54 protein-coding genes (2 of these 54 only partly in view) are annotated in these 54,584 nt (G+C 66.9%); 27 read left to right on the top strand and 27 right to left on the bottom strand.

Annotation, left to right across the window (positions count from 1 at the left end; translation table 11 throughout):
- On the bottom strand, positions 1-948 hold the 5' portion of the coding sequence (locus AC5P7S_RS06500; protein WP_095376963.1) for a sugar phosphate isomerase/epimerase family protein. 105 nt of this gene lie to the left of the window's left edge; the window shows 948 of its 1,053 coding nt (coding positions 1-948); the start codon lies at positions 946-948; the stop codon falls past the left edge of the window.
- Between the two features lie 95 nt (positions 949-1,043).
- Between AC5P7S_RS06500 and AC5P7S_RS06495 the strand changes: the two genes are divergently transcribed.
- The 4 genes from AC5P7S_RS06495 to AC5P7S_RS06480 all read left to right on the top strand — a co-directional run bounded on the left by AC5P7S_RS06495 (position 1,044) and on the right by AC5P7S_RS06480 (position 6,299).
- Complete coding sequence (locus AC5P7S_RS06495) at positions 1,044-2,048, top strand: LacI family DNA-binding transcriptional regulator (protein ID WP_095376962.1); 1,005 nt, start codon at positions 1,044-1,046, stop codon at positions 2,046-2,048.
- 151 nt (positions 2,049-2,199) lie between these two features.
- Positions 2,200-3,252 (top strand): sensor domain-containing diguanylate cyclase, encoded by a 1,053-nt coding sequence (locus AC5P7S_RS06490; RefSeq protein WP_095376961.1) that lies wholly within the window; start codon positions 2,200-2,202, stop codon positions 3,250-3,252.
- Between the two features lie 116 nt (positions 3,253-3,368).
- A complete protein-coding gene (locus tag AC5P7S_RS06485) occupies positions 3,369-4,394 on the top strand; it encodes an AI-2E family transporter (RefSeq protein ID WP_095376960.1) in 1,026 nt (341 codons plus the stop codon).
- 162 nt (positions 4,395-4,556) lie between these two features.
- Positions 4,557-6,299, top strand: coding sequence for a GGDEF domain-containing protein (locus AC5P7S_RS06480; protein ID WP_095377071.1), 1,743 nt, complete (start codon positions 4,557-4,559; stop codon positions 6,297-6,299).
- 9 nt (positions 6,300-6,308) lie between these two features.
- Here the strand turns inward: AC5P7S_RS06480 and AC5P7S_RS06475 are convergent, their stop codons facing one another.
- Together AC5P7S_RS06475 and AC5P7S_RS06470 are read right to left on the bottom strand one after the other, a co-directional pair.
- A complete protein-coding gene (locus AC5P7S_RS06475; RefSeq protein ID WP_005415649.1) occupies positions 6,309-6,815 on the bottom strand; it encodes a PaaI family thioesterase in 507 nt (168 codons plus the stop codon).
- Between the two features lie 37 nt (positions 6,816-6,852).
- Entirely contained in the window at positions 6,853-7,290 is a 438-nt protein-coding gene (locus tag AC5P7S_RS06470) for a hypothetical protein (protein WP_095376959.1), read from the bottom strand.
- A 285-nt stretch (positions 7,291-7,575) separates the two neighbouring features.
- Here AC5P7S_RS06470 and AC5P7S_RS06465 point away from each other — a divergent pair, with 285 nt between their 5' ends.
- The 6 genes from AC5P7S_RS06465 (at position 7,576) to AC5P7S_RS06440 (ending at position 12,403) form a co-directional block, all read left to right on the top strand.
- Positions 7,576-8,007 (top strand): pyridoxamine 5'-phosphate oxidase family protein, encoded by a 432-nt coding sequence (locus AC5P7S_RS06465; RefSeq protein WP_053497616.1) that lies wholly within the window; start codon positions 7,576-7,578, stop codon positions 8,005-8,007.
- A gap of 94 nt (positions 8,008-8,101) precedes the next feature.
- Positions 8,102-8,683, top strand: coding sequence for an NMCC_0638 family (lipo)protein (locus AC5P7S_RS06460; RefSeq protein WP_005415652.1), 582 nt, complete (start codon positions 8,102-8,104; stop codon positions 8,681-8,683).
- Positions 8,684-8,887: 204 nt separating this feature from the next.
- A complete protein-coding gene (locus AC5P7S_RS06455; protein WP_095377070.1) occupies positions 8,888-9,355 on the top strand; it encodes a DUF2975 domain-containing protein in 468 nt (155 codons plus the stop codon).
- The gene (locus AC5P7S_RS06450; protein WP_053497620.1) at positions 9,355-9,579 is read left to right on the top strand and encodes a helix-turn-helix domain-containing protein; all 225 of its coding nucleotides are present in this window, start codon (positions 9,355-9,357) and stop codon (positions 9,577-9,579) included. Before AC5P7S_RS06455 ends, AC5P7S_RS06450 begins: the two co-directional genes overlap by 1 nt.
- Before the next feature lie 43 nt (positions 9,580-9,622).
- Entirely contained in the window at positions 9,623-11,164 is a 1,542-nt protein-coding gene (locus AC5P7S_RS06445; RefSeq protein ID WP_095376958.1) for a TerC family protein, read from the top strand.
- A 102-nt stretch (positions 11,165-11,266) separates the two neighbouring features.
- A complete protein-coding gene (locus tag AC5P7S_RS06440) occupies positions 11,267-12,403 on the top strand; it encodes a metallophosphoesterase (protein ID WP_065178141.1) in 1,137 nt (378 codons plus the stop codon).
- 137 nt (positions 12,404-12,540) lie between these two features.
- Here AC5P7S_RS06440 and AC5P7S_RS06435 read toward each other — a convergent pair whose 3' ends face one another.
- From AC5P7S_RS06435 to AC5P7S_RS06415, 5 genes are all read right to left on the bottom strand, one after another.
- Positions 12,541-13,179 (bottom strand): ferric reductase-like transmembrane domain-containing protein, encoded by a 639-nt coding sequence (locus tag AC5P7S_RS06435; RefSeq protein ID WP_065178140.1) that lies wholly within the window; start codon positions 13,177-13,179, stop codon positions 12,541-12,543.
- 82 nt (positions 13,180-13,261) lie between these two features.
- Positions 13,262-13,996 carry an HvfC family RiPP maturation protein gene (locus AC5P7S_RS06430; RefSeq protein WP_095376957.1) on the bottom strand — a complete coding sequence of 245 codons (735 nt, stop codon included), beginning with the start codon at positions 13,994-13,996 and terminating at the stop codon, positions 13,262-13,264.
- Positions 13,989-14,834, bottom strand: a complete 846-nt coding sequence (locus tag AC5P7S_RS06425; protein ID WP_095376956.1) for an HvfB family MNIO-type RiPP peptide maturase — start codon at positions 14,832-14,834, stop codon at positions 13,989-13,991. Before AC5P7S_RS06425 ends, AC5P7S_RS06430 begins: the two co-directional genes overlap by 8 nt.
- 56 nt (positions 14,835-14,890) lie before the next feature.
- Positions 14,891-15,367: an HvfA family oxazolone/thioamide-modified RiPP metallophore gene (locus tag AC5P7S_RS06420; protein WP_069139051.1), complete on the bottom strand. Its 477-nt coding sequence runs from the start codon at positions 15,365-15,367 to the stop codon at positions 14,891-14,893.
- Between the two features lie 96 nt (positions 15,368-15,463).
- Complete coding sequence (locus AC5P7S_RS06415; protein WP_095376955.1) at positions 15,464-16,108, bottom strand: HvfX family Cu-binding RiPP maturation protein; 645 nt, start codon at positions 16,106-16,108, stop codon at positions 15,464-15,466.
- 342 nt (positions 16,109-16,450) lie between these two features.
- Here AC5P7S_RS06415 and AC5P7S_RS06410 point away from each other — a divergent pair, with 342 nt between their 5' ends.
- The 6 genes from AC5P7S_RS06410 to AC5P7S_RS06385 all read left to right on the top strand — a co-directional run bounded on the left by AC5P7S_RS06410 (position 16,451) and on the right by AC5P7S_RS06385 (position 22,380).
- The gene (locus tag AC5P7S_RS06410) at positions 16,451-17,245 is read left to right on the top strand and encodes an alpha/beta fold hydrolase (protein WP_111127863.1); all 795 of its coding nucleotides are present in this window, start codon (positions 16,451-16,453) and stop codon (positions 17,243-17,245) included.
- Positions 17,246-17,248: 3 nt separating this feature from the next.
- On the top strand, positions 17,249-17,794 hold the full coding sequence (locus AC5P7S_RS06405; protein WP_095377751.1) for a redoxin family protein: 546 nt from the start codon (positions 17,249-17,251) through the stop codon (positions 17,792-17,794).
- A gap of 57 nt (positions 17,795-17,851) precedes the next feature.
- Positions 17,852-18,592: a response regulator gene (locus tag AC5P7S_RS06400; protein WP_095377752.1), complete on the top strand. Its 741-nt coding sequence runs from the start codon at positions 17,852-17,854 to the stop codon at positions 18,590-18,592.
- The gene (locus tag AC5P7S_RS06395; RefSeq protein ID WP_095377753.1) at positions 18,589-19,944 is read left to right on the top strand and encodes a sensor histidine kinase; all 1,356 of its coding nucleotides are present in this window, start codon (positions 18,589-18,591) and stop codon (positions 19,942-19,944) included. The genes AC5P7S_RS06400 and AC5P7S_RS06395 overlap by 4 nt, the downstream gene beginning before the upstream one ends.
- 84 nt (positions 19,945-20,028) lie before the next feature.
- Positions 20,029-21,042 (top strand): hypothetical protein, encoded by a 1,014-nt coding sequence (locus AC5P7S_RS06390; protein WP_095377754.1) that lies wholly within the window; start codon positions 20,029-20,031, stop codon positions 21,040-21,042.
- A gap of 78 nt (positions 21,043-21,120) precedes the next feature.
- Entirely contained in the window at positions 21,121-22,380 is a 1,260-nt protein-coding gene (locus AC5P7S_RS06385; RefSeq protein WP_065186004.1) for an MFS transporter, read from the top strand.
- Between the two features lie 4 nt (positions 22,381-22,384).
- Here the strand turns inward: AC5P7S_RS06385 and AC5P7S_RS06380 are convergent, their stop codons facing one another.
- Entirely contained in the window at positions 22,385-23,332 is a 948-nt protein-coding gene (locus tag AC5P7S_RS06380; protein WP_095377813.1) for a nucleoside hydrolase, read from the bottom strand.
- A gap of 151 nt (positions 23,333-23,483) precedes the next feature.
- Here AC5P7S_RS06380 and AC5P7S_RS06375 point away from each other — a divergent pair, with 151 nt between their 5' ends.
- A complete protein-coding gene (locus tag AC5P7S_RS06375; protein ID WP_095377755.1) occupies positions 23,484-23,813 on the top strand; it encodes a hypothetical protein in 330 nt (109 codons plus the stop codon).
- Positions 23,814-23,941: 128 nt separating this feature from the next.
- Here the strand turns inward: AC5P7S_RS06375 and AC5P7S_RS06370 are convergent, their stop codons facing one another.
- The 4 genes from AC5P7S_RS06370 to AC5P7S_RS06355 all read right to left on the bottom strand — a co-directional run bounded on the left by AC5P7S_RS06370 (position 23,942) and on the right by AC5P7S_RS06355 (position 29,958).
- Positions 23,942-26,149, bottom strand: a complete 2,208-nt coding sequence (locus AC5P7S_RS06370) for a TonB-dependent siderophore receptor (RefSeq protein ID WP_095377756.1) — start codon at positions 26,147-26,149, stop codon at positions 23,942-23,944.
- A gap of 355 nt (positions 26,150-26,504) precedes the next feature.
- Complete coding sequence (gene mqo, locus AC5P7S_RS06365) at positions 26,505-28,196, bottom strand: malate dehydrogenase (quinone) (protein WP_005415670.1); 1,692 nt, start codon at positions 28,194-28,196, stop codon at positions 26,505-26,507.
- 226 nt (positions 28,197-28,422) lie between these two features.
- Entirely contained in the window at positions 28,423-28,869 is a 447-nt protein-coding gene (locus tag AC5P7S_RS06360; RefSeq protein WP_095377757.1) for a GNAT family N-acetyltransferase, read from the bottom strand.
- Between the two features lie 183 nt (positions 28,870-29,052).
- Positions 29,053-29,958, bottom strand: a complete 906-nt coding sequence (locus AC5P7S_RS06355) for a LysR family transcriptional regulator ArgP (RefSeq protein WP_005415672.1) — start codon at positions 29,956-29,958, stop codon at positions 29,053-29,055.
- A 138-nt stretch (positions 29,959-30,096) separates the two neighbouring features.
- Between AC5P7S_RS06355 and AC5P7S_RS06350 the strand changes: the two genes are divergently transcribed.
- Together AC5P7S_RS06350 and AC5P7S_RS06345 are read left to right on the top strand one after the other, a co-directional pair.
- The gene (locus AC5P7S_RS06350) at positions 30,097-30,732 is read left to right on the top strand and encodes a LysE/ArgO family amino acid transporter (RefSeq protein ID WP_005415673.1); all 636 of its coding nucleotides are present in this window, start codon (positions 30,097-30,099) and stop codon (positions 30,730-30,732) included.
- A gap of 163 nt (positions 30,733-30,895) precedes the next feature.
- Entirely contained in the window at positions 30,896-32,884 is a 1,989-nt protein-coding gene (locus AC5P7S_RS06345) for an alpha/beta hydrolase family protein (RefSeq protein WP_095377758.1), read from the top strand.
- A 56-nt stretch (positions 32,885-32,940) separates the two neighbouring features.
- Here AC5P7S_RS06345 and AC5P7S_RS06340 read toward each other — a convergent pair whose 3' ends face one another.
- The 3 genes from AC5P7S_RS06340 to AC5P7S_RS06330 form a co-directional block, all read right to left on the bottom strand.
- On the bottom strand, positions 32,941-34,695 hold the full coding sequence (locus AC5P7S_RS06340) for a peptide MFS transporter (protein ID WP_095377759.1): 1,755 nt from the start codon (positions 34,693-34,695) through the stop codon (positions 32,941-32,943).
- Between the two features lie 79 nt (positions 34,696-34,774).
- The gene (locus AC5P7S_RS06335; RefSeq protein WP_095377760.1) at positions 34,775-35,923 is read right to left on the bottom strand and encodes an acetyltransferase domain-containing protein; all 1,149 of its coding nucleotides are present in this window, start codon (positions 35,921-35,923) and stop codon (positions 34,775-34,777) included.
- Between the two features lie 56 nt (positions 35,924-35,979).
- Entirely contained in the window at positions 35,980-36,495 is a 516-nt protein-coding gene (locus AC5P7S_RS06330) for a hypothetical protein (RefSeq protein ID WP_005415677.1), read from the bottom strand.
- A 327-nt stretch (positions 36,496-36,822) separates the two neighbouring features.
- Between AC5P7S_RS06330 and AC5P7S_RS06325 the strand changes: the two genes are divergently transcribed.
- The 3 genes from AC5P7S_RS06325 to AC5P7S_RS06315 all read left to right on the top strand — a co-directional run bounded on the left by AC5P7S_RS06325 (position 36,823) and on the right by AC5P7S_RS06315 (position 42,484).
- Positions 36,823-38,787: an OPT family oligopeptide transporter gene (locus AC5P7S_RS06325; protein WP_049435318.1), complete on the top strand. Its 1,965-nt coding sequence runs from the start codon at positions 36,823-36,825 to the stop codon at positions 38,785-38,787.
- Between the two features lie 233 nt (positions 38,788-39,020).
- Complete coding sequence (locus AC5P7S_RS06320) at positions 39,021-41,099, top strand: alpha/beta hydrolase family protein (protein WP_095377761.1); 2,079 nt, start codon at positions 39,021-39,023, stop codon at positions 41,097-41,099.
- Positions 41,100-41,239: 140 nt separating this feature from the next.
- Positions 41,240-42,484, top strand: a complete 1,245-nt coding sequence (locus tag AC5P7S_RS06315; protein WP_005415680.1) for a DUF819 family protein — start codon at positions 41,240-41,242, stop codon at positions 42,482-42,484.
- Between the two features lie 63 nt (positions 42,485-42,547).
- On the opposite strand, the gene AC5P7S_RS06310 is transcribed toward AC5P7S_RS06315, so the two are convergent.
- Genes AC5P7S_RS06310 through AC5P7S_RS06290 form a run of 5 tightly spaced genes read right to left on the bottom strand, consistent with a single transcriptional unit; the run spans position 42,548 to position 45,569 of the window.
- Positions 42,548-43,027, bottom strand: a complete 480-nt coding sequence (locus AC5P7S_RS06310; protein ID WP_005415681.1) for a hypothetical protein — start codon at positions 43,025-43,027, stop codon at positions 42,548-42,550.
- A gap of 46 nt (positions 43,028-43,073) precedes the next feature.
- The gene (gene minE / locus AC5P7S_RS06305; RefSeq protein WP_005408532.1) at positions 43,074-43,334 is read right to left on the bottom strand and encodes a cell division topological specificity factor MinE; all 261 of its coding nucleotides are present in this window, start codon (positions 43,332-43,334) and stop codon (positions 43,074-43,076) included.
- Positions 43,335-43,336: 2 nt separating this feature from the next.
- Positions 43,337-44,146: a septum site-determining protein MinD gene (minD, locus tag AC5P7S_RS06300; RefSeq protein ID WP_005415682.1), complete on the bottom strand. Its 810-nt coding sequence runs from the start codon at positions 44,144-44,146 to the stop codon at positions 43,337-43,339.
- A 35-nt stretch (positions 44,147-44,181) separates the two neighbouring features.
- A complete protein-coding gene (gene minC, locus AC5P7S_RS06295; RefSeq protein WP_049413254.1) occupies positions 44,182-45,027 on the bottom strand; it encodes a septum site-determining protein MinC in 846 nt (281 codons plus the stop codon).
- Entirely contained in the window at positions 44,973-45,569 is a 597-nt protein-coding gene (locus AC5P7S_RS06290) for a GNAT family N-acetyltransferase (RefSeq protein WP_005415684.1), read from the bottom strand. The genes minC and AC5P7S_RS06290 overlap by 55 nt, the downstream gene beginning before the upstream one ends.
- Positions 45,570-45,720: 151 nt before the next feature.
- Here AC5P7S_RS06290 and AC5P7S_RS06285 point away from each other — a divergent pair, with 151 nt between their 5' ends.
- The 4 genes from AC5P7S_RS06285 (at position 45,721) to AC5P7S_RS06270 (ending at position 49,343) form a co-directional block, all read left to right on the top strand.
- Positions 45,721-46,917, top strand: coding sequence for a sensor histidine kinase (locus AC5P7S_RS06285; protein WP_053497662.1), 1,197 nt, complete (start codon positions 45,721-45,723; stop codon positions 46,915-46,917).
- Positions 46,917-47,558: a response regulator gene (locus AC5P7S_RS06280; protein ID WP_006424175.1), complete on the top strand. Its 642-nt coding sequence runs from the start codon at positions 46,917-46,919 to the stop codon at positions 47,556-47,558. Before AC5P7S_RS06285 ends, AC5P7S_RS06280 begins: the two co-directional genes overlap by 1 nt.
- A gap of 234 nt (positions 47,559-47,792) precedes the next feature.
- Positions 47,793-48,866: a polyketide cyclase gene (locus tag AC5P7S_RS06275; protein ID WP_005415686.1), complete on the top strand. Its 1,074-nt coding sequence runs from the start codon at positions 47,793-47,795 to the stop codon at positions 48,864-48,866.
- A gap of 105 nt (positions 48,867-48,971) precedes the next feature.
- Entirely contained in the window at positions 48,972-49,343 is a 372-nt protein-coding gene (locus AC5P7S_RS06270) for a DUF423 domain-containing protein (RefSeq protein ID WP_005415687.1), read from the top strand.
- Between the two features lie 409 nt (positions 49,344-49,752).
- Here the strand turns inward: AC5P7S_RS06270 and AC5P7S_RS06265 are convergent, their stop codons facing one another.
- From AC5P7S_RS06265 to AC5P7S_RS06245, 5 genes are read right to left on the bottom strand one after another with little or no spacing between them, the layout of a single operon-like run.
- Positions 49,753-50,562: a M15 family metallopeptidase gene (locus AC5P7S_RS06265; RefSeq protein ID WP_065178116.1), complete on the bottom strand. Its 810-nt coding sequence runs from the start codon at positions 50,560-50,562 to the stop codon at positions 49,753-49,755.
- Between the two features lie 9 nt (positions 50,563-50,571).
- Positions 50,572-51,165 (bottom strand): PH domain-containing protein, encoded by a 594-nt coding sequence (locus AC5P7S_RS06260; protein WP_095377762.1) that lies wholly within the window; start codon positions 51,163-51,165, stop codon positions 50,572-50,574.
- A 3-nt stretch (positions 51,166-51,168) separates the two neighbouring features.
- Positions 51,169-51,348, bottom strand: a complete 180-nt coding sequence (locus AC5P7S_RS06255) for a DUF4177 domain-containing protein (protein ID WP_005415690.1) — start codon at positions 51,346-51,348, stop codon at positions 51,169-51,171.
- Positions 51,345-51,524 (bottom strand): type II toxin-antitoxin system antitoxin, encoded by a 180-nt coding sequence (locus tag AC5P7S_RS06250; RefSeq protein WP_065178114.1) that lies wholly within the window; start codon positions 51,522-51,524, stop codon positions 51,345-51,347. Before AC5P7S_RS06250 ends, AC5P7S_RS06255 begins: the two co-directional genes overlap by 4 nt.
- A gap of 45 nt (positions 51,525-51,569) precedes the next feature.
- The gene (locus tag AC5P7S_RS06245; protein ID WP_061480381.1) at positions 51,570-52,451 is read right to left on the bottom strand and encodes an SPFH domain-containing protein; all 882 of its coding nucleotides are present in this window, start codon (positions 52,449-52,451) and stop codon (positions 51,570-51,572) included.
- Between the two features lie 137 nt (positions 52,452-52,588).
- On the opposite strand from AC5P7S_RS06245, the gene purT reads away from it, so the two are divergent.
- The gene (purT, locus tag AC5P7S_RS06240) at positions 52,589-53,776 is read left to right on the top strand and encodes a formate-dependent phosphoribosylglycinamide formyltransferase (RefSeq protein WP_049404703.1); all 1,188 of its coding nucleotides are present in this window, start codon (positions 52,589-52,591) and stop codon (positions 53,774-53,776) included.
- An 85-nt stretch (positions 53,777-53,861) separates the two neighbouring features.
- Here the strand turns inward: purT and AC5P7S_RS06235 are convergent, their stop codons facing one another.
- Positions 53,862-54,584, bottom strand: partial view of an endonuclease/exonuclease/phosphatase family protein gene (locus AC5P7S_RS06235; RefSeq protein ID WP_095377763.1) — the 3' portion only. It continues 483 nt past the right edge of the window; the window shows 723 of its 1,206 coding nt (coding positions 484-1,206); its start codon lies beyond the right edge, outside the window — the gene reads right to left on this strand; the stop codon is at positions 53,862-53,864.

Raw genomic sequence — 54,584 nt, 5'->3', positions numbered from 1 at the left:
GGCACCCTCGCGCGCGCCGTCCTCCGGGTGTTTCAGGCAGCACTCCCACTCCAGCACCGCCCAGCCGGGGAAGTCGTACTGGGCGAACTTCGAGAAGATCGCCTTGAAGTCGATCTGGCCGTCACCGGGTGAGCGGAACCGGCCCGGACGATCGATCCAGTCCTGGTAGCCGCCATACACGCCGCTGCGCGCGCTGGGGCGATACTCCGCGTCCTTGACGTGGAAGATGCCGATGCGGGCGTGGTAGCGGTCGATGAAGCCGAGGTAGTCCATCTGCTGTAGCAGCAGGTGGCTGGGGTCGTACAGGATCTTCGCGCGGGGATGATGGTCGACCTCATCGAGGAAGCGCTCGAAGGTCGCACCGTCGTGCAGGTCCTCGCCGGGATGGAGTTCGAAGCACAGGTCCACGCCGCAGGCGTCGAACACATCCAGGATCGGGCGCCAGCGGCGGCCCAGTTCGGCGAAGGCTTCTTCCACCAGGCCCGGCGGGCGCTGCGGCCACGGATAGAAGTAGGGCCAGGCCAGCGCACCGGAAAAGGTGGCGTGCGCGGTCAGCCCCAGGCGCTGGCTGGCCTGCGCGGCGAGCCGCAGCTGCTCCACGGCCCAGGCTTGGCGCGCGGGCGGGTTGCCGCGCACATCGGCGGGTGCGAATCCGTCGAACAGGCTGTCGTAGGCGGGATGGACCGCGACCAGCTGCCCCTGCAGGTGGGTCGACAGTTCGGTGATCTGCAGGCCGTGCCCGGACAGCATGCCGGCAACATCGTCGCAGTACGCCTGGCTGCGTGCCGCCGCGGCCAGATCGAACAGGTGGGGCGCGGAGGTGGGAACTTGTACGCCAGAATAGCCCAGACCCGCGGCCCATCCGGCCAGCGTGTCCAGCCGATCAAAAGGAGCTGTGTCGCCGATGAACTGCGCCAGGAACAGCGCTGGACCCTTGACCGTCTTCAACGTGATTCGCCCGCGATGCAATCGATTGCATTATCCTAGCAGGGGCGCACGCAGGACCTGTTGTGCACTGCACAGCGGACAGGAGAACTAACGCCATGGCCACCATCTACGACATCGCCAGGCACGTCGGCGTCTCCGCAGGCACGGTGTCACGGGCGCTTTCCCGGCCGGACAAGGTGCTGCCGGCCACCCGTGCGCGCATCGAGCAGGCCGCCGCCGCATTGGGCTATGTGCCCAACACGGTGGCCCGCACGCTCAAGACCCAGCGCAGCGGCAAGATCCTGGTCACCGTCCCGGACATCGCCAATCCGTTCTTCGCACAGATCCTGCAGGGTGCGGAGGAGGCCGCGCAGGCGGTCGGTTACGCGGTTCTGCTGGGCGATACCCAGCATCAACCCGATCGTGAGGAGCGCTACGCGCAGATGCTCCGGCGCAACGAGGCAGACGGCATGATCGTGCTGGGCCATCGCCTGCCACCGACCGCGCGCGAGATCGTCGAGCAGCGCGGCGCAGCTGCGCCGGTGGTCAATGGATGCGAGTTCGACCCCGCACTGGGCATCCCCAGCGTCCATATCGACAACGCGGCCGCCGCACGCGCGGTGATGGAGCACCTGTACGGCCTGGGGCACGAACGGATCGCCGTGGTCGGCGGGCCACCTGACAACCCCCTGCACCAGCAGCGGCTGGAAGGGGTCCGGGCCGCCGGCAAGGCGCGGGGTCGCCTGCGCCAGCTGAGCATCGTGCCCGGGGACTTTTCCGTTGAGTCCGGGCATGCGGCGGTGATGGCGCTGCTGGATGACACGCCCGTGCCGACCGCGGTGTTCTGCTTCAGCGACCAGATGGCACTGGGGGCACTGGCGGCCTGTCGCGACCGGGGCATCCGCGTTCCGGAAGCGCTCTCCATCGTCGGCTTCGACGACCTGGCCTCGTCGCGTTACCTCACCCCGCCGCTGACGACCATCCAGCAGCCGATGCGTGAAATCGGCGAGCGCGCGGTCAACCTGCTGCTCGCCATCATTGAACAGGTCGATGTACCGCTTCAGCAGACGCTGGAGTTCAGCTTCATGCTGCGCGGTTCGACAGCGGCGCCTGGGCGGTAGCGGAGGCGAGGCAGGGCAGCCGGAGCGGGGCGGCCGGCTCGCGCGTCGTCCCGCGACCTTGATCCCGAATTGACGCAAAGCTGTCAGACTCATCGCAGGCGGCCCGGCAAGGGCCGTAGCAGCGGGTGCGATCGCGCAGAGGGGGGGGGCAATGCCATTCTTTACCGATTCGGCGGAAGGCGCGGTCGAAGGCATTGGCGCGGCACGTCGCATCGGCTGGATGCGTTTCGTCGGCAATGGGCTGGGGGCGATCCCCATCGCTTCGATCATCCTCGAGCGCCACGATGGGCCGCTGGCATGGGCCCTGCTGCTGCTCAACGCGCTGGCGTGGCCTGCGCTGGCATTGAAGCTGACCCAGCGCTCCGGCCAGCCCGCGCTCGTCCAGTTCCGCTGCATGGTGGCCGACTCCTTGTTCGGCGGTGGCTGGATCGCCTTCATGGCATTGAGCGCGGTGCCCAGTGCACTGTTCGCCGCACTGCTGGTGGCCGACAAGATCGCTGCCGGTGGCGTTCGCCTGGCGATGCGCGCCACGCTGGCCCTGCTGGTGGGCTTTGCGCTCACCTGGTGGGCGCTCGGCTTCCCTTACCAGCCGGTCACCTCGCAGCGCACGATCATGCTGAGTGTCCCGTTCCTGTTCGTGTATGGCATCGGCCTGAGCATTCTCAGCTGGCAGCTGGCGCGCCGGGTCAAATCGCAGAACCGCCAGCTGCAGCGTCTCAGCCGGATGGACCCGCTGGTCGAGCTGGCCAACCGCGGCTTCCTGATCCTGCGTGCGCAGCAGGCGCTGGACCGGGCACAGGGCCAGGGCGGCTTTGCCTGCCTGCTGATGCTCGATGTGGACGACTTCAAGCGCATCAATGACTCGCACGGCCACCGCGCCGGTGACGAGGTGCTGCGGCAAATCGCGGCGACATTGCGCACCGTTGCCCGCCCAGGTGATACGCCCGCGCGGCTGGGGGGCGATGAGTTCGTCGTGCTGCTGCGCGACTGCGCGCCCGTCGATGCGATGCACGTGGCCGAGCGGGTGCGCCTGCACCTGCTCGAGGCTGCGCGGCAGGCCACGCCGGGGGTGGAATTCAGTGTCAGTATCGGCATTGCGGCCACGCCGCGTGGCGGCAGTGTCGAGGACTGGTTGGCACTGGCCGACCGCGCGCTGTACCACGCCAAGCGCCAGGGCAAGAACACCGCCAGCTACGGCGAGTGAGCGCGCGTGGGGACGGCACGGCTGCCGCCGAACGCGGATGAAATGCCCATTCATCCTGCACGCGGAATCAGCACGCCAATCCTCTACCATGGGCCACCCCGCCCGGACGCGCTCCCATGCAAGACGCTCTCGTTGCCCAGCCCAAGCCCCCCATCCCAAGGATCGCGGCATGGCTGATGATGCTGCTGGGCATGTGGCTGGCGCTGAAACTGGGCCTGGTGGTCACCCTGCTGTCCGGCCTGCTGGTGTTCCAGCTGACCCACCTGCTGGCCTCCACCGTGGAAGGCAGGCTGCCGCCGGGACGCGCACGGGCGATCGCAGTGATCGTGCTGTCGGCGATCATCATCAGCGCGCTGGTGCTGGCCGGGATCGGCGTGGCCTCGTTCTTCCGCAACGAGACCGGTGGCCCGGACGCTTTGCTGGCGCGCCTGATGGAGATCCTCAACACCTCGCGGCACCAGGTGCCGGCGCTGCTGCAACCCTACATTCCCGAAGACATGCCAGCGCTGCGCGCGGCGCTGAACGACTGGGCCGCCGAGCATCAGCGCCAGCTGGGCGTGGCCGGTACCTCGGTGGTCCAGGTGGGTGTGCGCGTACTGATCGGCATGGTGCTGGGTGCGATGATCGCACTGTATGACGAACTGCCGCTGCCGAAGCTGGGTCCGCTGGCGCAGGAGCTGGTCGGGCGCACCAGCCGCCTGGCCACCGCGTTCCGTCAGGTGGTGTTCGCGCAGGTGAAGATCTCGCTGCTCAACACCGTGTTCACCGCGATCTTCCTGCTGGGCGTGCTGCCGTTGTTCGGCGTGCACCTGCCGCTGTCCAAGACCCTGGTGCTGATCACCTTCCTGGCCGGCCTGCTGCCGGTGGTGGGCAACATCATCTCCAACACGATCATCACCATCGTCGCACTGTCGGTCTCGTTCTACGTGGCGGTGGCGGCGCTGCTGTACCTGATCGTGATCCACAAGCTGGAGTACTTCCTCAACGCGCGCATTGTGGGTGGCGAAATCCAGGCGCGGGCCTGGGAGCTGCTGCTGGCCATGCTGGTGATGGAGGCGGCCTTCGGCCTGCCGGGCCTGGTCGCCGCGCCGGTGTTCTATGCCTACGTGAAGCGCGAACTGGTCGACCAGCGCTGGATCTGACGCGGCGGGGCATGACGTATTTGTCCCGATTCGAGCGTCCGCGCGGCCTTGTCGGTGCGTTCGCGGCGCGCACGGTGTACCCACGGCCACGGTTGGCCCGTTAGCGGCTTGGCGCCTGTGCAGGCGGCCGCTACAGTGTTCCGCACGACAGGGGAAATGTGCATGGCCCGCAAGGCGTCGCCCATCGGATTGCGGACCTGGGTCTGGATCCTGGCCGGGCTGTTCGTAGTCTGTACGCTGCCGCTGATGGCCATCGCACTGGTGCAGGGCACGCTGCGCTTCACCGCCGCCGAGGACAACCTGGTCAGCCTGCGCCGGCTGCAGCAGACCTTCGATCTGGCCAACCGGGTGTCGGCCGAGCGCGGCCCCGCCAACAGCCTGCTGGGAGCCAATACGGCCGATGCGGCCGAACAGGCCCGGCTGGCCGCGCAGCTGGCGGTTGCGCGCAAGCGGGTCGACACCGCCCTGCTGCAACTGGACACCGTGTTCAAGGCCGATCCCGGCGTGGTCGGCGAACATGGGCTGTTGGCCGACGTGCAACGTCGCCTGCAGTCGGGGCGGGCCGCAGTGGACCAGGTGGCGGCACAGCCGCACGACGCGCGCCGGGTGGAAGACGTGGAGCGCGCGATCAGCAGCATGTTCGCCGTGGTCGATCGCCTGCACGTGTTGACCTCGACGCAGATCGGCGTGCTGGTCAGTGCCGACCGCGAAGCGGCGATCCCGGCAATGCAGGGCCAGGTGCTGATCGACCTGCGCGAGCATGGCGGCCGCCTGGCCTCGAACGTGATGGCGCCAGTGGCGGTACCGGGGGCCTGGCGTGACGAACAGGTGCGGGCGGCATTGCAGACCGAAGGCCGCCTGCTGGAGCTGTGGCGGCTGGCAGGCAGCCATGAAGCCGTGTTCCGCAGCGATCCGACGCTGTCCTGGCATTGGGACATGGCACGCCGCCAGTTCTTCGGCGAATCGCTGCCGATGATCGAACAGCTGATCGAAGATGGCCGGCGGGGCGTACCGCCGCCGTGGACCGCCGCCGAGTTCACCACGCGCTACGTACCGACCCTGCGGTCGCTGGAAGCGCTGCGTGATGGTTACCTGAGCGTGTCCATCGCCCGTTTCGAGCGCACCCGCAACCGCGAAGCGACGCGCCTGGTGGTGCTGGTGGCGACGGTGCTGGGCACGCTGGTGGTGCTGGGCGTGGCGCTGCTCATCGCCCATCTGCAGATCCTGCGGCCGCTGCTGCAGGCGCAGAAGCAGGTCATCCAGATCGCCTCGGAAGCGCCCGGCCCGGAGCAGCATGTGACCCACCCGCTGGCCGAGATGCAGCGCCTGTTCGATGCCATCGAAGTGCTGCGCGAGAAGTCGCGCGAGCGCTCGGCGTTGACCAGCGAGCTGCGCCAGCTGGCCGGCACCGATGAGCTGACCGGGCTGTTGAACCGGCGCGCGCTGGACGAGTTGGTGCAGCAGCGTCATGCCGACGGCGGCAACAGTGCGGTGGTGATCCTGCTGGACGTGGACCGCTTCAAGGCGATCAACGACGGCCACGGGCATGATGCCGGTGACGAGGTGCTGGTGCAGGTGGCACAGCTGCTGCAGCGCCACCTGCGCCGCAGCGACCGCATTGCCCGCTACGGTGGCGAGGAATTCCTGGTGCTGCTGGCCGACGGCGACCTGGCCGGTGGCCGCCAGTTGGCTGAATCGCTGCGCGTTGCGCTGCAGCGGCTGGACATCGCCCTGGTCGGTGGCAAGGTGCTGCGGGTCACTGCAAGCTTCGGCGTAGCCGAGGGGGGCACCGATGCGCTGGGCTGGCGCACCCTGCTGCGTGCCGCCGACGCGGCCATGTACCAGGCCAAGGCGCAGGGCCGCGACCGCGTGCGGGTGTCCGGCGGCGGCCGCAACGCACGTTGAGGACACGCATCAGCCGATCCGCGCATGCACGCGGCGCAGCGTGCGCGCGATCATCCGTCGCGCGATGGGACGCGGCACCGAGAACCCGCGCCAGCGCAGCGCACCCACCCGGAAGGTGGCGCTGGCGGTGGCCAGTACCTTGCCGGCCGGGTCAGTCAGCCAGCCACGGGTGAAGGCGATGCTGCCCTTGCTGTGCTCGACTTCGCCCCAGCCGATGATCCGCCCCGGCCGCGCCGGGTTGACGAAACTGGTCTTGGATTCCACCGTGACCGCGATGCGGTTGGCTGGCAGGGTGGCGTAGATCGCCGGTCCCATGCAGTCGTCCAGCATCGCTGACAGGAATCCGCCCTGCACGTTGCCCATTGGGTTGGTGAGCACCGTCCCGGCGTCGAACTCGACCTGGATGCGACGCAGTGCATCGTCATAGCCGACGAAGCGCCAGCCGAGCAGGGTGCCGGCCTGGGAACGTGGAAGATCACCGTTGACCACGCTGTAGAAGATCGATTCGGGATTCATCGTGGAGCCTCGTGGGGGGAGGGGAGAGAAAGGGAACTCACCGCGGTAGCGACAACAGGGCCAGTACGAATCCAATGACGGACAGCAGCACCACTGCGGCGCCAGCGGGCACCGGTGTACGTGCACCGGTGCGTCTTCGCACACCCGAAGCGACCAGGACCGGCGGCAGCGTGGCGACCAGGCAGAACAGTTGGAACGCCAGCAGCTGCGGCAGTGCGAAGTGACCCCCGAAGAAGATCAGGCAGGCCAGCATCACGCCGGCACCGGCCAGTGCGATCCACCCGGCGCCGACTACGCGGATGAGTGCCATCAGCAGCATCTGCATGCGCGGTTCGATCTCCGCCCACGACATGCCCACGGCCTGCGCGTGGTAGGGCATGAAGTCGGAACGTTTCAGATAGGCCGCAGCAAACACCGAGACAATGAAGAACGCCAACAGGTAGCAGCCGAACGCGAGCCAGGCGAACAGATCCATGTGGAGGCCATGCGGTTGCGAAGGAGTCGCCGCGCGCATGCCGGCTGCCATGCCGGTCGTGCCACGGGGTTGCGCGATTCTCCGGCAGCCCCCTGTTAGCCGGCTGTGGTGCTTCGCAGGGGCGTTCCTCCATCTGCTTTTAACGTGGGTATGGTGGTGTGGAGTGCGTCACGCACGGACCATGCGCCGTATCTCGTTTCCCGTGAAGAGGCCGCAAGTGCTCATCCACTTTCCGGTCACCGCTCTGCGCAGACGCTGGGCGTCCCTCCGATCAAGGACCGCGCCGTGACCCAGCTCACCCTCCCAGAACTTGCCAAGAAAATGGCCGGCATCGATTTCACGATGCTGCAGACCCACGCCGGTGGAGAAATTGCCGGTCGCCCCATGAGCAACAACGGTGACGTGGACTATGACGGTGACAGCTGGTTCTTCACCATGGAAGACACCGACATGGTGCGCGAGATCGAGGCTGACCCTGCCGTCGCACTGGGTTTCTCCGGCAGCAAGTCGCTGCTGGGCAAGCCGCCGCTGTTCGTGCACGTGCAGGGAAGGGCAGCGCTGGTGCGCGATCGGGCCACGATGCGCGAGCACTGGGTGAAGGACCTGGAGCGGTGGTTCGAACAGGGAGTGGATACACCAGGACTGGTACTGATCCATGTGCGCGCCAGCCGCATCCACTACTGGGATGGCGAAGACGAGGGCGAAATCACAGCCTGATCCCGGTGCGGGGAGGCCGGCGGCAACGCGGCCGTTGCACGCCACGCCCGGGCTTTGCCATCCTCCCCGCTGCGTTCCGTACCGTGGAGTTCCAATGCGCCCTGCCTCCTGGCTGATCCTGGCCCTGCTGCCTGCCCTGGCGGCGGCGCAGCCTGCGCGTGCACCCAAGGCCAGCGCACAGGCGCAGGACCCTTTCAGTGAGTTGTTCGATACCGCTTGCATGCAGCACATCGGCGCGCCAGCGCGGTTGCAGTCGTTGATGGAATCCAACGGGCTGTCACCGCTGCAGCCTGCCGAGGCGGCAACGTTGCTGCAGGGGCAGTCGGGCGTGGCCTGGATGGTGCCGCTGGCCAGCGGCCGCTATGCAGTCAGCTGGGCTGACGATGGCACGTGCACGGTCTACGCCGAAAAGGCCGACGCGGCGGTCGTGCAGAAGGGCTTTGCCCGGTTGGTGCAGGCGGCGCCGACGCCGTTGCAGGCGCGCTCGCTGCCAGGCCGTGGGCCGTTGTCGGCGGACCAGGTGGCGATCCAGTACGGCTGGGCCACGCCCGGGCAGGCCAAGCTGCAGGTGCGTTTCCGGCTGGTCACGCGGCAGGCCGCCGAGGCCGGCGTGCAGGCGATGGCCTCGGTGACGCCGGGCGAAGCGATGCTGGAGCAGGCTGCACCCAGTCGGTAACGCTGGCCCCGCGCCGCGCAGGCTGCCCATGCCCGCGATTCAGCCTTTCACGCTGGTTGTGATATATCGTTTATCGATAAATACACCCCGGGGCGGCGAGGCCGCCCCAATGCCGGAGGCCGCTTGACCGCTCGTCCCGCCCGCGCCAGATCCGCGCGAGGCTTGTTCACCCTGGCCCAGGCCGCCGTCCAGGCCGTCCGGGCGATGTGCTGGCTGGGCATCCTGGCCTCACTGCTGGCCGTGCCCCTGGTCGCGCACGACCGTCGCTGGCTGCTCGACAGCGTCCACGATGCCGCTGCCGCTGCTGCGCACGGCAACGCCCTGTTCCTGCACTTCTGCCTGGGGCTGGCTGTGATCGTCGCGCTGCTGGTGCTGTGCCTGCTGTTCCTGCGCCATCTGCTGCGGCTGCTGAAATCGGCGGCGCGCGAAAGGCCGTTCACCCACGCCAATGCGCAGCGCCTGCAACGCATGGCGTGGCTGATGCTGGCGATGGAGCTGCTGTCGATCCTGATCGGCGCCTACGCGGCCTGGATGGGCCCGGACTTCAGCTGGATGGAGGTGGGCGGCGGCATGTCGATCACCGGGCTGGTGGCGGTGCTGATGCTGTTCGTGCTGGCACGCGTCTTCGCCGTGGGCGCGGCGATGCGCGATGACCTCGACGGTGTCATCTGATGGCAATCGTCATCACCCTGGACCGCGTGCTGCAGGAACGGGGCATGACCCTGTCCGAGCTGGCCGGTCGCATCGACATCACCCTGGCGAACCTGTCGATCCTGAAGACCGGCAAGGCGCGCGCCATCCGCTTTTCCACGCTGGATGCGATCTGCCGGGAGCTGCAATGCACGCCTGGCGACCTGCTCGGGTACGACCCGGCGCGGGCGCAGGACGCAGACTGAGTGTTTCTTCTTCTCCCTTACCCACTGACGAAACGGACCTGAAATGGAATGGTTGGCTGACCCCTCGATTTGGATGGGCCTTGCAACCCTGGTCGTGCTTGAGATCGTGCTCGGCATCGACAACCTGGTGTTCATCGCGATCCTTGCCGACAAGCTTCCGCCCCACCAGCGCGACCGCGCGCGGGTGATCGGCCTGGCACTGGCCCTGCTGATGCGGCTGGTGCTGCTGGCGGCGCTGGCCTGGATCATGAAACTGACCGCGCCGCTGCTTACGCTGTTCGAGCACAGCTTCTCCGGGCGTGACCTGATCCTGCTGGGCGGTGGCCTGTTCCTGCTGTTCAAGGGCACCATGGAGCTGCACGAACGGCTGGAAGGCCGCGCGCACCACGAAGACGGCAAGAAGGTCTACGCCAGCTTCGCAATAGTGGTGGCGCAGATCGTGGTGCTCGATGCGGTGTTCTCGCTGGACTCGGTGATCACCGCGGTCGGCATGGTCGACAACCTGGGCGTGATGTATGCCGCCGTCACCATCGCGATGGCGCTGATGCTGCTGGCGAGCAAGCCGTTGACCCGCTTCGTCAACAAGCATCCCACCGTGGTGGTGCTGTGCCTGGGCTTCCTGCTGATGATCGGTTTCAGCCTGGTGGCCGAGGGCCTGGGCTACAAGATCCCGAAGGGCTACCTGTACGCCGCGATCGCCTTCTCGATCCTGGTCGAGGCGTTCAACCAGTGGGTGCGTTTCAATCGTGAGCGCAACGAGCGCCGCCAGCCGTTCCGCCAGCGCACCGCTGATGCGGTGCTGCGCATGCTCGGGGCGCGCCCGGCCAACGGCCATTCCGATGACGGCGTGGACGAGCCGGTAGATGCCGAAGAGCGCCTGCAGCCGGCCGAGCACGAGATGATCCGTAGCGTGCTCGGCCTGGCTGACCGTCCGGTGTCGAGCGTAATGACCGTGCGCGCCGATGTGCAGTGGATCGACCTGGCGCGGGGCCAGGAGGATGTGGTGGCCCGCCTGGTGGCATCGCCACACACCCGGCTGCTGGTGGGCGATGGTGACCTGGACAGCCTGCGTGGCGTGGTGCAGAGCCGCGACCTGCTGGCTGACCTGCTGCAGGGCAGGCCGCTGCAGCTGGAAGGCAACCTGCGCGAGCCGCAGTACGTGCTGTCCAGCGCCAGTGCGCTGCAGGCGCTGGAACTGATCCGCCAGCATCCGGTACCGCTGGCGGTGGCGGTGGATGAGTACGGCAGCGTGGAAGGCCTGGTGACCGCCAACGATCTGCTGGCGGCGATTGCCGGCGATCTGGTCGATACCCAGGACGAGCGCTATGGCGTGGTCGCGCAGGGCGAGGACCAGTGGGAGGCCGACGGTGCGCTGACCCTGGACGACCTGCAGCGGCTGACCGGCGTATCGCTGCCACGCAGTGCCGACTACATGACCATCTCCGGGCTGGTGCTGGAGCAGCTGGGCCGGCTGCCGGACACCGGCGATGCGGTGGAGGTGGCGGGTGTGCGCATCACCGTGCTGGCGATGGAGAAGCGCCGCATTGCCCGCCTGCGGGTGGAACACCTCGACCAGCCGTTGTAGAGCCGAGCCCATGCTGGGCTTCGGGGATGCAGCCGAGTATGGCTCGGCTCTACACAGCATGGCCCGCAGCCGTCACCATGGCGGGCCCGCTTTCTGTCATGGATGGTTGCAGTGCTGAGTACGATCGGTTTGTTGATGGGCCTGTATGTGGCCTGGCGCCTGTTCTGGCCGCTGCGCATGCCCATCGGGTTGAAGGTCGTGCTGTCGCTGCTGATGGTGGCTGTGGCCGTGCAGCTGCGCATCGTGGCGACCTTTTGGGGCACGATGGCGTCGCCGGAAATTCCGAAACTGGCCATCGCCACGCTGGCCACCGGCTCCACGGCGGTACTGCTGCTGGCATTGGTGATGCTGGTACTGGACGCCGGCCTGCTGGTTTCGCGCCTGCTGCGTTGGCCGCGCATGGTATCGGCCCTGCGTGCACCGCAGCTGCGGCCGGCGGCCGGCGTGCTGGCCCTGCTGGTCAGTGGCTATGGTGTCAGCCAGGGCATGGCAGTGCCCCAGCCGCGGCAGATCGAGGTGAGCATTGCCGGGCTGCCAGCGGCGTTCGACGGCTATCGCGTGCTGCAGCTGACCGACATCCATGCCAGCCGCCTGCTTACAGGTGACTGGGTGCGCAGGGTGGTAGACCAGGGCAACGCGCTGAAGCCGGACCTGATCGTGATCACCGGTGATCTGATCGACGGCAGTGTCGAGGCCCGTCGCGACGACGCGCGTCCTCTGGCCGATCTGCGGGCGCCGGACGGTGTCGTTGCCATTACCGGCAACCACGAGTATTACGCGCAGTACCAGGCATGGATGCAGGCGTTCCGCGCGCTGCACATGCAGGTGCTGGAGAACAGTCATTTGCAGGTACGACGCGGCGATGCGGCGCTCACCATCGCCGGTGTCACCGACCCGGTGGCGGCACGCTACGGCCTGCCGCTGCCGGATCTCCAGGCTGCACTGGAGGGTGCCGATCCGTCCGCGCCGGTGATCCTGCTCGATCATCGCCCGCGCAATGCACGCGAGGCGGCGGCGCGTGGGGTGAAGCTGCAGCTGTCCGGGCACACTCACGGTGGGCAGATCATCGGCATGGACCAGCTGGTGAAGCGCGCCAATGGCGGTTTTGTCTCCGGCCGCTATGACGTGGATGGGATGACGCTGTACGTGGGCAACGGTGCGGGCCTCTGGGCCGGTTTCCCGGCGCGCATCGGCGTGCCGTCGGAGATCACCCTGGTGACATTGCGCCGCGCGCCGTGACCTGAAGTGGGGCAGGTTCCTTTGCGCAGGGAGTTCGCTGCCTATCGCGCTGGGATCCCTCTGTAGAGCCGAGCCCATGCTCGGCTGAACCAGAGAGGCAGCCGAGCATGGGCTCGGCTCTACAAGTAACCGCCTCCTCAAGAACTCCGCAGCGGCGGCCGCGCATGCGCATTGCGCCGCAGTGACTGCGCCCGCTTGGCTATCCAGCGCACCACGAAGGCGGTGAACAGCAGTGCCGACGGCACCGCATACCAGAAGTTGCCTGGCACGCGCTTGAAGTACGAGTAGGTGAACACCGCCGCGATGATCCACATGCCGGTCAGGTGCAGGCGACGCCAAGCGGTGGGGCCCATGCGGCGGGCGATCCCCCGATGCGAGGTGATGGCCAGCGCCACGATGGCGATGTAGCCCACCGTGCCCGGGAGATTGGCCAGCGCGGATCGTGCTGGCCAGAACGCCGGGTTGAGGATGCCGAAACTGGTGATGGCGATGGCATGCAGCAGGTGCGAAAAGGCGAAGGACAAACCGACGGTGCGCCGTTCGCGCAGCAGGAACCGGGTGAATGGGCCGGGCAGAAGACTGGCGAACGACGATGCGGTGAACGCCGCCAGGAACAGCAGGAACGATGTACGTGCAGTGACCCGTATCGCCGCACGGCTGCCTTCGGCTGCATCGGGATACAGGGCGAAGGCCGCCAGCGCGAATGCGATCAGGACCACGGCCATGGCCACAAACAGGCGCCAGCCGTGCAGGAAGGAAGTGTTGGAAGCAGGCATGGTGAGACCTCGAAGCAGGAATGGGGAGCACCGGCCGCTGCCCGGGCGATGAGTGGGTAGCGCCGGCCGCTGGCCGGCACCCTCAACAGTCGTTCGGCACAACCAGCACGCTCGCCGCACACAGCTCGCCCAGTACGGGCGCGCAGGCCGCGCGCAATGCGTCCGTTGCCACGCCATGTGCCCCGGACAGCACCCGGAGTGCTGCTTCCACAGCCGCGCCGTCTTCACCAAAGATCGATAGCAGCGCGTAGGCCAGCGGCGACAGTTGCTCGACCTGCAGGCTGAAATCGGCGAGGCGCCGGATCAGCAGCAGCGTGGGCGCAGCGCTCGGCACCGGCTCCAGGGCCTCGTCCTCATGCACCGGCCATTGGTAGCCCAGCACCCGCACCAGCGGCGAAACCGCCAGCACATCGCTGCCCTCGGGAACGCTGTGCAGCGACTGCCCGGCGTCACGCGCTTCAATGTGCAGCGACTGCAGCGTGCTCTCGTAGTGCGCAAGTTCCGCTGCCCAGGCCGGGAGTGCCAGCGCGTCCTGCACTGCCAGCCAGGCCGTGAACTCGCCGGCGATCTGTGGGAACAACGGGGTCTGGCAGGCGTGGTGGGCGTAGTAGTGCTCCACTGTGTCGCGCCAGTGTGGCGTGCCCAACTGCTGTTGCAGGCGCGGCAGGCTGCCGGCCAGCAGGGCGTCCAGGCTGTCGATGCACAGGCGGCGGTATACCGCCAGCCTGCCCGCCTCGACGCTGTCGGGTGCGGCCATTGCTGGGTCGCGCACATGATCGGCCCAGCGCCGTTGCAGGGTAGCCAGCGACTCAGCCATGGGCCACCTCGGGCCAGCGTGCCTCGGCTTGCGCCTGGCGGATCTGCGCGACCTCGGCCAGCAACTCTGCCAGCGGCGGAAAGTTGAAGTCGCGTTCGAGCAGCGTAGGGCGCACGCCGACCCGCGCATAGGCCTCGCGCAACAACGCCCAGACCACGCCTTTCACCGGCGCACCGTGGGTATCGATCTTGAAGCCATCGTTTTCATCGAAGTGGCCCGCTACGTGCAACGAGGCGATGCGGTGGGGCTGCACGCGGGCCAGGAATTCGAAGGCGTCGTAACCGTTGTTGCAGGCGTTGACGAAAACGTTGTTGACGTCCAGCAGCAGGTCGCAGTCGGCTTCGGTGAGCACGGCGTTGATGAAGTCGATCTCGCTCATGTCCGCGCCGGCAACGGCGTAGTAGGAGATGTTCTCCACGGCGATGCGTCGGCCCAGCATGTCCTGTACCTGGGCGATGCGGCCGGCGACATGGCGTACGGCCTCGGCGGTGAACGGCAGCGGCAGCAGGTCATAGACATGGCCACCGGCGGCGCAGTAGCTCAGGTGTTCGCTGTACAGCTGCACCTGGTGCAGGTCGAGGAAGGCACGGGTCTGTGCCAGCAGGGGGAGGTCCAGCGGATCAGGACCGCCCAGCGACAGCGACAGGCCGTGGCAGGTCAAGGGGTGGCGCTCGCTGAGTTGGCGCAGCGCGGCGCCGTGTGCACCGCCGACGCCGATCCAGTTGTCGGGGGAGACTTCGAGGAAGTCGATGGCGCCGGCCGGCATTGCCAGCAGCTCGTCGATCAGGCCACGGCGCAGGCCAAGACCGGCGGCATTGGAGGGCAGGGGCAGGGACATGGCGGATGCTCCAGAGAGAGGGCGCCGCCTTGAAGGCGGCGCCGGTTGAACGTCGATCAATCGGCAACGCGGGAGAACAGGCCCTTCGGCATCGGCTTGCCGTTGGCGGTGTAGACGCTGCGCAGGTAGTCGTGTGCTTCCTGCTCGCTGATGTAGCCGTCGTGGTCGGTGTCGATGCGGTCGAACTCGGCGGCACGCTTGGCGGCCACCGCGTTGAACTCGGCGCGCGAGACCTTGCCGTCGTGGTCACGGTCGGTGCGGGCAAACGAGGCGTCGCCGCACTTGCCTTCGCCACACTGGCCCTCGGCCACCTTGGCCTTGCCGGCGGGCTTGCCGGTGGTGGCCTTGTTGGCCCCGCACTTGCCTTCGCCGCACTTGCCTTCGGCGGCGGCGCTCATGGCCACCGCGCTGATCGCCAGCGGCTGGATCGCAGCGGCCTGGCCGGCCAGCAGCAGGCCACCGGCCAGGGCGATGCCGATGGCACCGATGCGCGGCAGACGGGAAGAGGGGGTGTTCTTGGTCGAGACGGACATGGTGGTGACTCCTTGGGAATGCACGCGACGCGTGCGGGGTGGACGCCGCCGAAAAGGCGACGGAAAGGGAAACACTCGGGAACAGGGGGAAGCGGCTCAGGCGGTGCGGCGGCGTCGCAGCAGATGACCCAGCAGCAGCACGCCACCGAGCAGGGCGCCGCCGAAGCCGACGCCGGGCAACAGCGCGGCAACCGGCAGCAACAGGGCGATCAGGCTGACGCCCCAGCCCAGGCCGTCATTGCCGACGGGGGCATGCTGTGGGCCGGCCAGCAGCCGGTCCACGCTGAGCGCGCCACCGCCGTTGAGGATCAATGGCAGCAGCATGGCCAGGAACAGCAGCGGCAGCTTGAAGTTGCCGTAGCCCTGGTCGGTGATCGCGTAGCCCTGCCAGAGTTCACCCAGGCCGTTCCACTGGTCGGGCCAGTGCACGGCGGCGATGGCGACCACCGTCAACACCCAGAAGACGTAGGCCACCGAGCGCGTGGCCAGGCCGAGCAGCAGCATCACCGCACCCACCAGTTCCAGCCAGGTGGCCAGCTGCCAGTTCAACGATGCGGGCAGGGTGGAGAACGGGAACGGGAATCGACCTTCCAGGTCGGAGAACCAGTTCTGGCCGCCCAGCTTCTCGCGGCCGGACTCAAAGAACTCCCAGGCCAGCAGGGTGCGCAGCGCCAATGGCGACAGCCAGCGGCCGACGGCGTCCAGGCGGGGGGTATACACGGAAGAGGCGGTGCTGATCATGGTGGTGTCCTGCGGGCCAGTGGTCGATGGGGGCCATTCCAGGCGGTGCAGGTATCGGCAACGTGTGCCGTTGCCCGGGGTTTTGTCAGCGACTGTGGCCGCGACCGGGGTTTCGTACAGTCCGATACAAAGACGATGCGTGGATGCACATCGGGGCGTTGTGCGCACGCGGGCGGGGAACGATGTCCGGCCGGTAGTAGCCGGCCTGGCCCGTCGCGCAAATGTATCCCAGTGTAGAAACCCGCCTGCGCCCTACAGTCCGGTACAACTCCGCGCCACGGAGAAACAGCGCCGATACATCGGCAGGCGGAAATGGCCACTCCCAACACCGGAGTGACACCCATGATCCGTACCTCCTTGCTTGCCGCCGCTCTCGCCCTGGCCGGCGCTGCCGCCCCCGCCTTCGCTACCCAGGTCGATACCGCTGCACCGCCCACCGTCATCCTGGTGCACGGCGCCTTCGCCGATGGCTCCAGCTGGAGCAAGGTCCTCACCACGCTGCACGACTGGAAGGTGCCGGCGGTGGCGGTGCAGAACCCGCTCACCTCACTGGCCGACGATGTGGCGGCCACCCGCCGCGCGATTGCCGCCGCGCCTGGCAAGGTGGTGCTGGTCGGCCACAGCTGGGGTGGCACGGTCATCACCGAAGCGGGCAATGACCCGAAGGTGCAGGCGCTGGTGTACGTGGCGGCCTTCGCACCGGATGCAGGGCAGTCTTCGGCGCAACAGGGCGAAGGCTTCCCGGTCGGGCCGGGCCTGGCCCGGCTGCAGGAGAGGGATGGCTACCTGACCTTGCCGGCCGATGCCATCGCCCAGGACTTCGCCCCGGACGTGATGAAAAAGTCGGCCGCACTGCTGTACAGCACGCAGGTCCCGTTGAAGGCCAGCGCGCTGGGCGAGGTGGTGAACGTGGCGGCCTGGCGCAGCAAGCCGAGCTGGTACGTGCTCAGCCGTGATGACCGCATGCTGTCGCCACAGCTGCAGGCCGCGACCGCACGTCGCATCGGTGCTCAGCTGCAATCGATCGGCAGCAGCCATGTGTCGCTGCTTTCGCATCCGGCGCAGGTGGCCGACAGCATCCTGGAAGCGGCGGGGGTGAAGCCGGTGGAGCTGCCGCTGGCCGAGCAGGGGGGCTGAGCGATGGCCGCACTGCGAGGGTACGCACTGCCGCTGCTGCTGGGCCTGCTGGGCGGAGCGGTGTTGTTGCTGGCATGGCCCAGCCCGGAGGCCGATGCGCGGCCGGCACAGGCCGTTCCCGCCACCGGGTTCGACGGTGGCGGGCCCTGGCACAACAGCCCACCGCTCACACTGAAGCAGTTGCGGGGACAGGTGGTGCTGGTCGAGTTCTGGACCTACACCTGCAGCAACTGCCTCAACGTGGCGCCGTATGTCCACCAGTGGCATGCACGCTACGCGCCGCAGGGCCTGAAGGTGATCGGCGTGCATACGCCGGAATTCGCCCATGAAGGGTTGCCCGGCAACGTGCGCAAGGCCATCGCGCGGTTGGATATCACCTGGCCGGTGGTGCAGGACAACCAGTACCGGATCTGGAACGCCTGGGGCAACCGCTTCTGGCCCGCGCTGTACCTGCTCGACCGGCAGGGACGGGTGGTCTACCGCCATTACGGCGAGGGCGACTACGCACGTACCGAAAGCGAGATCCAGCGCCTGCTGGCCAGCCCTTGAGCCGCGCTACCATGGCCGCGCCGCGCGGCCCTGACCTCCGTCTTCATCGAGAACGCAATGAACCATGTACCGCACATCCTGGTCGTCGACGATGACAGCGAGATCCGCCAGATGCTGGCCGACTACCTGCAGCGCAACGGCCTGCGCGTGAGCCAGGCCGACGGTGGCCGGGCCATGCGCGCGCTGATGGATACCCATGCGGTGGATCTGGTGGTGCTGGACGTGATGATGCCGGGCGAGGACGGCCTGAGCCTGTGCCGCAACCTGCGCGCCGGCAAGCATCGTGCGGTGCCGGTGGTGCTGCTGACCGCCCGCGATGACGAAACCGATCGCATCATCGGCCTGGAAATGGGCGCTGACGACTACGTGACCAAGCCCTTTTCTTCGCGCGAGCTGCTGGCACGCATCAATGCGGTGATCCGTCGCACGCAGATGCTGCCGCCGAACCTGCAGGTGAGCGAGGCCGGGCGCCAGCTCGCCTTCGGCGAGTGGCGCCTGGATACCACCGCGCGCCACCTGCTGGACGCACAGGGGACCGCGTATCCGCTCAGCGGCGCCGAGTTCCGCCTGTTGCGCGTGTTCCTCGACCACGCCAATCGGGTGCTCAGCCGCGACCAGCTGCTCAGCCTCACCCAGGGCCGCGATGCAGAACTGTTCGATCGCTCGATTGACCTGCTGGTCAGCCGCGTGCGCCAGCGACTGGGTGACGACGCGCGCGAGCCGACTTACATCAAGACCGTGCGCAGCGAAGGCTATGTGTTCAGCGTGCCGGTGCAGTTGCTGGGGCCGGACGAATGAGCACCGGCGCACGCCGTCCACGCTGGCCGCGCACGCTGTCGGCGCGGCTGCTGCTGGTCCTGCTGGGCGGACTCACCCTGGCCCACGGGCTGTCCTTCGGCTTGCTCTTTTTCGAACGCTACCAGTCCACCCGCAGCATGATGCTGCGCAACCTCGACGAGGATGTGGCGGTGAGTGTCGCACTGCTGGAGCACCTGCCCGCAGACCAGCGCGATGCCTGGGTACCACGGTTGGAACGACGCACCTACCGCTACCTGTTGCGTCCAGCCGAGCCCGGGCCGGGGCTGCAGACCGATCGTGCGCGCCAGGTCACGGCGATCATCGACGACAGCCTGCAGCACCGCTATCCGTTGCAGGCGCGCCAGGTGGCTCGCCTGCCGGAGCGGTTCGAGGTGGAACTGCGCCTGCACGACGGCACACCCTTGACCATTGAAGTCACTCCGTCGGGCCTGCCGCTGGCACGTTGGCTGCCCGCCGTGCTGCTGGTGCAGCTGGCGCTGCTGCTGGTGTGCGCGTGGTTGGCGGTGCGCCTGGCCCTGCGGCCGCTGCAGCAGCTGTCGCATGCGGTCGAGCATCTGCAGCCGGGCAAGGACGGGCCTGCACTGCCTGAAGATGGCCCTGCGGAAGTGGGCGGCGCGGCGGCTGCACTCAATGCACTGCAGGCACGCATTCGTGGCCATGTCAGTGAGCGCCTGCAGATCCTGGCCGCGATCTCGCATGACCTGCAGACCCCCATCACGCGCATGAAGCTTCGGGTGGAGACCCTGCCTGAAGACAGCACCCAGCAGCGGCTGCTGGCCGACCTCGACCACCTGGGTCAACTGGTGCGTGAGGGCGTGGCCTATGCGCGCAGCAGCCACGTCGCCAGTGGCGCGCCGGTGTCGATGGACCTGGGCGCGTTCCTGGCCAGTATGGTCGGCGATTACGAGGACATGGGAAAGCCGGTCATGGGTGGTGCGCCCGCTGGGCTGGTCGTGCAGACCTGGCCGCAGCCGCTGCGCCGGGTGGTCGGCAATCTGGTCGACAACGCATTGCGCTACGCCGGCGCCGCCGAGATCGAGGCGGGCCGCGATGAGGCCGGAAGGGTGTGGATCAGCATTTCCGACCGTGGCCCCGGCATTCCCGAGGACCAGCTTCAGGCAGTGCTGGCGCCGTTCCACCGGCTGGAAAGCTCGCGCAACCGCGATACCGGAGGGACCGGCCTGGGACTGGCCATCGCGGTGCAGCTGGCGCAGTCGCTGGGTGGCTCGCTGCGGTTGCACAACCGCGAGGGTGGCGGCCTGCGGGCGGAACTGCAGCTGCCGGGGCAACGGGCGGGGTCGGATCCCTTGGCCGGTGGCAAAGGGCTCTGACCCCGATGGGGGATCCGCGGCAATCCTGCACGGCCCCGGGATCGGCGATCATCTGCAGGGAGTGTCGAAACCAGGAAACACGCAATGCAGGGAACGCAGCATTCAATCCGGCGTCCGCGCCACGTCGCGCTGCTGTTCGGTCTACTCGCGCTGGCGGCCTGCCAGCGCACACCGGACGCGTCGACCGTGGCACCCACAGCGGGTCCACCGCTTGCCGCCCCGGCCACCGCAGCAGACCTCTCTCCACTACTCGATGCCTTGCCGACCTGCGCGCTGGACGGCTGGTACATCGATCAGCAGACCGGGCGCCCGGCCCATCCCTGGTTGGCGGCGAACGCACCGAAACCCTGCAAGGAAGACGGGGAGAACGAGATCGCCACGTTCTGCGTGCAGGGGCAATGGAAGGGGCTGCCGGTGGAGGAAGTGATCCTGCCGACGATGACGTTCGTTTCGTTCCGTGGGGCCAGGATCGGCCTGCCGCTGGAGAAGGCACGTCCCATCGTCCGCCAGCGTTTCGGGAAGTACTTCCCGGGTGGTGCGGCCTACGAGGAAGGGCGCGAGCCGAAGCTGCTGGCCGACCCGGAGGATGCGCAGCGTTCGTGGCTGCTGTGCAGCACCCCGGAACTGGGCCACGACGTGGACAGCGAGGGAAGCATCAGCTATTCCGGCATGAACCTGCCCTACGATCACGACGATTGCAGCTACCGCTACAGCCCGGTCGACTTCTGCGATGCGCGGCACCGCGCAGCCATCGAAGATGCCCTCCAGCGTCGGAAATCCAATTTCAACCAGTACTATCTGCTGGTACAGGTCGATGATCGACCCGAGTACTTCCAGCGCACGCTGGTACTGGTCGATACCCGCACAGGCAGGGCGACGCCACTGCCGTTCGATGCCTTCACCGGGCCGGCAGGGAAGGGCGGTGATGCAACCGGATACGGGACACTGGAAACGGGCGTGGACCAGCAGCAGTTCTGCCTCGACGGTGCGCTGCTGGTCTACCGCGCGTTCGAGCAAGGACGCTTCTGCTTCGGCTTTGACGGCGAACGTTTCACCGGCCATGAAACCCAGTACATGCAGGCAGCCGATAGCCGATGACCGGCATTTCACCCCGTCCATGCCACGCTGCGCGGAACCTGCCCAACCGGGACCGAGGCTGTTGAAGGCGAACACGCAATGACTGCGGCGCGGCAGCGCTCGATGTGGGTGGCGGGCCTGTCCACGGTGGTGGAGTGGTACGACTTCACCCTGTACCTGTACTTCGCCACGGTGCTGTCGCGGGTGTTCTTCGGCGGTGGCGAGCAGGCGTTGCTGGTGACCTTGGCTGGCTTCGCGGTGTCCTACCTGATGCGTCCGCTGGGCGCGCTGTGCTTTGGTCACCTGGGTGACCGGCTCGGCCGACGCTGGATGTTGCTCGCGTCGATGGCGTTGATGGCAGCGGCAATGCTGGCCACTGCGCTGCTGCCGACCGCGGCCACCGCAGGCGCCACGGCCGGCGTGCTGCTGCTGGTGCTGCGCTGCGTGATGGCGTTCTCGGTGGGCGGCGAATATACCGGCGTGGTGGCGTACCTGCTGGAAAGCGCACCGGCGCGCCGACGCGGCCTGGTTACGTCATTGGCTTCGGCGGCCAGCGAAGTGGGCGCACTGCTGGCGGTGGCGATCTCTGCACTTACCGTCGCGCTGCTGCCCACCGCGCAGCTGGACCGTTGGGGCTGGCGGATTCCGTTCCTCGTCGGCGCCGCGCTTGCGCTGGTGATCCTGATTGCGCGTTCGGGCATGCACGAGTCGCCGGAGTTCGAGCGCCAGCGCCGCGAAGGCAGCATTCCCGCCACACCACTGCGGCATGTGCTGCAGCATCATCCGTTGGCGGTGGCGCGCACGTTCGCGATTTCGGCGCTGGGATCGATCACTTACTACGTGGGCATCACCTATGTGCCTGCATTCCTGCACGCGCAGGGCCACGATGAGGGTGACGCACTGTGGCTGTCGACGATCGCGGCGGTGGCAGTGATTGCGATCACGCCCCTGTGTGGCGCATTGTCGGACCGCATCGGACGACGTCCGGTGTTGTTGGGCCTGACCGTGCTGGCAGCGCTGCTGCCGCTGTCCCTGTTTGCGTGGATGGCACAGGCGACGGCGCTGGGCATCGTGCTGGCGGCGGTGCTGCTGGCCTGCGTGGCCGGTGGTGTAAGCGCGGTGGCGGCCCCGGCCACGGCTGAGCAGTTCCCAGGCGAAGGCCGGGTCAGCGGCCTGGCACTGGGAGTAACAATGGCCACTGCCTTCTTCGGCGGGGCAACGCCATGGCTGGCGCAATGGTGGGTGGAGCGCAGCGGCTGGGCGGCGGCGCCGGGCGCGATGATCGCGCTGGTGGCGGTGCTGGTGCTGCCGGTGCTGTGGACCCTGCCCGAGACGGTCCCGGGCAGGGCCAGGCGCTAGACGGTCAGACCTTCAGGGTCTGCGCGATGTCGGCCAGTACCGCGGCCGCATCCACACCGATGGCAATCGACTGCACCACGTGGCCGTCCCACACGCTGGGGCCGAATGCCAGGCCTTCCGGCTTGGGAATGGTCATGCCGCGGGCAACGCCGTCCGTGGCCACACGCACGCTGGCGCGCTCGAACTGGAACAGTTCCGGGCGGGTCAGCGCGATGCATGCGCAGCAGTCATGCACGACCATGCCCTTGTGGCCGGCCTGCAGGTAGAAGTCGACGTAATCCTGCGACAGCGCACGGACCAGCTCGGCGTCGGCACCGCCGATGGTGGCCAGCTTATCCAGGCCGTCACGGTCCATTTCCACGCGGGTGGTCACGTCCAGGCCGATCGCGGTGACTGGCCAGCTGGCGGTGAACACCACGTCGGCGGCTTCGGCATCGCCCCAGATATTGGCCTCGGCGGCCGGGGTGATGTTGCCGTTGACGTGGAAGGCGCCGCCCATGATCACCACGCCGCGTACCAGGCCGGCGATGTCCGGGGCCTGCTGCAGGGCCAGGGCCAGGTTGGTCATGCGGCCGACCGCGACCAGGGTCACTTCGCCCGGATGGGCGCGGACCAGATCGATGATCAGCTGATGGGCCGGGCGGGCATCGGCGGCCACGTCCAGGCTGGCCGGCACCGGGTGGTTGCCCAGGCCGTTGTGGCCGTGGATGTGCACCGGCCACGCTTCCGGGGTGGCTTCCGGCTGCAGCGGGCCATCGGCACCGCGCGCGACCGGGGCGGCGAAGCCCCAGGCCTGCTTCAGGTACAGCGCGTTGTGCGTGGTCGACTCCACCGAGGCATTGCCGAAGGTGGTGGTGACACCGATCAGGTCGATCTGGGCGTGCTTGTGCAGGTAAAGCAGGGCCAGGGCGTCGTCGACGCCCGGGTCGGTATCGAAAATGACTTTCAGCATGTTGTTGTTCTTCTTCTTCCGTGTGGTGCGAGGGGCGCCGGCGGCCAGGGGCAGGCCGGCACGCCCCCACATTGTCCCATCTTCATGACAGGCAGGGCCATTGCCGGGGTGGCAGGCCATAATGCCCCCAGTCCAGGCATGGTGTCGCCGAATGCTGATCGTTGCCCTTCTGCTGGTCCTGCTGGTCCTGCTGGTGCTGGGCTTGAACGTGGTGGCCACCGTGGTGATCGTCAGGCGTGATGGACTGTCGGCGGGTGGCCGGACGGTGCAGCTGCTGCTGGTCTGGCTGCTGCCGCTGGTCGGCGCCATCCTGTGCATGGCGGTGGCTACGGCCGATGGCTCGGGCAGCCGGGGGGATGGCGGCGCAAGCTACGACAGCTCAGGTGGCTACTCAGATGACAACCACAGCCATCACAGCCACAGCAGCTCCGACTGCAGCAGTGATGGCGGCGGGGGGGACGGCGGCAGCTGCGGCGATTGAGGTCCCTGTAGCGTCGAGCCATGCTCGACTGCTCTTCGCTTCAACGCCGCCGTGCCTGAGCAGGAAAGCAGTCGAGCATGGCTCCACGCTACAAGATACCGGGCACAGCCCGGCAACCCCTGCCTGCCTCAGAACTTCCAGCGCAGGCTGGCCGACACGAAGCGCGGCTCGCCGTAGTTGTTGTAGTCCAGGTTGGCCCAGTAAGTCTTGTCCAGCGCGTTGCGCACGCTCAGCGTTGCAGTCCAGCTGTCGCTGATGCGGTAGTTGGCATTGAATTGCACCAGCATGTACGCCGGCTGGTTCACGGTCACCGTGCCGCCCAGCGGGTAGGCGATGTTGTAGCCCTGCACCTTGCTCTGCCACTGCAGGCCACCGCCGATGCTCAGGCGTTCCAGCGCACCGCGCAGCTGCAGTTGCGTGTTGAGCTGCAGCAGGTCCTTGGGCGGGTTGGCGTACAGCAGGTCGGTGGCGGCGCGGGTGACCTTGACGTGGGTGTAGCCGGCATTGACCGTCCAGCCCGGCAGGATTTCGCCGTTGATATCCATCTCCCAGCCACGCGCCTTGGTACCGTTGACGCCGATGTAGGCCGAGCTGCCGTCGCTGAGCGAACCCTCCGGCACGCCCATGTCACGCACCGCGTAGTTGTCCTGCTTGGCCTCGAACACAGCGGCATTTGCGGTCAGGCGGCCATCGAACCACTGCGTCTTGATGCCCGCTTCCAGGTTCGAGCCCTGCACCGGCGCCAGCAGGTTCTCGTTGCGGTCCTTGTAGTTCTGCGGATTGAAGATCTCGGTGTAGCTGGCATAGGCCGACACGTTCGGGGTGATCTCGTAGACCAGGCCCACGTACGGAGTGACTTCATCGCTCACCTTGTACGCACCGCTGGTGCCGGTATAGGCGCCGGCGGCGTTGTAGGAGCGGGTGAGGGTTTCCCACCGGCTCAGGCGTGCACCGGCGATCAGCGACAGCGGATCGGCCAGGTGCAGGCGGGTGGCCAGATAGACGCCACTCTGCGTGGTCTTGGCCACGCGGCGCGCGCCGGTGCGGCGGTAGGTCACCTCGGAGATATCGCCGTTCCAGCTGTATACGTTGGGGATGTAGTAGCAGCGCTCGCGTGCACCCGTGGCGCTGACACACGTTGCCCAGTCGCTCGGGAAGTTCAGCGCCACGGTGTTCGTGGTCCCTTCCAGATCCGACCACTGGGCACCGACCGTGAGGTCGTGGTCGCGGCCGAACAGCGGGAAGTTGCCGGTCAGGTAAGCATCGACATTGCGGCGGGTGTCTTTCGAATCACCGGCGGCCGCACGCAGGAAGATGCCCGAGCCGGTCACCGGGTCCGGGTTGCCGGTGCCGTACAGGCGCACGTTCTGCACGTTGCCGCGGGTGTAGGCGGTGTTGATCTTCAGCAGCCAGTTGTCGCCGAAGCGCTGTTCCAGGTTGGCGAAGGCGGTGTTGCTCTCGCGCTTCCAGTAGCTCCACTTCGGCGACAGGTTGGTCGAGCGCGGCAGATGGGCGAAATTGCCCTGGCTGTCGAAGAACGGCACGGTGCCCCAGGTCGAACCGGTCGGGTTGTTGTCCTGGGTCTGGTAGCCGAGGGTGAGGGTGGTGCTGTCGGTGACATCGCCTTCCAGCACCGCCATGCCGGCCATCTTGTTCTCGTCGTAACGGTCGTAGTACAGCCCGCGCTCGGTGTAAGCGGCGACCACGCGGCTGCGGAAACGGCCGTCATCGGTCAGCGGCGCGGTGACGTCGGCTTCCATGCGGCGGTAGTCCCAGCTACCGGCGCTCACCGCGAATGACGCGTCGAATTCCTTGCCGGGGCGCTTGCGCAGCAGGTTGACCGTGGCCGACGGCACGCCGGCGCCGCTGAGCAGGCCGTTGGCACCGCGGATCACTTCGATGCGGTCGTAGAAGGCGGTGTCGTATTCCTGGTTGGTGGAGCCGCTGTAGGTGGGGATGCCGTCGACCTGGAAGTCGGTGATGGCGAAGCCGCGCGCGTAGTACAGCGGGCGCTGCGTGTCATAGAAGGACACGCTGACGCCGGTCACGTTGCGCATCACATCGTTGATGCTGAACAGTGATTCGTCCTGCAGGCGCTGCAGGCTGATCGCGGTGGCCGACTGCGGGGTTTCCTGCAGGGTGATCGGCAGGCGCGTGGTGCTGGCCGGCGGAGCGGACTGCTCGGCCCGGACGCTGACCCGGTCCAGGGTCTTGGCGTCGCCGGCGGCATCGGTGGCGGCGAACGCGGCGGGCGTGGTCAGCAGGGTCAGCGACGAAAGCAGGGCAGCCGGCAGCAGCGCGCGGCGGGGCAGGCGGTTACGGACAGGCAGGGGCATGGTGGGCTCGAGGCTTGGAAACGGGGGAAGGGCGGCAACAGTCGTCCAGCACCCGGGGCGGCGGCTTCGGGCACGGTCAGGTCCATCTGGAGCGGCGCGATCACTGCGCAGGGTGCAAATGTAAATAATTCTTAACAACATTACAATTCGCGTCACTGCGCAGGGGCTTCCCGGCGCAGAGCGGTGGCGGGCTGGGGTCGGATCCCGTTGCTGCAGGCAATGGGCTCTGACCCCATCATCGACGCCCAATCGCAGGTCAGAGCCCGCCCGTGCGGGAGGGATCCGACCCACCTCGCACAAAAACAAACGGCCACCCGAAGGTGGCCGTCCGTCTGCATCGAAGGAACGCGCGGGCTTACAGCGCCTGCAGTTCCTCATTGGCATTGCGCTTTTCCTTCGCCGGTGCCGGAGCCGCAGCGGCCGGAGCCGGCACCGCCGCGTTCGCATCCACCGGCACCTCCAGGTACGGCAGGTGCAGGGTCTGGCTGGTCAGCGTACGGATCTCGTTGACCAGTGCGGCGCTGTCGTTGAGCTTGCGCCCGTACGACGGCACGATCTCGCGCAGGCGGGTTTCCCAACCGGCCTTCATCTGGTCCGGGAAGGCCTTGGCCATCAGGTCCAGCATGATCGGCGGCGAGGTCGACGCGCCCGGCGACGCGCCGAGCAGCGCGGCGATGGTGTGGTCCTTGTCGGTCACGATCTCGGTACCGAACTGCAGCACCGGGCCCTTCAGCGGATCGCGCTTGATGATCTGCACGCGCTGGCCGGCGGTGACCAGCTTCCAGTCACCCGGCTTGGCATTGGGGAAGTACTTGACCAGTTCGGCCTGGCGGTCGGCATCGTTCAGGCGCGCCTGGCCCATCAGGTACTGCACCAGGTCCAGGTTGTCCTTGCCCACTTCCAGCATCGGGCCAACGTTGTTGTGGGTCACCGAGGAATACAGGTCCCACCACGAGCCGTGCTTGAGGAACTTGGTGCTGTACAGCGCGAACGGCCCGAACAGGACCACCGGCTTGCCGTCCAGCTTGCGTGCATCCAGGTGCGGCACCGACATCGGCGGCGAACCGGTTTCGGCCATGCCGTAGGCCTTTACGCCATGGCGCGAGGTCACGTCCTGGCCCTGGAAGGCGAGGAACTGGCCACCGACCGGGAAGCCTGCGTAGTCCTTCGATTCCGGAATGCCCGACATCTGCAGCAGCTTCAGCGCGGCGCCGCCGGCACCGATGAACACGAAGCGGGTGTGAGTGGTGGTTTCGGTGCCGGCCTTGAGATCCTTCACCGTGACGTTCCAGCTCTTGTCGGCGTTCTGCCGCAGGGCGGTCACTTCATGGTTCAGGTGCAGGCTGAAGTTCGGGCTGCGCTGCAGGCCGGCGGTCAGCTGGCGGGTGATCACACCGAAGTTGACGTCGGTACCGAGCGGCATCCAGGTCGCGGCAACCTTCTGCTTCGGGTCACGGCCTTCCATCAGCAGCGGGGCCCACTGCTTGATCTGCGCCGGATCCTCGGAGTACTGCATGCCGTAGAACAGCGGGTTCTTCACCAGGGCCTGCTGGCGCTTGTGCAGGTAGGCGATGTTGTCATCGCCCCAGACGAAGCTCATGTGCGGGGTCGGGTTGATGAAGTCGCTGGGCTGGCTCAGCCGGCCTTCCTTCACCTGGTGCGACCAGAACTGGCGCGAGACCTCGAACGATTCGGCGATGCCGACCGCGCGCTTGGTCTCGATGCTGCCGTCGGGCAGTTCCGGGGTGTAGTTCAGTTCGGCGAACGCCGAGTGGCCGGTGCCGGCGTTGTTCCAGCCATCGGAGCTTTCACCGGCGACGCCGTCGAGGCGTTCGTAGACCTGAATGTTCCAGTCCGGCTGCAGTTCCTGCAGGTAGGTGGCCAGGGTGATGCTCATGATGCCGGCGCCGACCAGCACAACATCGACGGGCTTGTCGTTGCTGGCGGCGGGCACGGAGCGCTGGGTCAGCGGCCAGTACAGGAACAGCGCGGCGGCCAGCAACAGCAGCACGAGCAGGGCGAGCAGGGCCTTGCCAAATTTCTTCATGGGGGCGGGATCGTTGGCGGAGGGGAAGGGGTCAGGATGCGCGTGGGGCAGGGAAAGGGCGTGAAGAAACAACGCCTTGCAGAATCCATCCGCGATTCTAACCGGATCCGGTCGTTTTTTGATGCAACGCAGCATCCGACGTTTCGCGACGCTGTCACGTGGGGGGCGGGCTCGACCTGATGACCTCAGCCCAGTAGCGCCAGGCCATGCCTGGCGACGCCTTCAATCAGACCAGCTCAAGGATCTCGTCGCCGGCCTCATCGAGCTCGCCGGTCGGGCGCCAGCCCAGGCGGCGGTAGAAGCCATGCGAGCGCGAACGCGGGTCGGCCGAGCAGGCCAGGAACAGCCGCTGGTGGCCGGCATCGCGGGTCAGGCTGACCACGTCCTGCAGCAGCTGGCGGCCGATGCCGCGGCCCTCGTAGTCCGGCAGCAGGGCAAGCACCAGCACCTCGCCGCTGTCACGATCGGCGAAGCAGTAACCGGCCATGCGCTCGCCGTCCCAGGCGACGCGGCCGATCGAATCGCCCTGGGCGATGCCGGCTGCCCAGCTGTCCTCGGTGATGCCCAGTTCTGCCAGCTGGGCCGCACTGAAAGCGTTCTCGCGGGTGCGCCCGCGCAGGTCGATGCAGGCGGCGGCATCTTCGGGGCGGGCGTCGCGGACGAATACAGGCATGCAGGGCATCCTTGCAGTGATCGGCCGACCAGTATCCGCATCACGCATGGACCTAGTGTGGAGCTTACGTGGAGATCCGATGGAGCAAAAAAGGGGACGGAGGGGATTAAGTCGTTTAAGACCCAAACGACATCCGGGGCAAAGACGACTTAATCCCCTCCGTCCCCTTTTTCCCGCTGGGCGTCAGCGCTTGCGCCGGATCAGCGCCGAGGACGCGTCCAGTACCGCACGGGTCAGCAAGGCCATGGTCTGCACGTCGCCCTTCCAGTGCTGCCAGTACAGCGGTACGTCTTCCCACGCGCGCTGCCGTACGTAGACCAGTCGCCCGGCGTCCAGGTGGCGCTTGACCAGCGGCAGGGGGTTCATGGTCCAGCCCAGTCCGCCGAGGTTGGCCTGCACGAAGGCCCGGGTGGAGGGGATCCACCAGGTCGGTGCGGTGCTGGGCAGGTCGTCGCCGGCCATGCGCCGGGCGAAGCGCGACTGCATTTCGTCCTTGCGGTTGAACACCAATACCGGCGCCTGTGCCAGCGCCTGCGCGGTCACGCCCTTGGCGAAGTGGCGCTCGCGGAACTCGGGGGTACAGGTGGCGGCGTAGCGGATGCTGCCCAGCGCATGGATCTGGCAGCCCTGCACCGGCTCGTCCAGCGTGGTCACTGCGCCCAGCACCGTGCCCTGGCGCAGCAGCTCCACGGTGTGGTCCTGGTCTTCCACGCGCAGGTCCAAGGTGGTGCCGGTGGTCTGCGCGAACTGGTAGGCGGCCTGCGGAAACCAGGTTTCCAGGCTGTCGTGGTTCACCGCCACCGGGATGCTGGCCTGGGGCAGATCCTCATCGGCCAGGCCCATCCGGTGCAGCGCATCGTGTTCGAGCAGGGCGGTCTGCTCGGCCAGCTGCACCAGCAGCTGCCCCTCGGCGGTGGCCGTGGCAGGCGTGCCGCGCTTGACCAGCAGGCGGCCGATCCGGTCCTCCAGCGCCTTGACCCGCTGCGAGATGGCCGAGGGCGTGACATTCAACGACTGTGCGGCGCGGTCAAAGCTGCCTTCGCGGATCACCGCGGCCAGGGCGCGCAGCTGGGCATGATCGATGCGCATCGAATTAAGCTCCGCTAATGTTGGTTTAGGAAGTTTAGCTCGTCTTTTCCATGTTGCGGCGCGACAATGGCGTCCGTTCCGGTGCTGTCCGCCTTCGCGAGGCACCGTCCCCCCAAGCAATACAAGGCAGTGAATCCCATGTTCTCGGTCATCTCCGCCAGCACCGGCCTCGGTGCCTGGTTCTCTGGTGCAGCCACCGGCATCGGCCTGTTCGCGGTGGTCGGCGCCCAGAGCGCCTTCATTCTGCGCCAGGGCATCCTGCGCAAGCACATCGTGCCGGTGGTCGCCACCTGCGCGGCCATCGATGCCATCTTCATCTTCGCCAGCGTGGCCGGCCTGCGCACGCTCACCTCGGCGCTGCCGTGGCTGACGACCGCCGTGCTGTGGACCGGTGTCGCGTTCCTGGCCTGGTATGCGATGAAGTCGGCACGCCGTGCGATCGCCGGGGGTGGTGGCATGGGCGAGGCCGACAGCGATGACGGCAGCCGCCGCGCGGTGCTGATGGCCGCGGTCGGCTTCTCGCTGATCAACCCGCACTTCTGGCTGGACATGATGGTGATCGGCTCCATCGCCGAGAACTTCGGCAACGCCCGCATGGCCTTCGCTGCCGGCGTGGTCACCGCCAGCTGCCTGTGGCTGACCGCGCAGGGCCTGGGAGCACGCCTGCTGGCGCCGCTGTTCACCAAGCCCAGCACCTGGCGCGTGCTCGACGGCACCATCGCCGTGATCCTCAGCATCCTGGCCCTCATGTTGGCGGTGCGCGGGGTCCACTGACCCGGCGCACGCCCCCCGAACCCACGTCCTGACTCTCTCTCCAAGGTAGTGGCAACGACGGCACCGGCAACGGTGCCGTCGTCTTTTCCGGCTCTGGCGTCAAACGCTCGGCGCTGCCTAGAATCGGCCACCAGGACAAGGTGTCCACAGGAGCAGGGGAAGGATGCACAAGACCATTCTGGCGGCCGCGCTGGCCGTCATCGGGGGCGTTGCCGCAGGCAGCGCGGGGGCGGTGGATCTGACGCAGTACCTGCGTCGGGAGACCTTCACCGACATCAAGATTTCGCCGGGGGGCGAGTACGTAGCGGCAACGGTTCCGAGGGAGGACAGCACCGCGATCGCGATCCTGCGGTTGAAGGACAAGCAGCTGGTCGGGAGTTTCTGGCCATCCAGCCGCAACCACGCGCAGGAATTCGACTGGGTCAGCAACGAACGCCTGTTGATCGGCCTGGCCCAGAAGTGGGGCTCGCTCGACCAACCCAATCCCACCGGCGAACTCTATGCCGTCGACGCCAACGGCAACCGTGGCGAGCTGCTGGTCGGCTATCGCGTCGAAAGCAAGGGCCCGGGGACCCGCATCCAGCCGAAGAAAGTCGAAGCAGTGGCCGCCTTCCTGGCCGACGACCTGCCGGGCGACGAGCGCAACGTGCTGGTGACCGTATGGCCGCTGGCCGAGGACCCGTTTACCCGCGTCGATCGCATGGATGTGACCACGGGCCGCCGTGCGCGGGTGGCATCTTCGCCGGTACGGCGCGGCGAATTCACCACCGATGGCGCCGGCGAGGTCCGCTTCGTGCACGGCTCGGGCAGCGACAACATCAACAAGCTGTATTTCCGCGAACGCAGCGGCGACACCTGGAAGCTGATCAACGACGAGGCGGTCAGCAAGCGCATCGAAACCGCCCTCGGCTTCTCGGCCGATGACAGCCTGGCCTACCTCAACGTCGAGCAGACCCAGGGCCCGGATGCGATCGTCAGCTGGAACCCGCAGACCGGCGAACGCGCGACGCTTCTGCGCGACGAGGTGGTCAATCCGTACCGCATCATCCACCGGCCCGGCACCCATGTGCCGGTAGGCGCGCTGTACCTGGGTGACAAACCGCGCACGCGCTTCTTCGATGAAGGCTCGGCCGATGCGCGCCTGTACCGCAGCCTGGAAGCCGCCTTCGGAGGGCCCGTCTACATCACCTCCAGCACCCGCGATGGCCGTGTCGTGCTGGTGGAAACCTGGTCGGGCTCGAACCCGGGCGATTTCTACGTGTACGACACGGTGGCGCGCAAGGCCGATCACCTGATCAGCCGCAGCGACTGGATCGACGTGGACCGTAGTGCCAGCGTGAAGCCGATTGCACTGAAGGCGCGCGACGGGCTGCCACTGCATGGCTTCCTGACCCTGCCGGCCGGCAGCGACGGGCGCAACCTGCCGATGGTGGTGATGCCGCACGGCGGCCCGTTCGACATCTTCGATTCCGGCCAGTACGACCGCGAAACGCAGATGCTGGCCGCGGCCGGTTATGCCGTGCTGCAGGTCAACTTCCGTGGTTCGGGCAACTACGGCCGGGCCCACACCCAGGCCGGTGCGCAGCAGTGGGGCGCGGCAATGCAGGACGATGTCACCGATGCCACCCGCTGGGCAATCAGCGAAGGAATCGCCGACGGCCGTCGCATCTGTATCTACGGCGCCAGCTACGGGGCCTACTCGGCGATGATGGGTGCCGCCCGCGAACCCGGGTTGTATCAGTGCGCGGCGGGCTATGTCGGGGTCTACGACCTGCCGATGATGTACACCCGTGGCGACATCCAGGACCGGGGTTCAGGCGTGACCTATCTGCGCGAATGGCTGGGGGATCCGGCCAAGCTGGGTGCGGTGTCGCCGGTGAACATGGCCGAACGGATCAAGGTGCCGGTGTTCCTGGCCGCCGGTGGCGAAGACAAGCGCGCGCCGATCCAGCACACCGAGCGCATGGAAGCAGCGCTCAAGCGCGCCGGCACGCCGGTGGAAAGCCTGTACTACAAGACCGAAGGCCACGGCTTCTACACCGAGGCCCATCGCAGCGAGTACTACGACAAGCTGCTGGCCTTCCTGGCGCGCAGCCTGGGCGGCAAGACTGCGACGACCGCGCCCGCGACCGGCAAGGACAAGGCGCCCTGAGCTGACAGGGCGGTGGATGATCATTCCGCCGCCCTGGTTTTCCGCAAGCGCGGGGTTTACTTCACCCCGTGCATCATCTTCTTCAGCAGCGGTGCGGCGATGAAGGCCGCCAGTGCGCAACCCAGGCCGATCCACATCAGCAGCCAGAACAGGTGCGCATAGGCGCCGGCTGCGGCCACCATGTCCAGCGATTCGCCTTCCGGCACCTCGATCGCGGCCAGCTTGCCGAACAGCGCGGCCAGCGTCTCCGAGAATGCGGTGGCCAGGAACCAGGTGCCCATCATCAGGCTCATCACCCGCGGCACGGCCAGCTGGGTCACTGCCGACAGGCCGACCGGCGACAGGCACATCTCGCCGCTGGCGAGCAGGAAGTAGGCCAGCACCAGCCACCACACGCTGGCCATCTCGCCAGTGGCGCCCACCTGCTGCGCCGCCAGTGCCAGCGGCACGAACGACAGTGCGCCGATCACCAGGCCCCAGGCCGACTTCACCGGCTTGCCCGGCTCCCAGCCGCGGCGGTCCATCCACGTCCACAGCGCGGCGAATGCCGGCGCCAGCAGCACCAGGAACAGGCCGCCGAGATAGGTGAGCGAGCCGGCGGTCTGCGGGATCACCAGGCAGTCGCGCACCAGCAGCACCAGCATCAGCACGACAATGGCGGCGAAGAACGTGCGCGGCGCAGACGAGCCCGGGCGGCGCTCGGACAACCGCGCGCTGATCACGAAGCCCAGCGGTGCCAGCAGCAGCGAGATGATCGACCACGGCAGCGGCGTGCCGCCGGTGATCACCAGCGAGGGCACGATGTCCTTGGTCAACAGGCGGTCGGTGAAGGTCACCCACGAGCCGTAGGACTGCTCGTACATCGTGAAGAACACCAGCGCCATGAAGATCAGCACCATCAGCGCGATCATCTGCTGGCGCTGCACCGGCGTGCATTTCGTGCCGGTGAACCAGGCGAACCAGACCAGTACGCCGCCGAGCACCACCAGCATCAGCATCAGCGCCAGGCTGATTTCACCGCCCAGCGCGAACGCGCCGTTGCCCGCGGCCCACATCAGCCACGCCACCGGCAGCACACCGAGCACCGCGCACAGGTAGATCAGCCATTCGCGCGGCAGGCCCAGCACCTTCTGTTTCAGCGCTGCCGGCTGCGGCGGTTCGGCGTGGCCCTGCAGGTATTTCTGGCCCCACAGGAACATTGCCAGGCCGGCCAGCATGCCGACGCCGGCCGCACCGAATCCATACTTCCAGCCGTAGGCCTCACCAAGGAAGCCGCACACCAGCGATGAGAACAGCGCACCGAGGTTGATGCCGGCGTAGAACAGCGAGAAGCCCGAATCGCGGCGCGGATCGTCCTTGGCGTACAGCTTGCCGACGATGGTGGAGATGTTCGGCTTCAGGAAGCCGACGCCCATGATGATCAGCGCCAGCGACAGGTAGGTCACCGCCAGTGCCGAGGTGTCGCGCACCACTTCGCCGTTCACCCGGTAGGCTGCATGGCCCTCGAAGGCCATGCCGAGGTGGCCGAGCACCAGCAGGATGCCGCCGAACAGCACTGCCCGGCGCATGCCCAGCCAGCGGTCGGCCAGCATGCCACCGAACACCGGGATGCAGTACACCAGGCCGCCGTAGGCGCCGAGCAGGTCCAGGCCGGCCTTGTCGCCGAACAGGTGGTACTTGGTCAGGTACAGCAGCAGCAGCGCCTTCATGCCGTAGAAGGAGAAGCGCTCCCACATTTCGGTGAAGAAGCAGACGTAGACGCCCTTGGGATGGCCCAGGAAGTCGTCGGAAGCGATAGCGGTGGAATTCATCGCGGAATTATAGGCCTGTGACCTGATCCGCTTTCAGTAGATCCACGCCATGCGTGGATTGCCGGACTGGCCTGGGCGATCACAGGTATCGCAACCAAGGCAGATCGCGCCTTCGCGCTTTGAACCGCGCGAAGGCCCGCGTCGGCGGGTACAGCACCACCGCAAGCGCACAGGCCACCAGCAGCAGGCCGCTGACCGAATCCAGGGCATACAGCTCGCCATGGGTCGGCCCCCAGGCCGCCAACGCGGCCAGGTACAGCCCCTTCAGTACGTACAGGTGCAGCAGGTAGAAGAACATCGGCGCAGCGCCGATATCGGCCAGCGGCTGCAGTGCCCGCGCCAGCGGCGGCCATTCGTACAGCCGCAGCAGCAACACTCCCACGCCCAGGGTCAGCAGCAGGAACTGCAAGGACGGCGGGTACTTGGTGACGTTGAAGATGCTCAGCCAGGTACGCAGCGTGGTGGCCTGGTACTGCCAGGGCGCATCGCCATATTCGTTGGCCAACCGCAGCAATGCGAACAGGGCCAGCGCGCTGACGCCTGCCCACAGCAGCCAGCGCTGGCGCTGCTCCGGCGCGCGCGCGCGGCCAAACCAGGGCCCCATCAGATAACCCAGCGCAATCACCCCGATCCACGGCAGTACTGGATAGGAGGTGCGCAGGCGCAGCGTGCCAGCCTCGATCCAGTCGCGCTGGTGCAGTACTTTCCACAGCACCGCCAGCAGGCCATTGCCTTGCACTCGAAGGCCGTCGAACAGGTTGTGCCAGGCCACCACCGCGATTGCCAGCATCAGCAGGGCCGGGCGTGGCAGCCACAGCAGGCCGGCCAGCGCGATCATGCTCAGCCCGATGGCCCAGATCACCTGCAGGTACAGCGTGTGCGGCGGCAGCTGGAAGGTCCAGGCGAAGTTCACCAGGGTCAGTTCCAGCACCACCAGGAACAGCCCGCGCTTGAGCAGGAAGGCGGCTGTGGCCCGGCGCGGATCCGGCTGGCGCTGGCCGTACAGCCAGGCCGACAGGCCGGTCAACAGGACGAACACGGGTGCGCACAGGTGGGCCAGCAGACGGCAGGCGAACAGCGCAGGGGAGACCGTGGCTGCGTCCATCGGGTCGCTCACCTGGTGCTGCAGGAAGAAGGTCTCGCGCACGTGGTCCAGCAGCATCAGCAGCATCACGGTGCCGCGCAGCTGGTCGATGGAGGCCAGGCGGGGAGAGGGGGAAGAGGGCACGTACGAGGTTTGGTTGGCGTGACAGGATATAACATAACGTTATGCGGTGCGGCCGTTCAGGATTGGCAGGCGTCCGCGCTCCAGCCCTTCTGTGCGTCGTGGCGGACGGGGATCACCCGAGTCGATCCGTCAGGCGCAGCTTTCAGGCAGAACTTCGCCGTGTAGCCCCTGATTGGGCCATTGGTGGGAGCGTTGAGGTAGACCTCATACAAGGTTGCAGGAATCAATGGCTGTGGAGAGGTGCGCAGCGTGGCCGAGGCTGGCAGATCACCGTAGACGATGCACTGGCCCGGCGCCAAAGGCTCTGCGGGAGTCAGGTCGTACATGAACGACCATGCCTTCACCGTGTCGTGGTGATAGACCATCACCGCTTGCAGGATACGGGGCGATCGGACCCATTCCAGTGCCCGCGGAGGCAGGCCGAAACAAGGTATTCCTTCCCGATCCTCGATCACCGCGGTGCCAAACCCGCTGTAGGCGTTGACGTTGCCTATACCCAGCAGCAGGCACAGCATCGCGCCCGCTGCAACGAGGAAGGCTCGCATCATCGTGATCAATGGTGCGTCTGCCATGCGGTCTCCTTGCCGACGATGTGTTGGTGGCAGTGCACGGTGTTGGATTCCGGGAATCGACTCAAGCAGGCGCTGAGCCGCAAACCCCATCGCCTGGCACGCATCGCCCGGTGGGCCGGGGGCGTCGGGGGATTGGGGTCAAGGGACCCCCGCTCCGACAAACCGGTGCACTGTGCACAACTTGGTCAAACACGACACATCTGAAGGGGCCAAGGGCCTGCTGGGGCGCAGTGCTGGGCGAGGGCTTGCCAGCCGGTACCAACCGCACTGGACTTGCCGCCCCCTGAACGCTAGCGTGGCAGGGATTTTTTGCCAGCAGGGGCTTCCATGAACCACGACGCTGCGCCCAAGCAGCTCACCTTCCGCGCAGTGGCCCTGGCCATCGTGCTGGCGGTGGTGCTGTCGGCCGCAAACGCCTACCTCGGTCTGTTCGCAGGCCTGACCATCGCCACCGCCATTCCCGCCGCGGTGATATCCATGGGCGTGCTGCGCCTGCTGGGTGGTGGCTCCATCCTCGAAAACAACATCGTGCAGACCGGCGCCTCGGCCGGCTCGTCCATCGCCGCCGGTGTGATCTTCACCATCCCCGCGCTGGTGATCATGGGCTACTGGCCGGACTTCAAGTACTGGTGGGTGCTGGGCATCGCCGGCCTGGGTGGCCTGCTGGGCGTGCTGTTCTCGGTGCCGCTGCGCCGTTCGATGATCGTTGAAGACCCGCTGCCGTTCCCGGAAGGCAAGGCGGCGGCGGAAGTGCTCAAGGCCGGTGAGAACCCGGGTCCGGGCCTGAAGATCCTCGGCCTGTCGGCGGTGATCGGCGCCTTCGTCAAGCTGGCTGCGGAGAGCGGCATGCGCCTGATCCCGGACGCCTGGGCCACCTCGGCCTATGTCGGCAGCTCCAAGGTCACCGCCTTCATCGGCACCAACCTGTCGCCTGCACTGCTGGGCGTGGGCTACATCGTCGGCCTCAACGTCGGCATCGTGGTGGTATCCGGCTCGATCCTGACCTGGCACATCGCCATTCCGATCTACCAGGCGTTCTTCATGAACACCGATCCGGCATTGGCCGCGTCGGTTGCTGCGGCTTCCTCCACCGAGGCCGCGTTCGCCATCTGGGGCGCGAAGATGCGCTACCTGGGCGTTGGTGCGATGCTGATCGGTGGCATCTGGACCCTGATCTCGCTGCGCAAGTCGCTGCTCAACGGCGTAAAGAGCGGTTTCGCCGCGGCCCGCAAGAGTGGTGGCCCGGTGCTGGCGCATACCGAGCGCGACCTGCCGATGAAGTGGATGCTGGTCGCCCTGGTGGCCTTCGTGCTGCCGCTGCTGGCCCTGTACCAGGCCATCGTCGGCCAGTGGCACGTGTCGATCCCGATGACCCTCATCATGATCGTCGCCGGCTTCCTGTTCGTGTCGGTCTCGGCCTACCTGGCCGGCCTGATCGGTTCGTCCAACAACCCGGTTTCGGGCATCACCATCTCCACCATCCTGTTCGCCTCGGCCGTGCTGGTCGTGCTGCTGGGCGCTGACGGCCTCAAGCCGGTCGGTGCCGGCGGGGCGCCGCTGGGCGCGGTGGCCGCGATCATGATTGGCGCGGTGGTGTGCTGTGCCGCTGCGGTCGGTGGTGACAACCTGCAGGACCTCAAGGCCGGTTACATCGTCGGTGCCACCCCGTGGAAGCAGCAGCTGATGCTGGGCATCGGTGCGTTCTCGTGCGCGCTGATCATGGCCCCGGTACTGAACCTGCTGGCCACTGCCTACGGCATCGGCGTGAAGTCCGAGCTGCACCCGAACGCGCTGGCTGCGCCGCAGGCCAACCTGATGGCCTCGGTGGCCAAGGGCCTGTTCGGTGGTGAACTGCCGTGGACCTTCATCGGCATCGGTGCTGTGGTCGGCGCTGCCATCATCGCCTTCGACAGCTGGCTGAAGTCCCGCAACGCGCGCTTCCGCGTGCCGGTGCTGGCTGCCGCCATCGGCATCTACCTGCCGCTGGAACTGATGGTGCCGATCTTCCTCGGCGGCCTGATCGCCCATCTGGTCGAGCGCTTCCACAAGGTGCGCGCCGATGACGAAGAAGGCCGCGACCGCGTGCACAAGCCGGGCGTGCTGTTTGCCGCCGGCCTGATCACCGGTGAGGCACTGATGGGCATCGCCATCGCGATTCCGATCGTGGTCAGCAGCCGCGCCGACGTGCTGGCGGTGCCGTTCCACCTGCCGGGCGCACAGTGGATCGGCCTGGCCGTGCTGTTCCTGGTCGGCTGGCTGATCTACCGCACCGGCAAGTACGCCAAGGCGTAAGCAATGGGGTCGGACGCCTTCCCGCAGGGAAGGGCTCCGACCCCGCGCTGACGGCGTCTGGGGTCAGAGCCGATTCCGCCGGAATCGGATCCGACCCCGGCGTCCCCACAAACCCCGCTTCGGCGGGGTTTGCTGTTTCTGGCGATTGCCCGCCTGCAGCCATGACCGATGGCCTTGGCAGCCCCGGCCATGCGGGCCTACCATCGGTTTTTTGCCGTCCTGCGGAGACCCCGATGAAACTGCGTCATGCCCTGCTGCCACTGAGCCTGCTGGCCGTCCTGCCCAGCGTCGCCGCTGCCCGTGGCCTGGAAGTCCGCGACATGGTGGCCATGGACCGCGTCTCCGCGCCGGTATTGACCGCTGACGGCGGCACCGTGGTGTTCGCCAAGCGCAGCGTGGATGCCAATCTCAAGGCCTCCACCGCGCTGTACGCGCGCAACCTGCGCACCCGCGACGCAGCGCCGCCGAAGCAGATCACCCCGGCCGGCTGGAACGTCAATTCCGCTTCGCTGTCGGCCGATGGCCAGACCGTGTATTTCCTCAGTGCCAGGAACGGCAGCCAGCAGCTGTACGCGCAGCCGATCAGCGGCGGCACGCCGCGCCAGCTGACCGACTTCCCGGTCGACGTGGACAGCTACCGTGTGTCGCCGCAGGACGACCGCGTGTTGTTCAGCGCCGGCGTGTTCCAGGCGTGCGCCTCGGACCTGGCCTGCACCGAGAAGAAGCTGAAGGAAAAGAAGGACGCCAAAGCCAGCGGCCAGGTGTGGGATTCGCTGTTCGTGCGCCATTGGGACACCTGGAACGACGGTCGCCGCAACACCCTGTTCGTCGCTCCGCTGCCGGCAGCCAAGGCCGGTGCAGTCAAGGGCGCTTCGGCGCTGAGCGCGACCATCGATGGTGATGCGCCGTCCAAGCCGTTCGGCGGCAATGACGACTTCGTTTGGTCGCCGGACGGCGCCAGCGTGGTGGCCAGCATCCGCGTGGCCGGCAAGCAGGAGCCGTGGTCGACCAACTTCGACCTGTACCGCTTCGACGCCGCCGGCAAGCAGGCGCCGGTCAACCTGACGGCCTCCAACCCGGCCTGGGATGCCGGCCCGGTGTTCAGTGCCGACGGCAAGACGCTGTTCTACCGCGCGATGAAGCGCCCGGGCTTCGAGGCCGACCGCTTCGGCCTGATGGCGATGGACGTTGCCAGCGGCAAGACCCGCGAGATTGCCCCGCAGTGGGATCGTTCGGCCGGTGGCATCACCCTGTCCGCCGACGGCGCCAGCATCTACACCACCGCCGACGACCTCGGCGAACACCCGCTGTTCCAGATCGACGTGGCCAGCGGCAGGGCCACCAAGCTGATCGGCGATGGCAGCGTGACCGCGGTCGACGTGGCCGGCAACAGCGTGGCGATCACCCGCAACAGTCTGAAGAGCAACGACCAGGTGCTGGTCGGCCTGCTGCCGGCCGCGGGCGAAGCCATCGGCGAACTGCGCGCGCTGACCCCGGCCGCAGGCGAGGTGCTGAAGGACGTGTCCTTCGGCGACTACGAGCAGTTCGAGTTCAAGGGCTGGAACAACGACACCGTGCACGGCTACGTGGTCAAGCCGCACAACTACCAGGAAGGCAAGTCCTACCCGGTGGCGTTCCTGATCCACGGCGGCCCGCAGGGCAGCTTCGGCAATGGCTGGAGCTACCGCTGGAACCCGCAGACCTACGCGGGCCAGGGCTACGCGGTGGTGATGATCGACTTCCACGGCTCCACCGGCTATGGCCAGGCATTCACCGATGCGATCAGCCAGCACTGGGGCGACCGCCCGCTGGAAGACCTGCAGAAGGGCTGGGATGCGGCACTGAAGAAGTATTCCTTCCTCAACGGTGACAAGGCCTGCGCGCTGGGCGCCAGCTACGGCGGTTTCATGGTCAACTGGATCGCCGGCAACTGGAACGGCCCGTTCAAGTGCCTGGTCAACCACGACGGCGTGTTCGACCAGCGCATGATGGGCTACGCCACCGAAGAACTGTGGTTCACCGAGTGGGAGCAGGGCGGCACGCCGTACCAGAAGGCCGCCAACTACGAGAAGTTCAACCCGGTCAACCACGTGGCGGACTGGAAGAAGCCGATCCTGGTCATCCACGGCCAGCAGGACTTCCGCATTCCGGTCGAGCAGGGCCTGGCCGCGTTCACCGCCGCCCAGCGCCAGGGCATCGAATCGAAGTTCCTGTACTTCCCGGATGAAAACCACTGGGTGCTCAAGCCGAACAACAGCATCCTGTGGCATGACACCGTCAATGCCTGGCTGAAGCAGCACATCGGCAATTGATGATTGCAGCGCCGCCCTTCGGGGCGGCGCTTTTGTTTCACCCTCTGCTTTACCGGTGGGTGCCGACCGTTGGTCGGTGCACCTTCCGGATCTGCCGCCAACAGCAGCCGGCCAGCGGCCGGCTCTACCAGAGCGCCTGCATGCCTTCGACTGCCCTGATCCAGAACGACATCGTCGTCTTCGGTTTGATCGCCGCCACCCTTGGCGCCGTGTTCTGGACCGCCTCGCGAGAACAGGGCCTGTGGAAGCGCGTCTACACCTTCGTGCCGGCACTGCTGCTGTGTTACCTGATTCCCGGCATCTACAACACTGTGGGCCTGATCGACGGGCAGAACACCCGGCTCTACAACCCGATCGCGCGCGACATCCTGCTGCCGGCGGCGCTGATCCTGCTGACCCTTGCGGTCGACATCAAGGGCATCCTGCGGCTTGGCCCGAAGCTGGTGCTGATGTACCTGGGTGCCTCGGCCAGCATCATGCTCGGTGCGGTGGTGGCGTTCCTGCTGATGCGTGCCGTGCATCCGGAAACCGTGGCCGGAGACACCTGGGCCGGCATGGCCGCGCTGGCGGGCAGCTGGATCGGCGGCGGCGCCAACATGCTGGCGATGCGTGAAGTGTTCGACGTCAATGCGACCACCTTCGGACAGTTCGCAGTGGTCGACGTCGGGGTCGGCTACGTATGGATGGCCGCGCTGATCTTCCTGGCCGGGCGCGCGGCGAAGATCGACGCGCGCAGTGGCGCCGATACCTCGGCCATCGATGAGCTGAAGGAGCGCATCGCGCGCTTCCAGGCCGAACACGAACGCATTCCCAGCCTGACCGACCTGATGCTGATCGTGGCGGTGGCCTTCGGCGGTGTCGGCCTGGCTCACGCCATTGGCGCACCGCTGGCGGCGTGGTTCAAGGCGAATGTCAGCTGGGCTGCGCAGTTCAGCCTGGACGCGCCGTTCGTGTGGGTGGTGGTGCTGTCGACCACGCTCGGCCTCAGCCTGAGTTTCACCCGTGCGCGCAACCTGGAAGGCGCGGGCGCATCGCGCCTGGGCTCGCTGCTGCTGTACTTCCTGATCGCCTGCATCGGCATGCAGATGGATCTGCTGGCGCTGCTGGACCGCCCGTGGCTGTTCCTGCTGGGCATCATCTGGATCAGCGTGCACATCGTGCTGCTGTGGTGCCTGGGCAAGCTGCTGAAGGTACCGTTCTTCTATTTCGCCATCGGTTCGCAGTCGAACATCGGTGGCCCAGCCTCGGCGCCGGTGGTGGCCGCGGCGTTCCATCCGGCCCTGGCGCCGGTCGGCGTGCTGCTGGGGACGATGGGCTATGCCACCGGCACGTACCTGGCCTACATCGTCGGCATCACCCTGCGCGCGCTGGCCGGGCAGGGCTGATACGGTGATGGGGTCAGATCCCTTTTGCGACGCAAAAAGGATCTGACCCCGGTTCCCGGTGAATCACGCCACCGGCAAGCCGCGTTCGATCAACCACGCCTTCGCGTCTTCGGCGTCCTGTTCAAACCACGCCTGGGTAGATCCCAGCCGATACGTATATCCCCACGCATCCATGTCGGCCATCAGCCGCTGGCTGCCGACACCGGGCAGCTGCCCGGCCAGCACGATCTGCAGGTAGCAGGTCGCGTCTTCCTCGGCCACCGAGTCGGTGGCATCGGTGTGCACCTGCGCACGCCGTTCCGGCGGCAGTACGATCAGGTGGCAGGCCTCATGCAGCATCGAGTGCACGGGCGTGTCATCGCGTACGTACACGTTGCTGGCGATGATGCCGGCCTCTGGCTCGCCCCAGTAACTGCCGGGAATCGGTTCGCCGGGCGCCACGTGGTGCAGCCGAAGGCCATGCGCGGCGAGCAGGCGCTGCGCGTCCGCGAAGGCGATGTCGCCCACGCAGGTGATGTCCACGGCGGTTGTCGTATCGGTCATGCGGGTCAGACAGCCCCGCCCATGTAGGCACGGGCGGGGCAGGGGATCAGGGCTTGTCCGGACCTTCGGGCAGCGCCACGGAAATGTCCAGCACGTCGTGCTGGCCATCCTTTACCAGGTCGACCTTCACCGCATCGACGTCGATGTTCACGTACTTCTTGATCACTTCCAGCAGCTCGCGCTGCAGCAGCGGCAGGTAGTCCGGGCCACCACGGTGGCTGCGTTCCTGCGCGATGATGATCTGCAGGCGGTTCTTGGCGGTTTCGGCGGTGGTCTTCTTCGCTTTGAGGAAATCAAACAGGCCCATGCTTACCCTCCGAACAGCTTGCTGAAGAAGCCCTTCTTCTCGACGTTGGTGAAGCGCATCGGGCGTTCTTCGCCGAGGATGCGCGCGACGGCGTCTTCATAGGCCTGGCCGGCAGCGGATTCGACATCCAGGATGACCGGCTCGCCCTTGTTGGAGGCGTTAAGCACGTCGCCCGATTCCGGAATCACGCCGATCGCCTTCAGGCCGAGCACTTCCTCGACGTCGGCGATGCTCAGCATCTCGCCGCTTTCCACGCGCAGCGGGGTGTAGCGGGTCAGCAGCAGGAAGGCCGGCACGTCCTGGCCGGACTCGGCCTTGTGGGTCTTCGAGTCGAGCAGGCCGATGATGCGGTCGGAGTCGCGCACCGACGACACTTCCGGGTTCACCACCACCACCGCACGATCGGCGAAATACATCGCCAGGAAGGCACCCTTCTCGATGCCGGCCGGGGAGTCGCAGATGATGTAGTCGAAACCGTCGGCGGCCAGGTCCTTCAGGACCTTGCCCACGCCTTCCTGGGTCAGTGCGTCCTTGTCGCGGGTCTGCGAGGCGGCCAGCACGTACAGGTTGTCAAAGCGCTTGTCCTTGATCAGGGCCTGCTTGAGGGTGGCTTCGCCGTGCACGACGTTGACGAAGTCATACACCACGCGGCGTTCGCAGCCCATGATCAGGTCGAGGTTGCGCAGGCCGACGTCGAAGTCGATCACCGCCACCTTCTTGCCGCGCCGAGCCAGGCCGCAGGCCAGGCTCGCGCTGGAAGTGGTCTTGCCGACGCCGCCCTTGCCGGAGGTGACTACGATGATTTCAGCCAAAGGACTTCTCCTGATGATTCTGTTTGGGGGCTGCGTCAGTCCAGCGCAGCGATCTTGATCTGGTCCTGTTCCAGCCAGACCTGCACGGCCTTGCCGCGCAGGTTGTCCGGGACATCGTCCAGTACCTTGTAATGGCCTGCAATGGCGACCAGTTCCGCATGGAAATCACGGCAGAAAATGCGTGCCGCGGTGTTGCCCTGGGCCCCTGCCAGCGCGCGGCCGCGCAGGGTGCCGTAGATGTGGATGCTGCCATCGGCAATGACCTCGGCGCCGGCGCCGACGGTGGCCATCACGGTCAGGTCGCAGTTCTCCGCGTACAGCTGCTGGCCCGAACGCACGTTGCCCAGCTGCATGCGGCCCGGCTTTGGTGCAGCCGCGTCGGCCACCTTGGCCACCGGCGTTGCCGGGGCCGGCTTCGGTTCGGCACGGGCTGCGCGGCGCGGCTCCGGTGCAGGCGGCGGCGGGGCCGGTTCGGCCTCGGCACGCTCGTACTGCGCTCGGAACTTGGCCAGCAGCGGCAGGCCGAGCTGCTGCGAGAGCAGGTCGATCGCGCTGGTGCCATAGGCAAGCGCCACCGGCAGCACGCCGGCGCTGCGCAGGCCATCGACCAGCGCCTGCGCGGTGGCCACATCCGGCACCTGGCTCAGGCCGCCGAAGTCGAGGATCACCGCGGCGCGGCCGAACAGCTTCGGGGCGCGGGTCACGCGCTCGCGCATTTCCTGCACGAGGCGTTCGACATCAAGGGTACGGATGCGCAGGTTGGCGATGCCCACCTGGCCGATCTTCAGTTCACCGGCCTGTTCGTAATCGAAATTCACCGCCACGCTCAGGTCCCCGTCGGCCGCTGTGCCTGCGCCGGCAGCTGCCGTGCGCGTGTCCATGCCACATCCGGCAGCTTGCCGCCGTAGGTCTCCTTGACCCAGGGGTAGCTGCACAGTTCCTTGGCCAGCATGCTGGCGCGCACATCGACCTGCGGCATCGTGTTCTGGCCCAGCTCGCGGAAGCCGAAGCTGCCGTGGAAGAGCAGGGCGGCATCGGCGCCATGGTCGAGGAAGACTTCGCAGGTCATCTGCGGGTAGCGCAGTTCGGCGAAGCTCTGCGCGTCGGCATAGAACGCACGGCCGACGCCGCCGCCACGACGGCGGCTGGCGACCACGATGCGGTCGATATAGAAGAACGGGGTGTCCAGCTGCTGCTTGAACCAGGCGAAATTGCTGCTGTCGTGCTGGCTGTCGCTGCCAAAGCCGATCAGGAAGCCGGCCAGGTTGCCGTCGCGCTCGGCGACGCGGAAGTATTCAGCGGTTTCATAGAACAGGCGCAGGCGGGCCGCATCCAGGGGAAGGATGGCCAGGCCAGCATTGTTGTTCAAAGCCAGGACGGAATCGAGCTCGTGCTCGCGCACGTCGCGGATGACAATCGACATTGTGACTCCGTGGGGTAACGCGGTTGGTCCATCAAGGGACCCTGCGCACGATTATTGCATGCCCGGGGTGGGCTGCGGCATGAACAGGCGACTGCAGGGGCATGACTTCCGTGGGAGTGCGCGACGCAGGCCGGGCCCGTAGAGTGCTGGCATGTTGGGAGTCCTCAGCCATACCCGCGTCCTCCGCCTGGCCGGCCTGTTCACCTGGGTCATGGTCGGCCTGCCGCTGGCATACTCGCAGTTCGAGAACCTGCACAGCCGCGCTGACATGGGCGGCTGGGCGATCCTGCTGTTCGTTGCCTACCTGTCCTTCGGCACGGCCTACTACTGGCTGACCCGCATCCTGCGCAGCGACAGCCACACCAGCTGGCTGGACCGCAGCCTGCTGCTGTTGCTGACGGTCTCGGCGCTGGGGGTCAGCTTCCTCAGCGGGTCGGGCCTGGGCAGCATCCTGATGATGGTCGCCGCCGGGGTCATTCCGTGGATGCTGTCGGTACGGCTGGGAGTGCTGTGGCTGCTGGTCAGCCAGCTGGCCGTGGCTCCGGTCTACTACATGCTGCTGCGCTTCCCGCTGTTCGAAGCGGTGATGCAGTCGCTGCTGTACGGCGGCTTCTCCATGTTCATCTTCGTGACCAGCCTGGTTGCGCGTCAGCAGACCGAGGCCCGCGACGAGCAGCGCCGGCTCAATTCAGAGCTGCGCGCCACCCGCGCCCTGCTGGCCGAGAGCGCGCGGGTCAACGAGCGCACCCGCATTTCGCGCGAACTGCATGACCTGCTGGGCCACCAGCTGACCGCGCTGACCCTGAACCTGGAGGTCGCCGGGCACCTGGCCGAGGGCCAGGCCCTGGATCACGTGAAGCGCTCGCACGCGCTGGCCAAGCTGTTGCTGGGCAACGTGCGCGAGGTCGTGAGCCAGCTGCGCGAGACCGGCGCGATCGATCTGGCCGCGGCCCTGCGCCCGCTGACCGAGAACGTGCCCTCGCTGGACATCCAGCTGGAGATCGAGGATCCGCTGAACGTGGAGGACCCGCAGCGGGCCCACGTACTGCTGCGCTGCACCCAGGAGATCATCACCAACGCGGTGCGCCATGCCAGTGCCCGCCACCTGTGGATCAAGGTGTACCGTGAAGCCCCCGATCGGGTGGTGGTCGAGGCCCGCGACGACGGCGTCGGCGCGGATATGGTCAATGTGGGCAATGGCTTGCGCGGCATGCGCGAGCGCCTGCAACAATGTGGTGGCCAGCTGCAGATCGAAACCCGCCCCGGTGAGGGTTTCCGGCTGCGGGCGACGGTGCCGGCAACGGTGCTGGTGGCGGCCCTTACCAAGGTTCCTGAAGGAGTGCGTTGATGATTCGCGTCTGCCTGGTCGACGACCAAACCCTGGTGCGGCAGGGAATCCGCTCCCTGCTGGCGCTCGACGACGGCATCGAGGTGGTGGCCGAGGCCGGCGACGGCCGGCAGGCGGTCGAGCTGATCCCCCAGGTACGCCCCGACGTGGTGCTGATGGACATGCGCATGCCGGTGATGTCGGGGCTGGAGGCCCTGCAGGTGCTGTCGAGGCAGGAACAGCTGCCGCCGACCATCATCCTCACTACCTTCGACGACGATCAGCTGGTGCTGGCCGGGCTCAAGGCCGGTGCCAAGGGCTACCTGCTCAAGGACGTCACCCTGGCACAGCTGGTCGGTGCCATCCGCACCGTGGCCGACGGGGGATCGCTGGTGCAGCCGGCGGTAACCCAGCGCCTGCTGTCCGGCCTGGAGCACATGCGCAATGAATTCGTCAGCCTGGACCGCCCGGACCCGCTGACCGACCGCGAGACCGAGATCCTGCGGCTGATGGCCAGTGGCTTCTCCAACAAGGAGATCGCCAATTCGCTGGGCGTCGCCGAGGGCACCATCAAGAACCACGTGTCCAACATCCTTTCCAAGCTGGGTGTGCGCGACCGTACGCGTGCCGTATTGAAGGCCTTCGAACTCCAGCTGGTATAAGAAAAATCTTTCAAGTACAAAGACTTGGGTCGTGGCCCGGGGTTTCCGCCAGGGTTGACCCCTACTTGCCGGGTAGCGGTATGCGTTACCCTTCGAATCCTTTGTCCATACAAATACGCAGCCGGCAGGGAAACCGGTGCGCCAATCCCGATAAACAATGCCCGCGAAGCCTGCTAGGATTGGCGCTTCGCTTCAATCAACCCGGCCGTGGGATCGGCCCCGGAGACTCTCTGAATGACCCGTATTATCGAGTTCCTGATCGCCTTGGGGATCGTGGCTGGCCTGTTCGTCATCATTGGCGTATGTCTGCCGGGCGAGCGTCACATCACCGAAAGCATCGAGACCAACCGCAAGATGACGATCGTGTACGACACGGTCAGCAGCCTGCGCCGCTTCAAGGACTGGAACCCGCTGGTACTGCGCGATCCCGCCGTTGACCTGAAGCTGTCCGGCCCGGCCTCGGGTGTCGGTGCCACCCTCGACTTCACCTCCAAGGACCTGGGTACCGGTTCCTGGAAGATCACCGAAGCCGAAGAGAACAAGCGTGTTGTGATCGCCATCGAGGACGCCACCAAGGGTCACGACAAGGTCACCACCTTCAACCTGGAGCCGACCGGCAAGGGCGGTCGCAACGTCAAGATCACCCAGGACTACTCGGTGAAGTACGGCTTCGACCTGTTCGGCCGTTACGCCGGCCTGTATGTCAGCCGCCAGATCGGCGACGACATCAAGATGGGTCTGTCGCGCATGGCCAACATGCTCGCAACCGTGCCGAACGTGGACTACCGCACGCCGGAAGCCCCGCTGACCGACCTGGCCATCGTTGAAGTGCCGGCCGAGAACCTGCTGGTGGTCAACGCCGGCAACGTGGACCGCGGTCAGGACACCATCACCAAGTCCATCAAGGACAACCAGGAGTGGATCAAGCGCGTGATGGAGGCCAATGGCCTTGAAGCTGCCGGTCCGTTCCGCATCATCACCACCGACTTCGGCCAGGAGAAGTACGCCTTCGACATTGCCCAGCCGGTGAAGAAGAAGGGTGCCGAAGGTGCTGCTGCCGACGAGCTGACCGTCAAGATCGACGGCGGCGCTCCGGTCAAGTACGTGCACGTTGCTCCGCACCGTTCGGCGCATGCGGCCTACACCGGCCACATGGCGGGTCTGGACGTGGCGCGCAACGGCCTGCGTGCCTGGGCCGTGACCTCGGGCAACGAAGTCATCGACCGTCCGTACGAAACCTGGAAGGACGGCATCGACAAGTCGTTCACCCCGGAAGGTACCTACGACATCTACTGGGCCGTCAAGTAATCCCCGGCTGAGCCATGTAGTGTTGGACACGAAAACGCGCCGCTCATTGCGGCGCGTTTTTTTTTCATCCGGCGCCCGGCAAGGGGCGCTGCGCAAGGAGCCCTCATGTTCAATCTGGAACGTCGCGCACGTAAGCCTTCCCTGCTGGCCTGCCTCGGGGCGCTGTTGGCTGCCGTCTCGATCGGCCTGTCTGCCTATGCATCGCATGGCGTGGCCGACCCGTTGGCGCAGCAGCATCTGAACATGGCGGCGCTGTATGCGTTCGCGCATGGCGCGGTGCTGGTCGCGCTTGGGCCGCGCGCGCAGGGGGTGATCGCACACCTGGCGCTGTACGTGCTGCTGCTGGGGGTCCTGCTGTTTTCCGGCAGCCTGGTGGGTGGGGCGTTGTGGCAGTGGCCGACACGGATGGCGCCGATCGGTGGCACCAGCATGATGGCCGGGTGGGTATTGCTGGCGATCAATGCGTTGAGGCGGTGAGGGTCGCAGGGCTGTCGCTCCGATCCATGCCGATGCGATCGTGATGGTTCATGGGCGTTACTTTTCTTTTCGCGCGAAAAGAAAAGTAACCAAAAGAAACGCGCCGCCGGCCGCGAGCCGGTGCTGTGCACCGGTCCCCTGTGCTCCTCGGCCCGTCGAGGGGCGGTGCGGAGAGCAGCCGAGCATGGCTCGGCTCTACAGGATCGCAAGCACCTCTTCGCCCTCGCCGGACCTGCGGTGCTCGGCTCGCTTGAAGGCGGATCCAACAGCCGCGCGCTGATCCCTTATAGAGACTTCGAGCGAAGCGACCGGCTTCTGTCTTTACCTTCTTGTTCCATCTCGTGGTGGGCGCGCGCGGAATCCGCCCGGACAGCTCCATGAATTTCGCCCTGCGGCCGTCACGAGGGGCTCAGCCGTTGGCCGGTCTCCAGCACCAGTGCCAGGGTTCGTAGACGATGCCGTGCGGGTTGTCGCGCGGGTAGCTCAACCGGAAGCCGTGCCCAGCGGCATGGGCCTGCAGCCAGGCGAACGCGTCGGTGGCTTCAAATGATTCCTCGGCCGGGGCATCGCCCGGCGTACCGATGTCCAGCGCGTGGCCGCTGTGGTGTTCACTGAACCCCGGCGCGGCATTCACCTTCAGGATCTCCGTCACGCTCAGCCCGCGTGCCAGCTTCCGTTCGAAGATGCCCAACTGGTAGGCATGGCTGCGGAAGCCGGAGATTGCATCCAGTGCGATGCCATCCTGCGCGGCGTGCAGGCGCATCCGTCGCCAGCCCTGCGCGGCGCCACGGCGCAGCCACAACGGGCGGCCGAAGCGGTCGCGGCCAGCGAAGTGCAGCAGGCACGGTTCGGGTTCCAGCGGCAGGCCACTGTCGTCGGCATAGCGCTGGGCATCCAGGCCGAGCTGCTGCAGGCGCTGCTGCAGCCCGGCGAGGGGCAGCCACTGCGCTTCCAGATTTGCACCGAACGGCCGGGCCGCAGCTGCATCCAGCAAGGCCAGTGCTTCCTCGGCCCCGGGCTCGCGCGCCAGGCGCGGCACCATGGCGTGCACGCCGTGTTCCACCACCGCCGCCAGGTAACGGCCATCGCACTTGCGCCGCAGCACCCAGTTCGCTCGTGACAGCAGGCGCGCGTCGAGATTGCTGCGCGCACGCAGCAGGCCGGCCGGCCACAACTCGATGGCTTCGGTATTGATCAGCAGGGGCAGGCGTCGTTGCATCGCCGCAGCTTACTGCCGCGGGCCCGGCACGGCCACCTTGCGCAGTGCTTCCAGCAGCGCCTGTGGCCGATCGAGACTGAGCAGCAGGGTGCTGCCATCGCGGACCGGCAGGGCGAGGACGCTCGCGCGGTTGGTGACCAGCGCGAAACCCTTGCCACCGCCCTGCAGGCGAAAGTGACCGGAATAGAAGCCCGGCATCGCGTAGCCGTTGGTCTTGAAGCGGATGCCATAGCGGGGGTCACGCTGCAGGTCGACCACCTCGGCCTGGTCCAGCCGCAACTGCGCCACCGGAACGCGGCGGCGGTACATCGTCGAGCGCACATCCAGCACGTTGTCGGCCAGTTCCACCCGGCGACGGAAGAATGCTGCGCCCAACCCGATGCCGAGTACCGCGATCACCAGCAGACTCCAGGCGGCGCTGCCGCCCATCCGGAACCAGGGTGGCGACAGCGTTACTTCGATCCAGGGCGCCGTCGCCGGCGCCTTGTACAACTGCGCATACAGGCAGGCCACGAAGGCGGCGAGCAGGGGCAGCACGATCCACAGCACGCGCAACGGCGAGCTCTCGGCCACCTCGTACTGTTTCGGATCGCTGGCGCCCATGGCTCAGGCCTCCTTCTTGAACACCAGCATCGCCGGGCGCATCGGTGCGGGGATGATGATGTTGACCAGTTCCCAGCCCAGTTGGCCCTGGCGGCTCAGCTCGCTCTGGATGTCCTCGGCCTTGAGCAGGCCCATCATGGACGTCTTGACCTCGATCGTCTGGTAGCTCCAACGCTTGCTCATTCCTTGTCCTCCGAAGATGGCGTGGGTTTCGGCAGGCGTCCTGCCTTGCGCAGGGCGTCGCGCAGCACGTATTCGATCTGTGCGTTGAGGCTGCGCAGCTCGTCGTCAGCCCAGCGTTGCGCCGCGGCCAGGACCTCGGCGTTGATGCGCAGCGGATAGGCTTTCTTCTCACTCATGCAAGCTCCTGGCGGGGCGGTGGGGCGCCCCGTTGCGAGGGTGGTTCAGTACAGCGAACCGGCGTTGACGATCGGCTGGGTGCCGCGGTCCGAGCACAGCACGGTCAGCAGGTTGCTGACCATGTGCGCCTTGCGTTCCTCATCCAGCTGCACCACGCCGTTCTTCTGCAGTTCGGCCAGGGCCATTTCAACCATGCCGACCGCACCGGCCACGATGCGCGTGCGTGCAGCGATCACTGCGTTGGCCTGCTGCCGCTGCAGCATCGCCTGGGCGATTTCGGCGGCGTAGGCGAGGTGGCTGATGCGTGCGTCGATCACCTGCACGCCAGCGTCGGCCAGGCGTTCGGCCAGCTCGTTCTTCAGGTGCTGGGAGATCTCGCTGGCATGGCTGCGCAGCGCCAGCTGTCCCTCCTCGTGCTGGTCGTAGGGATAGCTGGTGGCCATCGCGCGCAACGCCGATTCGGACTGGATGTGCACGAAGCTCTCGTAGTCGTCCACGTTGTAGACGGCCTCGGAGGCATCGACCACCTGCCAGACGATGACCGCAGCAATCTCGATCGGGCTGCCGTCCAGCTCGTTGACCTTCAGCTTGCCGCTCTCGAAGTTGCGCACGCGCTGGCTGACCCGGCGCTTGGCATAGAAGGGGTTGTTCCAGCGCAGGCCGTTGTCCTTGACGGTGCCGACGTACTTGCCGAACAGGCTCAGCACCGCCGCCTGGTTGGGCTGGATGGTGTACAGGCCGGCCAGGATGAAGACCGCAGCGAAGATCACCAGCATGCCGGCCAGCATCAGCAGCAGGTTCGGTGAGCCGGAACCGGTCCTGGTCGTCGCCCCGAGTACGAACAGTGCGGTACCCGCCAGCGCGACCAGCAGGGATCCGGCCAGGGTGCCCAGGCCGTTGAGGGAGGCAAGCGACTTCTCTTTCATGGCGGTACGTCCTTGAGGGTTCGAATTGAAGATATCAAATTGATATCACTTGTAGACTACCGTTCGTCGGATGCCATGGTCAGGGTGCGCGGCCAGCTAGAATGCCCACCCGCCTTCACGTCGCTGCTGGAACCGCCATGGCCAAGCTTGGAACTCCGTTGTCCCCCTCCGCCACCCGCGTGCTGCTGCTGGGCTCGGGCGAACTCGGCAAGGAGGTGGCCATCGAGCTGCAGCGGCTGGGCGTGGAAGTGATCGCCGCTGACCGCTACGCCGATGCCCCGGCCATGCAGGTCGCCCACCGCTCGCACGTGATCGACATGCTCGATGCGATGGCGCTGCGCGCCCTGATCGCCCAGGAGCAGCCACATCTGGTGGTGCCGGAGATCGAGGCCATCCATACCGAGACCCTGGTCCAGCTGGAGCAGGAGCAGGGCCTGCGGGTGATCCCGACTGCGCGCGCCGCACGCCTGACCATGGATCGCGAAGGCATCCGCCGCCTCGCCGCCGAAACCCTGGGCCTGCCGACCTCGCCCTACCGCTTCGTCGATACCGAGGCCGAATACCGCGCTGCCGTGGCTGCCATCGGCCTGCCGTGCGTGGTCAAGCCGGTGATGTCGTCCTCGGGCAAGGGCCAGAGCACCCTGCGCAGCGAAGCGGACATCGCTCCGGCCTGGGAGTACGCACAGACCGGTGGCCGTGCCGGTGCCGGCCGCTGCATCGTCGAAGGCTTCATCGATTTCGACTACGAGATCACCCTGTTGACCGTGCGCCATGCCGGCGGCACCTCATTCTGTGCGCCGATCGGCCACCTGCAGAAGGATGGCGATTACCGCGAAAGCTGGCAGCCGCAGCCGATGTCGAGCGCGGCACTGGCACGTGCCGAGGAGATCTCACGTGCGATCACCGACGACCTTGGCGGCTGGGGCCTGTTCGGCGTCGAGCTGTTCGTGAAGGGCGACGAAGTGTGGTTCAGCGAAGTGTCGCCGCGCCCGCACGACACCGGCCTGGTGACGCTGGTATCGCAGGAGTTGAGCGAGTTCGCGCTGCATGCGCGCGCCATCCTCGGCCTGCCGATCCCGGTGATCCGCCAGAGCGGCCCGTCGGCGTCGTGCGCGCTGTTGGCACACGGCGAGGGCGTGCCGTACTTCAACAACGTCGCCGCTGCATTGCAGGTGCCGGATACTGCCGTGCGCCTGTTCGGCAAGCCGAGCGTGCATGGCCACCGCCGCGTCGGTGTGACCCTGGCGCGCGCGGAAACCATCGACGAAGCACGCGCCATCGCGCGTGATGCCGCCGACGCCATCGGCGTCGAGCTGCGCCCCTGAAAAAGGAGCGACGACCAACGGTCGTCGCCTACCGAAACCCGGTGGGTACCGACCGTTGGTCGGTACGCTCAACGTGCAGTCGACTCTACCGCACGTCCACCCACACCAGGTGGTGGTCGCTGCCGTCGGCGATCTTCGCTTCCGGGCTTTCATTGGCCGGCCAGAAGATGCCGCTGCCCACGTACTCGAAACCGGTCGAGGGAAGCACGTAGTCCAAGCGCATCGTGCCGGATTTCGGGCCGAAATCGCCGGTGGCATGGAACGGTGCGCCCTTGCGCTCGATGCCCTTGGCCGCATAGGCCAGGCTGGTCTGCTCGCCACCGACGCTGCGCGGGGTGGGGTAGCGCAGCACGCGGGCGTTCTCGATCAGTTCGACGATCGCCTCATGGCGGCCATCACCATCGACCGGGTCGTTGTTGAGGTCGCCGAGGATCACGAAGCGCGCATCCTGCGCCAGGCCGCCGCAGTGGCCCTTGTCGTCGCACAGCCATGGCTTGTCACCCTTGGACAGGTATTCCTGCCACAGGCGCAGCTCGTCATGGTTGCGCGCCGCGTTGCGCTTTTCCGGGCCGTCGAACACCGGCGGGGTCGGGTGCGAGACCAGCGCGTGCACCACGCCGGCCGGGGTCTTCACCGGCACGTCCCAATGCGACTTCGACGACAGGCGCAGCTGCGACCACACATGGTCGTTGTAGAAGCTCTGGCCGGTACGTGGGTCGACCGGGCGGATCGAGCCGGGCATCGCGCTCCACTTCAGCAGCTGGAAGCTGCGCACCTTGGCTTCGTCGATCGGGTAGCGCGACAGCAC

The sequence above is a fragment of the Stenotrophomonas sp. YJH_SMC_32 genome (assembly GCF_059369975.1).
Note: the sequence above shows the minus strand (reverse complement) of the source record. Positions and strands in the feature narration are given on the sequence as shown.

What these genes read in the sequence shown, in the direction of transcription:
- AC5P7S_RS06495 (WP_095376962.1), top strand. Translation starts at nt 1,044, where the DNA reads ATGGCCACCATCTACGACATCGCCAGGCACGTCGGCGTCTCCGCAGGC.
- AC5P7S_RS06490 (WP_095376961.1), top strand. Translation starts at nt 2,200, where the DNA reads ATGCCATTCTTTACCGATTCGGCGGAAGGCGCGGTCGAAGGCATTGGC.
- AC5P7S_RS06485 (WP_095376960.1), top strand. Translation starts at nt 3,369, where the DNA reads ATGCAAGACGCTCTCGTTGCCCAGCCCAAGCCCCCCATCCCAAGGATC.
- AC5P7S_RS06480 (WP_095377071.1), top strand. Translation starts at nt 4,557, where the DNA reads ATGGCCCGCAAGGCGTCGCCCATCGGATTGCGGACCTGGGTCTGGATC.
- AC5P7S_RS06475 (WP_005415649.1), bottom strand. Translation starts at nt 6,815, where the DNA reads ATGAATCCCGAATCGATCTTCTACAGCGTGGTCAACGGTGATCTTCCA.
- AC5P7S_RS06470 (WP_095376959.1), bottom strand. Translation starts at nt 7,290, where the DNA reads ATGGATCTGTTCGCCTGGCTCGCGTTCGGCTGCTACCTGTTGGCGTTC.
- AC5P7S_RS06460 (WP_005415652.1), top strand. Translation starts at nt 8,102, where the DNA reads ATGCGCCCTGCCTCCTGGCTGATCCTGGCCCTGCTGCCTGCCCTGGCG.
- AC5P7S_RS06455 (WP_095377070.1), top strand. Translation starts at nt 8,888, where the DNA reads ATGTGCTGGCTGGGCATCCTGGCCTCACTGCTGGCCGTGCCCCTGGTC.
- AC5P7S_RS06450 (WP_053497620.1), top strand. Translation starts at nt 9,355, where the DNA reads ATGGCAATCGTCATCACCCTGGACCGCGTGCTGCAGGAACGGGGCATG.
- AC5P7S_RS06445 (WP_095376958.1), top strand. Translation starts at nt 9,623, where the DNA reads ATGGAATGGTTGGCTGACCCCTCGATTTGGATGGGCCTTGCAACCCTG.
- AC5P7S_RS06440 (WP_065178141.1), top strand. Translation starts at nt 11,267, where the DNA reads ATGGTTGCAGTGCTGAGTACGATCGGTTTGTTGATGGGCCTGTATGTG.
- AC5P7S_RS06435 (WP_065178140.1), bottom strand. Translation starts at nt 13,179, where the DNA reads ATGCCTGCTTCCAACACTTCCTTCCTGCACGGCTGGCGCCTGTTTGTG.
- AC5P7S_RS06430 (WP_095376957.1), bottom strand. Translation starts at nt 13,996, where the DNA reads ATGGCTGAGTCGCTGGCTACCCTGCAACGGCGCTGGGCCGATCATGTG.
- AC5P7S_RS06425 (WP_095376956.1), bottom strand. Translation starts at nt 14,834, where the DNA reads ATGTCCCTGCCCCTGCCCTCCAATGCCGCCGGTCTTGGCCTGCGCCGT.
- AC5P7S_RS06420 (WP_069139051.1), bottom strand. Translation starts at nt 15,367, where the DNA reads ATGTCCGTCTCGACCAAGAACACCCCCTCTTCCCGTCTGCCGCGCATC.
- AC5P7S_RS06415 (WP_095376955.1), bottom strand. Translation starts at nt 16,108, where the DNA reads ATGATCAGCACCGCCTCTTCCGTGTATACCCCCCGCCTGGACGCCGTC.
- AC5P7S_RS06410 (WP_111127863.1), top strand. Translation starts at nt 16,451, where the DNA reads ATGATCCGTACCTCCTTGCTTGCCGCCGCTCTCGCCCTGGCCGGCGCT.
- AC5P7S_RS06405 (WP_095377751.1), top strand. Translation starts at nt 17,249, where the DNA reads ATGGCCGCACTGCGAGGGTACGCACTGCCGCTGCTGCTGGGCCTGCTG.
- AC5P7S_RS06400 (WP_095377752.1), top strand. Translation starts at nt 17,852, where the DNA reads ATGAACCATGTACCGCACATCCTGGTCGTCGACGATGACAGCGAGATC.
- AC5P7S_RS06395 (WP_095377753.1), top strand. Translation starts at nt 18,589, where the DNA reads ATGAGCACCGGCGCACGCCGTCCACGCTGGCCGCGCACGCTGTCGGCG.
- AC5P7S_RS06390 (WP_095377754.1), top strand. Translation starts at nt 20,029, where the DNA reads ATGCAGGGAACGCAGCATTCAATCCGGCGTCCGCGCCACGTCGCGCTG.
- AC5P7S_RS06385 (WP_065186004.1), top strand. Translation starts at nt 21,121, where the DNA reads ATGACTGCGGCGCGGCAGCGCTCGATGTGGGTGGCGGGCCTGTCCACG.
- AC5P7S_RS06380 (WP_095377813.1), bottom strand. Translation starts at nt 23,332, where the DNA reads ATGCTGAAAGTCATTTTCGATACCGACCCGGGCGTCGACGACGCCCTG.
- AC5P7S_RS06375 (WP_095377755.1), top strand. Translation starts at nt 23,484, where the DNA reads ATGCTGATCGTTGCCCTTCTGCTGGTCCTGCTGGTCCTGCTGGTGCTG.
- AC5P7S_RS06370 (WP_095377756.1), bottom strand. Translation starts at nt 26,149, where the DNA reads ATGCCCCTGCCTGTCCGTAACCGCCTGCCCCGCCGCGCGCTGCTGCCG.
- mqo (WP_005415670.1), bottom strand. Translation starts at nt 28,196, where the DNA reads ATGAAGAAATTTGGCAAGGCCCTGCTCGCCCTGCTCGTGCTGCTGTTG.
- AC5P7S_RS06360 (WP_095377757.1), bottom strand. Translation starts at nt 28,869, where the DNA reads ATGCCTGTATTCGTCCGCGACGCCCGCCCCGAAGATGCCGCCGCCTGC.
- AC5P7S_RS06355 (WP_005415672.1), bottom strand. Translation starts at nt 29,958, where the DNA reads ATGCGCATCGATCATGCCCAGCTGCGCGCCCTGGCCGCGGTGATCCGC.
- AC5P7S_RS06350 (WP_005415673.1), top strand. Translation starts at nt 30,097, where the DNA reads ATGTTCTCGGTCATCTCCGCCAGCACCGGCCTCGGTGCCTGGTTCTCT.
- AC5P7S_RS06345 (WP_095377758.1), top strand. Translation starts at nt 30,896, where the DNA reads ATGCACAAGACCATTCTGGCGGCCGCGCTGGCCGTCATCGGGGGCGTT.
- AC5P7S_RS06340 (WP_095377759.1), bottom strand. Translation starts at nt 34,695, where the DNA reads ATGAATTCCACCGCTATCGCTTCCGACGACTTCCTGGGCCATCCCAAG.
- AC5P7S_RS06330 (WP_005415677.1), bottom strand. Translation starts at nt 36,495, where the DNA reads ATGGCAGACGCACCATTGATCACGATGATGCGAGCCTTCCTCGTTGCA.
- AC5P7S_RS06325 (WP_049435318.1), top strand. Translation starts at nt 36,823, where the DNA reads ATGAACCACGACGCTGCGCCCAAGCAGCTCACCTTCCGCGCAGTGGCC.
- AC5P7S_RS06320 (WP_095377761.1), top strand. Translation starts at nt 39,021, where the DNA reads ATGAAACTGCGTCATGCCCTGCTGCCACTGAGCCTGCTGGCCGTCCTG.
- AC5P7S_RS06315 (WP_005415680.1), top strand. Translation starts at nt 41,240, where the DNA reads ATGCCTTCGACTGCCCTGATCCAGAACGACATCGTCGTCTTCGGTTTG.
- AC5P7S_RS06310 (WP_005415681.1), bottom strand. Translation starts at nt 43,027, where the DNA reads ATGACCGATACGACAACCGCCGTGGACATCACCTGCGTGGGCGACATC.
- minE (WP_005408532.1), bottom strand. Translation starts at nt 43,334, where the DNA reads ATGGGCCTGTTTGATTTCCTCAAAGCGAAGAAGACCACCGCCGAAACC.
- minC (WP_049413254.1), bottom strand. Translation starts at nt 45,027, where the DNA reads ATGGACACGCGCACGGCAGCTGCCGGCGCAGGCACAGCGGCCGACGGG.
- AC5P7S_RS06290 (WP_005415684.1), bottom strand. Translation starts at nt 45,569, where the DNA reads ATGTCGATTGTCATCCGCGACGTGCGCGAGCACGAGCTCGATTCCGTC.
- AC5P7S_RS06285 (WP_053497662.1), top strand. Translation starts at nt 45,721, where the DNA reads ATGTTGGGAGTCCTCAGCCATACCCGCGTCCTCCGCCTGGCCGGCCTG.
- AC5P7S_RS06280 (WP_006424175.1), top strand. Translation starts at nt 46,917, where the DNA reads ATGATTCGCGTCTGCCTGGTCGACGACCAAACCCTGGTGCGGCAGGGA.
- AC5P7S_RS06275 (WP_005415686.1), top strand. Translation starts at nt 47,793, where the DNA reads ATGACCCGTATTATCGAGTTCCTGATCGCCTTGGGGATCGTGGCTGGC.
- AC5P7S_RS06270 (WP_005415687.1), top strand. Translation starts at nt 48,972, where the DNA reads ATGTTCAATCTGGAACGTCGCGCACGTAAGCCTTCCCTGCTGGCCTGC.
- AC5P7S_RS06265 (WP_065178116.1), bottom strand. Translation starts at nt 50,562, where the DNA reads ATGCAACGACGCCTGCCCCTGCTGATCAATACCGAAGCCATCGAGTTG.
- AC5P7S_RS06260 (WP_095377762.1), bottom strand. Translation starts at nt 51,165, where the DNA reads ATGGGCGCCAGCGATCCGAAACAGTACGAGGTGGCCGAGAGCTCGCCG.
- AC5P7S_RS06255 (WP_005415690.1), bottom strand. Translation starts at nt 51,348, where the DNA reads ATGAGCAAGCGTTGGAGCTACCAGACGATCGAGGTCAAGACGTCCATG.
- AC5P7S_RS06250 (WP_065178114.1), bottom strand. Translation starts at nt 51,524, where the DNA reads ATGAGTGAGAAGAAAGCCTATCCGCTGCGCATCAACGCCGAGGTCCTG.
- AC5P7S_RS06245 (WP_061480381.1), bottom strand. Translation starts at nt 52,451, where the DNA reads ATGAAAGAGAAGTCGCTTGCCTCCCTCAACGGCCTGGGCACCCTGGCC.
- purT (WP_049404703.1), top strand. Translation starts at nt 52,589, where the DNA reads ATGGCCAAGCTTGGAACTCCGTTGTCCCCCTCCGCCACCCGCGTGCTG.